Source organism: Streptomyces sp. NPDC058092, from assembly GCF_042884935.1.
GTDB lineage: Bacteria > Actinomycetota > Actinomycetes > Streptomycetales > Streptomycetaceae > Streptomyces.
In genome coordinates this window covers 1-56,440 of sequence record NZ_JBHVSY010000021.1, presented here as the reverse complement: position 1 = coordinate 56,440, position 56,440 = coordinate 1, and the positions used below count along the sequence as shown (strand labels likewise).

The 56,440-nt window shown below is 70.4% G+C and carries 52 protein-coding genes and 2 pseudogenes (1 of these 54 cut by a window edge); 34 read left to right on the top strand and 20 right to left on the bottom strand.

What is annotated here, in order from left to right:
• Positions 1-23, bottom strand: the 5' end (the start) of a protein-coding gene (locus tag ACFVV1_RS29175; protein WP_389995117.1) for a SpoIIE family protein phosphatase. 2,044 nt of this gene lie to the left of the window's left edge; the window shows 23 of its 2,067 coding nt (coding positions 1-23); the start codon lies at positions 21-23; its stop codon lies off the left edge, out of view.
• A gap of 283 nt (positions 24-306) precedes the next feature.
• Here ACFVV1_RS29175 and ACFVV1_RS29170 point away from each other — a divergent pair, with 283 nt between their 5' ends.
• On the top strand, positions 307-1,674 hold the full coding sequence (locus tag ACFVV1_RS29170; protein WP_389995114.1) for an FAD-dependent oxidoreductase: 1,368 nt from the start codon (positions 307-309) through the stop codon (positions 1,672-1,674).
• A 96-nt stretch (positions 1,675-1,770) separates the two neighbouring features.
• Here the strand turns inward: ACFVV1_RS29170 and ACFVV1_RS29165 are convergent.
• Positions 1,771-2,825, bottom strand: a pseudogene (locus tag ACFVV1_RS29165) (chitinase).
• A gap of 198 nt (positions 2,826-3,023) precedes the next feature.
• On the opposite strand from ACFVV1_RS29165, the gene ACFVV1_RS29160 reads away from it, so the two are divergent.
• From ACFVV1_RS29160 to ACFVV1_RS29135, 6 genes are all read left to right on the top strand, one after another.
• The gene (locus ACFVV1_RS29160) at positions 3,024-4,073 is read left to right on the top strand and encodes an iron-siderophore ABC transporter substrate-binding protein (RefSeq protein WP_389995111.1); all 1,050 of its coding nucleotides are present in this window, start codon (positions 3,024-3,026) and stop codon (positions 4,071-4,073) included.
• A gap of 17 nt (positions 4,074-4,090) precedes the next feature.
• Positions 4,091-5,128 (top strand): FecCD family ABC transporter permease, encoded by a 1,038-nt coding sequence (locus tag ACFVV1_RS29155; protein WP_389995108.1) that lies wholly within the window; start codon positions 4,091-4,093, stop codon positions 5,126-5,128.
• Complete coding sequence (locus ACFVV1_RS29150; protein WP_389995105.1) at positions 5,125-6,189, top strand: FecCD family ABC transporter permease; 1,065 nt, start codon at positions 5,125-5,127, stop codon at positions 6,187-6,189. Before ACFVV1_RS29155 ends, ACFVV1_RS29150 begins: the two co-directional genes overlap by 4 nt.
• Before the next feature lie 188 nt (positions 6,190-6,377).
• Positions 6,378-7,232: a YndJ family protein gene (locus tag ACFVV1_RS29145; protein WP_389995102.1), complete on the top strand. Its 855-nt coding sequence runs from the start codon at positions 6,378-6,380 to the stop codon at positions 7,230-7,232.
• The gene (locus ACFVV1_RS29140; protein ID WP_389995100.1) at positions 7,229-7,753 is read left to right on the top strand and encodes a DUF1990 family protein; all 525 of its coding nucleotides are present in this window, start codon (positions 7,229-7,231) and stop codon (positions 7,751-7,753) included. Before ACFVV1_RS29145 ends, ACFVV1_RS29140 begins: the two co-directional genes overlap by 4 nt.
• 37 nt (positions 7,754-7,790) lie before the next feature.
• Positions 7,791-9,227: a lipase maturation factor family protein gene (locus ACFVV1_RS29135; RefSeq protein WP_389995097.1), complete on the top strand. Its 1,437-nt coding sequence runs from the start codon at positions 7,791-7,793 to the stop codon at positions 9,225-9,227.
• On the opposite strand, the gene ACFVV1_RS29130 is transcribed toward ACFVV1_RS29135, so the two are convergent.
• From ACFVV1_RS29130 to ACFVV1_RS29120, 3 genes are all read right to left on the bottom strand, one after another.
• The gene (locus ACFVV1_RS29130) at positions 9,205-9,360 is read right to left on the bottom strand and encodes a hypothetical protein (protein WP_389995094.1); all 156 of its coding nucleotides are present in this window, start codon (positions 9,358-9,360) and stop codon (positions 9,205-9,207) included. The genes ACFVV1_RS29135 and ACFVV1_RS29130 overlap by 23 nt on opposite strands.
• A gap of 222 nt (positions 9,361-9,582) precedes the next feature.
• Positions 9,583-9,759, bottom strand: coding sequence for a hypothetical protein (locus ACFVV1_RS29125; protein WP_389995092.1), 177 nt, complete (start codon positions 9,757-9,759; stop codon positions 9,583-9,585).
• Positions 9,760-10,130: 371 nt separating this feature from the next.
• The gene (locus ACFVV1_RS29120) at positions 10,131-11,615 is read right to left on the bottom strand and encodes an SDR family NAD(P)-dependent oxidoreductase (RefSeq protein ID WP_389995090.1); all 1,485 of its coding nucleotides are present in this window, start codon (positions 11,613-11,615) and stop codon (positions 10,131-10,133) included.
• Positions 11,616-11,977: 362 nt separating this feature from the next.
• Here ACFVV1_RS29120 and ACFVV1_RS29115 point away from each other — a divergent pair, with 362 nt between their 5' ends.
• The 4 genes from ACFVV1_RS29115 to ACFVV1_RS29100 all read left to right on the top strand — a co-directional run bounded on the left by ACFVV1_RS29115 (position 11,978) and on the right by ACFVV1_RS29100 (position 17,416).
• Positions 11,978-13,150, top strand: a complete 1,173-nt coding sequence (locus ACFVV1_RS29115) for a PP2C family protein-serine/threonine phosphatase (protein ID WP_389995356.1) — start codon at positions 11,978-11,980, stop codon at positions 13,148-13,150.
• The gene (locus ACFVV1_RS29110) at positions 13,147-14,772 is read left to right on the top strand and encodes an ATP-binding protein (protein WP_389995087.1); all 1,626 of its coding nucleotides are present in this window, start codon (positions 13,147-13,149) and stop codon (positions 14,770-14,772) included. The genes ACFVV1_RS29115 and ACFVV1_RS29110 overlap by 4 nt, the downstream gene beginning before the upstream one ends.
• A 99-nt stretch (positions 14,773-14,871) precedes the next feature.
• Complete coding sequence (locus ACFVV1_RS29105; protein ID WP_389995084.1) at positions 14,872-15,327, top strand: ATP-binding protein; 456 nt, start codon at positions 14,872-14,874, stop codon at positions 15,325-15,327.
• Positions 15,328-15,769: 442 nt separating this feature from the next.
• Positions 15,770-17,416 carry an APC family permease gene (locus ACFVV1_RS29100; RefSeq protein ID WP_389995082.1) on the top strand — a complete coding sequence of 549 codons (1,647 nt, stop codon included), beginning with the start codon at positions 15,770-15,772 and terminating at the stop codon, positions 17,414-17,416.
• 35 nt (positions 17,417-17,451) lie between these two features.
• On the opposite strand, the gene ACFVV1_RS29095 is transcribed toward ACFVV1_RS29100, so the two are convergent.
• Positions 17,452-18,132: a (2Fe-2S)-binding protein gene (locus tag ACFVV1_RS29095; RefSeq protein WP_389995079.1), complete on the bottom strand. Its 681-nt coding sequence runs from the start codon at positions 18,130-18,132 to the stop codon at positions 17,452-17,454.
• Between the two features lie 243 nt (positions 18,133-18,375).
• Between ACFVV1_RS29095 and ACFVV1_RS29090 the strand changes: the two genes are divergently transcribed.
• Positions 18,376-19,647, top strand: coding sequence for a DMT family transporter (locus ACFVV1_RS29090; RefSeq protein WP_389995076.1), 1,272 nt, complete (start codon positions 18,376-18,378; stop codon positions 19,645-19,647).
• On the opposite strand, the gene ACFVV1_RS29085 is transcribed toward ACFVV1_RS29090, so the two are convergent.
• Positions 19,617-20,948, bottom strand: coding sequence for a transglycosylase family protein (locus ACFVV1_RS29085; RefSeq protein ID WP_389995073.1), 1,332 nt, complete (start codon positions 20,946-20,948; stop codon positions 19,617-19,619). The two genes, ACFVV1_RS29090 and ACFVV1_RS29085, sit on opposite strands and share 31 nt — an antisense overlap.
• 676 nt (positions 20,949-21,624) lie before the next feature.
• Between ACFVV1_RS29085 and gndA the strand changes: the two genes are divergently transcribed.
• The gene (gndA, locus tag ACFVV1_RS29080; RefSeq protein ID WP_389995070.1) at positions 21,625-23,067 is read left to right on the top strand and encodes an NADP-dependent phosphogluconate dehydrogenase; all 1,443 of its coding nucleotides are present in this window, start codon (positions 21,625-21,627) and stop codon (positions 23,065-23,067) included.
• A 297-nt stretch (positions 23,068-23,364) separates the two neighbouring features.
• Here gndA and ACFVV1_RS29075 read toward each other — a convergent pair whose 3' ends face one another.
• The gene (locus tag ACFVV1_RS29075) at positions 23,365-23,610 is read right to left on the bottom strand and encodes a hypothetical protein (RefSeq protein ID WP_389995067.1); all 246 of its coding nucleotides are present in this window, start codon (positions 23,608-23,610) and stop codon (positions 23,365-23,367) included.
• Positions 23,611-23,621: 11 nt separating this feature from the next.
• Between ACFVV1_RS29075 and ACFVV1_RS29070 the strand changes: the two genes are divergently transcribed.
• A complete protein-coding gene (locus ACFVV1_RS29070; RefSeq protein ID WP_389995064.1) occupies positions 23,622-24,695 on the top strand; it encodes a Dyp-type peroxidase in 1,074 nt (357 codons plus the stop codon).
• A complete protein-coding gene (locus ACFVV1_RS29065; RefSeq protein WP_389995061.1) occupies positions 24,695-25,492 on the top strand; it encodes a family 1 encapsulin nanocompartment shell protein in 798 nt (265 codons plus the stop codon). Before ACFVV1_RS29070 ends, ACFVV1_RS29065 begins: the two co-directional genes overlap by 1 nt.
• Here the strand turns inward: ACFVV1_RS29065 and ACFVV1_RS29060 are convergent.
• From ACFVV1_RS29060 to ACFVV1_RS29025, 8 genes are all read right to left on the bottom strand, one after another.
• Positions 25,435-25,851, bottom strand: a complete 417-nt coding sequence (locus tag ACFVV1_RS29060) for an alpha/beta fold hydrolase (RefSeq protein ID WP_389995058.1) — start codon at positions 25,849-25,851, stop codon at positions 25,435-25,437. The genes ACFVV1_RS29065 and ACFVV1_RS29060 overlap by 58 nt on opposite strands.
• A gap of 532 nt (positions 25,852-26,383) precedes the next feature.
• Positions 26,384-27,013 carry an aspartate/glutamate racemase family protein gene (locus tag ACFVV1_RS29055; protein ID WP_389995055.1) on the bottom strand — a complete coding sequence of 210 codons (630 nt, stop codon included), beginning with the start codon at positions 27,011-27,013 and terminating at the stop codon, positions 26,384-26,386.
• Positions 27,014-27,089: 76 nt separating this feature from the next.
• Positions 27,090-27,449, bottom strand: coding sequence for a GNAT family N-acetyltransferase (locus ACFVV1_RS29050; protein WP_389995052.1), 360 nt, complete (start codon positions 27,447-27,449; stop codon positions 27,090-27,092).
• A 30-nt stretch (positions 27,450-27,479) separates the two neighbouring features.
• Positions 27,480-27,905: an aspartate 1-decarboxylase gene (panD, locus tag ACFVV1_RS29045; RefSeq protein ID WP_389995049.1), complete on the bottom strand. Its 426-nt coding sequence runs from the start codon at positions 27,903-27,905 to the stop codon at positions 27,480-27,482.
• 648 nt (positions 27,906-28,553) lie between these two features.
• Positions 28,554-28,838: a hypothetical protein gene (locus ACFVV1_RS29040; protein ID WP_389995047.1), complete on the bottom strand. Its 285-nt coding sequence runs from the start codon at positions 28,836-28,838 to the stop codon at positions 28,554-28,556.
• A gap of 7 nt (positions 28,839-28,845) precedes the next feature.
• Positions 28,846-29,319, bottom strand: a complete 474-nt coding sequence (locus tag ACFVV1_RS29035) for a hypothetical protein (RefSeq protein ID WP_389995045.1) — start codon at positions 29,317-29,319, stop codon at positions 28,846-28,848.
• Between the two features lie 6 nt (positions 29,320-29,325).
• Positions 29,326-29,772: a DUF6228 family protein gene (locus ACFVV1_RS29030; RefSeq protein ID WP_389995042.1), complete on the bottom strand. Its 447-nt coding sequence runs from the start codon at positions 29,770-29,772 to the stop codon at positions 29,326-29,328.
• 770 nt (positions 29,773-30,542) lie between these two features.
• Complete coding sequence (locus ACFVV1_RS29025; protein ID WP_389995039.1) at positions 30,543-30,764, bottom strand: hypothetical protein; 222 nt, start codon at positions 30,762-30,764, stop codon at positions 30,543-30,545.
• Positions 30,765-31,381: 617 nt separating this feature from the next.
• Here ACFVV1_RS29025 and ACFVV1_RS29020 point away from each other — a divergent pair.
• The 16 genes from ACFVV1_RS29020 to ACFVV1_RS28945 all read left to right on the top strand — a co-directional run bounded on the left by ACFVV1_RS29020 (position 31,382) and on the right by ACFVV1_RS28945 (position 49,536).
• Positions 31,382-32,416 (top strand): ATP-binding cassette domain-containing protein, encoded by a 1,035-nt coding sequence (locus ACFVV1_RS29020; protein ID WP_389995036.1) that lies wholly within the window; start codon positions 31,382-31,384, stop codon positions 32,414-32,416.
• Positions 32,413-32,949 (top strand): HIT family protein, encoded by a 537-nt coding sequence (locus ACFVV1_RS29015; RefSeq protein ID WP_389995032.1) that lies wholly within the window; start codon positions 32,413-32,415, stop codon positions 32,947-32,949. The genes ACFVV1_RS29020 and ACFVV1_RS29015 overlap by 4 nt, the downstream gene beginning before the upstream one ends.
• Positions 32,946-33,983: a phosphotransferase enzyme family protein gene (locus ACFVV1_RS29010; protein WP_389995028.1), complete on the top strand. Its 1,038-nt coding sequence runs from the start codon at positions 32,946-32,948 to the stop codon at positions 33,981-33,983. Before ACFVV1_RS29015 ends, ACFVV1_RS29010 begins: the two co-directional genes overlap by 4 nt.
• The gene (locus tag ACFVV1_RS29005) at positions 33,967-35,352 is read left to right on the top strand and encodes an MFS transporter (RefSeq protein WP_389995025.1); all 1,386 of its coding nucleotides are present in this window, start codon (positions 33,967-33,969) and stop codon (positions 35,350-35,352) included. Before ACFVV1_RS29010 ends, ACFVV1_RS29005 begins: the two co-directional genes overlap by 17 nt.
• Positions 35,349-36,953, top strand: coding sequence for an NUDIX domain-containing protein (locus ACFVV1_RS29000; RefSeq protein WP_389995022.1), 1,605 nt, complete (start codon positions 35,349-35,351; stop codon positions 36,951-36,953). The genes ACFVV1_RS29005 and ACFVV1_RS29000 overlap by 4 nt, the downstream gene beginning before the upstream one ends.
• Positions 36,950-38,218, top strand: a complete 1,269-nt coding sequence (locus ACFVV1_RS28995; RefSeq protein WP_389995019.1) for a protein-L-isoaspartate O-methyltransferase — start codon at positions 36,950-36,952, stop codon at positions 38,216-38,218. The genes ACFVV1_RS29000 and ACFVV1_RS28995 overlap by 4 nt, the downstream gene beginning before the upstream one ends.
• Positions 38,215-39,084, top strand: a complete 870-nt coding sequence (locus ACFVV1_RS28990) for a class I SAM-dependent methyltransferase (protein ID WP_389995016.1) — start codon at positions 38,215-38,217, stop codon at positions 39,082-39,084. The genes ACFVV1_RS28995 and ACFVV1_RS28990 overlap by 4 nt, the downstream gene beginning before the upstream one ends.
• A complete protein-coding gene (locus tag ACFVV1_RS28985; protein ID WP_389995014.1) occupies positions 39,081-40,526 on the top strand; it encodes a phosphotransferase in 1,446 nt (481 codons plus the stop codon). The genes ACFVV1_RS28990 and ACFVV1_RS28985 overlap by 4 nt, the downstream gene beginning before the upstream one ends.
• Positions 40,523-41,557: a GNAT family N-acetyltransferase gene (locus ACFVV1_RS28980; RefSeq protein ID WP_389995011.1), complete on the top strand. Its 1,035-nt coding sequence runs from the start codon at positions 40,523-40,525 to the stop codon at positions 41,555-41,557. The genes ACFVV1_RS28985 and ACFVV1_RS28980 overlap by 4 nt, the downstream gene beginning before the upstream one ends.
• 20 nt (positions 41,558-41,577) lie before the next feature.
• Positions 41,578-42,210, top strand: coding sequence for a M15 family metallopeptidase (locus ACFVV1_RS28975; protein ID WP_389995008.1), 633 nt, complete (start codon positions 41,578-41,580; stop codon positions 42,208-42,210).
• A 43-nt stretch (positions 42,211-42,253) separates the two neighbouring features.
• Entirely contained in the window at positions 42,254-44,569 is a 2,316-nt protein-coding gene (gene fxlM, locus ACFVV1_RS28970; protein ID WP_389995005.1) for a methyltransferase, FxLD system, read from the top strand.
• Between the two features lie 40 nt (positions 44,570-44,609).
• Positions 44,610-45,368: a PIG-L deacetylase family protein gene (locus ACFVV1_RS28965; RefSeq protein WP_389995354.1), complete on the top strand. Its 759-nt coding sequence runs from the start codon at positions 44,610-44,612 to the stop codon at positions 45,366-45,368.
• Between the two features lie 60 nt (positions 45,369-45,428).
• Positions 45,429-46,523: an NUDIX domain-containing protein gene (locus ACFVV1_RS28960; protein ID WP_389995002.1), complete on the top strand. Its 1,095-nt coding sequence runs from the start codon at positions 45,429-45,431 to the stop codon at positions 46,521-46,523.
• Positions 46,524-46,563: 40 nt separating this feature from the next.
• Positions 46,564-47,085, top strand: a complete 522-nt coding sequence (locus tag ACFVV1_RS28955) for a GFA family protein (RefSeq protein ID WP_389994999.1) — start codon at positions 46,564-46,566, stop codon at positions 47,083-47,085.
• 140 nt (positions 47,086-47,225) lie between these two features.
• Positions 47,226-48,350, top strand: coding sequence for an NUDIX domain-containing protein (locus tag ACFVV1_RS28950; RefSeq protein WP_389994996.1), 1,125 nt, complete (start codon positions 47,226-47,228; stop codon positions 48,348-48,350).
• A gap of 133 nt (positions 48,351-48,483) precedes the next feature.
• The gene (locus tag ACFVV1_RS28945) at positions 48,484-49,536 is read left to right on the top strand and encodes a phosphotransferase enzyme family protein (RefSeq protein WP_389995351.1); all 1,053 of its coding nucleotides are present in this window, start codon (positions 48,484-48,486) and stop codon (positions 49,534-49,536) included.
• Between the two features lie 255 nt (positions 49,537-49,791).
• Here the strand turns inward: ACFVV1_RS28945 and ACFVV1_RS28940 are convergent, their stop codons facing one another.
• On the bottom strand, positions 49,792-50,361 hold the full coding sequence (locus ACFVV1_RS28940; protein WP_389994993.1) for an AAA family ATPase: 570 nt from the start codon (positions 50,359-50,361) through the stop codon (positions 49,792-49,794).
• Between the two features lie 708 nt (positions 50,362-51,069).
• Between ACFVV1_RS28940 and ACFVV1_RS28935 the strand changes: the two genes are divergently transcribed.
• Positions 51,070-51,273, top strand: coding sequence for a cold-shock protein (locus tag ACFVV1_RS28935; protein WP_242331983.1), 204 nt, complete (start codon positions 51,070-51,072; stop codon positions 51,271-51,273).
• Positions 51,274-51,489: 216 nt separating this feature from the next.
• Here ACFVV1_RS28935 and ACFVV1_RS28930 read toward each other — a convergent pair.
• Positions 51,490-52,534: pseudogene (locus tag ACFVV1_RS28930) on the bottom strand (serine hydrolase domain-containing protein).
• A gap of 242 nt (positions 52,535-52,776) precedes the next feature.
• Positions 52,777-53,163 (bottom strand): hypothetical protein, encoded by a 387-nt coding sequence (locus ACFVV1_RS28925; RefSeq protein ID WP_389994990.1) that lies wholly within the window; start codon positions 53,161-53,163, stop codon positions 52,777-52,779.
• Positions 53,164-53,309: 146 nt separating this feature from the next.
• Between ACFVV1_RS28925 and ACFVV1_RS28920 the strand changes: the two genes are divergently transcribed.
• Complete coding sequence (locus tag ACFVV1_RS28920) at positions 53,310-53,555, top strand: hypothetical protein (RefSeq protein ID WP_389994987.1); 246 nt, start codon at positions 53,310-53,312, stop codon at positions 53,553-53,555.
• A gap of 488 nt (positions 53,556-54,043) precedes the next feature.
• On the opposite strand, the gene ACFVV1_RS28915 is transcribed toward ACFVV1_RS28920, so the two are convergent.
• Positions 54,044-54,985: an alpha/beta fold hydrolase gene (locus ACFVV1_RS28915; protein WP_389995348.1), complete on the bottom strand. Its 942-nt coding sequence runs from the start codon at positions 54,983-54,985 to the stop codon at positions 54,044-54,046.
• Positions 54,986-55,101: 116 nt separating this feature from the next.
• Here ACFVV1_RS28915 and ACFVV1_RS28910 point away from each other — a divergent pair, with 116 nt between their 5' ends.
• A complete protein-coding gene (locus tag ACFVV1_RS28910) occupies positions 55,102-56,082 on the top strand; it encodes a helix-turn-helix transcriptional regulator (RefSeq protein WP_389994984.1) in 981 nt (326 codons plus the stop codon).
• Positions 56,083-56,440 lie beyond the last annotated feature (358 nt).

Here is a 56,440-nt window from a genome sequence, read left to right as displayed (position 1 = left end):
GCACCCGCTACCCGATCATCCATGTGGGTCACTCTGCCATCATTTGTCCGAATCTTCGAGCGAACCCCGGACCCGTGGGATTCAGGCGCCAGGCGTTCGGGGGCGGTTCCCGGACCCGTGCCGGACACCCGGGAGCACCGTTCGGGAGCGCCCGGAGGGCCGCCCGCCCGGAGAGTCCGGGTCAGCAACGGGTTACCGTGTCCCGTGGAGCACGGTAAGCCCATCCTTACTTCTACCCTGCGCCGCACCGCCCGCGTCAGCCCGTTCTACCGCCCGTGTCAGCCCGTTCTAAGGACCTGCAACTCCATGACCCGCCCCGTCCGCGTCGCCATAGTCGGAGCCGGCCCCGCCGGAATCTACGCTGCGGACGCGCTGCTGAAATCCGAGGCCGCACAGGACCCGGGGGTTTCGATCGACCTGTTCGAGCGGATGCCTGCCCCCTTCGGTCTGATCCGTTACGGAGTGGCCCCCGACCACCCGCGGATCAAGGGCATCGTCCAGGCACTGCACCAGGTGCTCGACAAGCCGCAGCTGCGGCTGTTCGGCAACGTCGACTACCCCGCCGACATCGACCTGGACGATCTGCGGTCCTTCTACGACGCGGTGATCTTCTCCACCGGCGCCGACGCGGACCGCGCGCTCGACATCCCCGGCAGCGGCCTGGACGGCTCCCACGGTGCGGCCGACTTCGTCTCCTGGTACGACGGACACCCCGACGTGGCGCGCACCTGGCCCCTGGAGGCGGAGAAGGTCGCCGTGCTCGGGGTGGGCAATGTGGCCCTGGACGTGGCGCGCATGCTCGCCAAGACGGCGGACGAACTGCTGCCGACCGAAATACCCGCGAACGTCCACGAGGGCCTGAAGGCCAACAAGGCACTGGAAGTGCACGTCTTCGGGCGTCGCGGTCCCGCGCAGGCCAAGTTCAGCCCGATGGAGCTGCGGGAGCTGGACCACTCGCCGAACATCGAGGTCATCGTCAACCCCGAGGACATCGAGTACGACCAGGGTTCGATCGAGACCCGGCGCGGCAACAAGCAGGCCAACATGGTCGCCTCCACGCTGGAGAACTGGGCCATCCGCGACGTGGGCGACCGGCCGCACAAGCTGTTTCTGCACTTCTTCGAGTCCCCGGCGGAGATCCTCGGCGAGGACGGCCGGGTCGTCGGCCTGCGCACCGAGCGGACCGAACTGGACGGCACCGGGAGCGTCAAGGGCACCGGACGCTTCACCGACTGGGACGTGCAGAGCGTGTACCGCGCGGTCGGCTACTACTCGCAGGAGCTCCCGAAGCTCCCGTTCGACGTGGCCTCCGGCACCGTCCCGCACGCCGCGGGGCGGGTCGTCGACGGCGCGGAGCCCATGCCCTCGGTGTACGTCACGGGGTGGATCAAGCGCGGCCCGATCGGTCTGATCGGCCACACCAAGGGCGACGCCAACGAGACGGTCGCCTGCCTCCTGGAGGACCACGCAACGGGCCGGCTCCGGGCCCCGGAGCGGCCCGAGCCGGAGGCCGTCACCGCGTTCCTGGAGGAGCGCGGCGTCCGTTGCGCCACCCGCGAGGGCTGGTACCGCCTGGACGCGCATGAGCGGGCGCTGGGCGCGGAGCAGGGGCGCGAGCGGATCAAGGTCGTGGAGCGCGACGCCATGCTGGACGCTTCCGAGCCCCGTTCCTGACGTTGCGGACCGTTCCTGACCGTACGGACCGATGGTCCGTACGGCCGGAGGGCAGCTCCGTCCGCCTCGGCGGAGCTGCCCGACCCGCGATTTCGCTCAACGGCCCTGCAGCGCCCTGACGTTGTCCCCGAACGTCCACCCTTTCGACCCGTCCCGGTTGAGGGGCCAGGCCATCAGACCCTTGACGATGTTGCCGTAGTGGTTCCATGCCTGTGAGACCTGACCGGTCGTCATGTAGTCGCGCTCCGGCGCCGGGTTGAGCCGGAAGTCCCGGAACCTGCTTGTCGTAGGGGACCTTGATGGTGGTGCCCTGAACGACGAGTCCCGTGTCGAGACAGTCCGTCTGCGCGGTGAACCCTTCGACCGTGCCGGCGGAGTACGAGTCGCCCGCGCACCCGTACATGCTGCCGTTGTAGTACCGCGTGTTCAGCCACCACAGGCGGCCGTTGTCCGCGTACTTCTTCACGATCGGCAGGCAGGCGCCCCAGATCGAGCCGTACGTGATGCTCCCGCCGGTGACATAAGCCGTCTCCGGGGCCATCGTCAGACCGAAGTTCGAGGGCATCCGCGCGAGCACACCGTCGATGATGCGGATGAGATCGGCCTGCGAGGTCGATAGCCTCGCTGATGTTGCCGCTGCCGGTCAGACCGGTCTCGATGCCGATGCCGATGCCGTCGACGTTGTACTTCTTCAGGATCGGGACCACCGTCTCGACGAACCGGTCGGCGACGGCGCTGGAGCTGAGGTCGATACCGGCGGTCGCGCCGCCGATGGACATCAGGGTGGTGAGTCCGGCGTCCTTCGCCGCGCACATCCCGGCCGGGGTCGGGACCTTCACGGTCGAGTCCATCCCGTCCCTCCCACAAGACGGTGCCGTCCGAGAGGGTGACGGGGAAGGCGTCGTTGATCACGTTGTAGCCGTGGCCCGTGATGCGGCTGCCGGTGACCGGGATCCAACCGAGCGGCGGGTGCACGCCGTTGGACGCGCGGCCCAGTTCTCCCAGTCCCCCTGGAACACCTTTCCCGGGGGCTTCGACTTGACCGCGCACGTGTCCTCCTGCGCGGCGCTCGCCGTCGCGCCGACCAGCGTCCGCACGACACACGCCGCCGCGAGGCCGAGCCCCAGCAGGCGCGATGCCCTACCGATCATGTTGCGTTCCCCCTTCCGGACGAAGCGAAGCGGCAATTGCCATGACCCTGACGATCTCCGCAGTGATCCGAACCGAAGACGGACATCGACACCCGGAGGCCGGTTGTAGGTGGAAGTCTGCTTAGCTTAGGCTTACCTAAATCCCAGCGCTCCGCGTGGGATTCGCCCGCTTCGTCCACCTACCCATGAGGAACACCCATGTCCCGGTTCACCCGCGTGCGTCGCCGGACGCTCGCCGCAACTGCCACCGCCGCAGCGTTCGTTCTCGTCCTCGGTGGTTGTTCGTCGAGCGACGACGGCAAGGAGACCTCCGGCGCATCCGGGAAGAACGGCGGAGCGTTCCCCGTCTCCATCAAGAGCGCGCTCGGCACGGCGGAGATCAAGAAGCAGCCCGAACGGGTCGTCACCCTCGGCCAGGGGTCGGCGGAGACGGCCATCGCGCTCGGCCACACCCCGGTGGGCATCGAGAGTTACGAGTGGGGAAGCGACAAGTCGGGCTATCTGCCCTGGATCCACGAAGCGGTGAAGAAGAAGGGCGACAAGCTGCCGACCCAGTTCACCGGCGGCGAGGACATCGACTTCGAGGCCATCACCGAGCTGGAGCCGGATGTCATCCTCGCGCCGTGGTCCGGGATCACGCAGAAGGATTACGACATCCTCAAGGACATCGCCCCCACGGTCGCCTATCCCGATCTGGCGTGGAGCACGGACTGGGACGAGCAGATAGACATCATCGCCAAGGCGCTGGGCCGGCCGGACAAGGCGAAGACCCTCATCTCGGAGATCCAGAAGCAGCTGTCCGACGCGGCGGCGACCCGGCCGGACTACAAGAAGCACACGTTCTCGTACATCTACAACACCGGCCCCGGCACCCTCGGCGTGTTCAAGCCGAACGAGCAGCGCGTCAAGATGGTCTCCTCGCTCGGTCTCACCGTCGACCCGGTGGTGAACACCTTCAAGGAGACCAAGGGCACCGACTCGGCGCTCATCGGGCTGGAGAACGCCGAGAAGCTGAAGGACAGCGACCTCGTCTTCACGTTCTACACCGACGACAAGTCCCGCAAGGAGATCGAGGCGCAGCCGCTCTACGCGGCGATTCCGGCGGTCAAGAGCGGCGCCGTGGTCGCGAGCAAGGACAACTCCTTCGTCACGGCTTCCTCGATCATCAACCCGCTCACCGTGCCGTGGGTGATCGACCGTTACCTGCCGTTGATCGACAAGGCCGTCAAGACCGCCGACAAGGGCTGAGGCCGACCATCCCCCACATGGCCACCACCACGCACGCACCGCCGAGCGGTGCCGGAACCTCGGGGACCGGCACCGCTCGGCGGGTGTATTCCGTCGTCATCGCAGTCGTCGTCCTCGTGCTCGCCGTGGTCGCGAGCGTCATGTTCGGCAGCCGGACCACGTCGTTCGGCGATGTGCTGCACGTCCTGTCCGGTACCGCCGATCCGAATGTCACCACCATCGTCGAGAGCCGCTACCCGCGGACCGCGCTCGGTGTGCTCGCCGGTCTCTGCCTGGCCGTCGCGGGCACGCTCATGCAGGGCGTGACCCGTAATCCGCTGGCCGATCCCGGTCTCCTCGGGATCAACGCGGGCGCCTGTGCGAGCATCGTCGCCGCGACGGCCTTCCTGGGAGCGTCGGGCAGTACGGACACCATGTGGTGGGCGCTGCCCGGTGCGCTGATCGCCGGTCTGCTCGTCCATGCGATCGGATCGGCGGGGTCGGGCGGTGGTCTGGTGCGGCTCGTGCTCGCCGGTGCGGTGCTCTCCGCCGTACTGATGGCGTTCATCCAGGCGGTGACGCTGAGCCGGCCGAAAGTCTTCGACAGCTACCGGTACTGGGTCGTCGGCGCGCTCGGCGGCCGGGACTTCGACGTCTTCTGGTCGGTCCTGCCGTTCGCGGTGGCCGGTCTGCTGATCGCGGCCCTGCTGGGGCCGGGCCTCAATACGCTCGCACTCGGTGACTCGACCGCGGTGTCCCTCGGGGCGAATCCGGCCCTGGTACGGGCGGGCGGGCTGCTCTCGGCCACGCTGCTGAGCGCCGCGGCGACGGCGGCCGTCGGCCCGATCGCCTTCGTCGGGCTGGCCGTTCCGCATGTGGTGCGGGCCCTGGTCGGTGTCGACTTCCGTATGCAGATCCTTTTCTCGGCGTTGGCCGGTCCCGCGCTGCTGCTCCTCGCGGATGTGGTGGGCCGGGTGGTCATGCGCCCGCAGGAACTGATGGTCGGTGTCGTGACCGCGTTCATCGGCGCGCCCGCACTGCTCATCGCCGTACGCAGGATGAGGGGCACCGCATGACGTCGCATCAGGCCGGATTCCGCACGGCATCGCCCAGGGGGTTCCTGACGATCGGCCGGACCGTGGCGGTGCCGGTCCGGCGGGTGTCGGTGCTGACGGCGCTCGTCCTGTTCGTGCTGCTGGTGGTGGCCGCGGTCGCCACGCTGTCGCTCGGGCGGCTGGGCATTCCGCTCGCCGATCTCGCCGGAGCGGTGACCGGCGGGGCCGAGGGCAGAGACGCGTTCGTCCTGGAACGGCTGCGCGGCCCGCGGCTGACGGTCGCCGTGGGCACCGGCGGGGCGCTCGGTCTGTCCGGGGCACTGTTCCAGTCCGTCACCCGCAATCCGCTCGGCAGCCCGGATGTGATCGGGCTGGGGGCCGGGGCGGGGGCGGGCGCCGCGATCGTCGCCCTGATGTTCCCGGACACGGTGCCGGTGGGGCTCGGCGCGCTGCTCGGGGCCCTCCTCGCCATGCTGTTCGTCCATGTGTCGACCGGTACCGGATTCCGTAACCCGGCCCGGCTCGTCATCGCCGGGATCGGGGTCTCCGCGATCGGCGCGGCGGTCACCCAGTACGTCGTCTACGCCATGGAGCGGGACCGGGCCGCCGTTCTCAGCGCCTACGTCAACGGCAGCCTTTCGGCGCGGTCCTGGGACGACGCCGGCACGATCTGGCTGGTGCTGCTGGTCGTCGCCCCGCTCACCGCCCTGCTCGCCCGGCGGCTGGACATCGGGGAGATGGGCGACGACATCGCGGGCGCGCTCGGGTCCGGCCCCCGCGGCACGAAGACGATCGCCGTCGTGCTCGCGATCGTGCTCTCGGCGGGCGCCGTCGGTGTCGCCGGGCCCATCGCGTTCATCTCGCTGACGGCCCCGCAGATCGCCAAGCGGATCACCCGGGTCTCCGGCCCGCACCTGCTGCTGTCGACGCTGACCGGCTCGCTGCTGCTGGTACTCGCGGATCTCTGCGCCCAGCAACTGCCGCTGTTCGACAACCTGCCCGTCGGCATCTGCACGATGGCCATCGGGGGCGCGTACCTCGGCTGGCTGCTGGTACGGGAGTGGCGCCGGGGAGTCCTGTGAGGCCCTACGGGGCTGTCACCCGCCGCTGGAGCACCTGTACGCCGCCAGGTATACGCCCTCGCGGACGCACCGTGCGTCGTCCTCTCCGGCTGTACGGGTCACGTTGCCGCGGCCTCTCTTGAACGCGTTCAAGAGAGGCCGTAGAGTCATCGCCGAACACACTTGAACACGTTCAAGTCGGGGGCTCGATGTCTGTACTGATCGATCTGATCGTCATGCTGGGCATGCTGGTGGTGGTCCCCGCGGGGCTGCGGCTGGCCGGTGCTCCCGAGCTGGACCGGATGCGGCGCCTGTGGCCGCTCTTCGCGGTGCCCGGCGCCGTCGCCCTGTGGCTGCCGCGCGGGCTGCCCGCCACCGCCCTGGCGGCCTGTTACGCGCTCGGGGCCGTACTCCTCGCGCTGCACGCCCCACTGCGGCTGCTCCGCAACCTCGCGGCGTCCCGAATCCCCGCCGTGGCACCCGCCGAGATCGCCCTGCTCACCGCCCTGGTCACCCCGCCGGTCGCCGCCACCGCACTGGTCGCCGAACGCTCGGGGCACCCGCTCTTCGGCTTCGGGCTCGGCATCCTCGCGCTGACCGTGCCGCACTTCCACTTCGCCGGATTCGCCGCCGCGCTGGTCGCGGGACTCGTCTCCCGGGTCGCCGACAGCACTGCGGGAAGGTTCGCCGCGCTGAGCGTGCCGCTGGGCACCCTGCTCGTCCTGATCGGCTACTTCATCGGGGACTGGGCCGAACTGGCCGGAGCGGTCGTGCTGACGGCGGGCATGTGGACCGTCGCCCTCCTCACCTGGCGTTCGGTCCGCGGCGGGCAACAGGACCGCATCACCCGGCTGCTGCTCGCCACCTCGTCCGCCGTGCTCGCGGTCACCATGGTGCTCGCACTGAGCTGGGCGCTCGGCGAGGCCACCGGGCTCCCGCACCCCACACTGACCTGGATGGCCGCCACCCACGGCCTCGGCAACGCACTGGGCTTCGCACTCTGCTCGGTGCTCGCCTGGCACAGGCTCCAGAACCCCACCGATCACGAAGGCAGGACCGTATGAGCGCCCTCACCTATCCCGAGGTCGGAGCCACCCGCCTCGGCCCGCTCCCCGACGGCTACCACCACCTCCACCACCGGACCCGGGTCGGGCGCGGCCGGGCCGACCTGGAGACGGCGGGCGCGGCGGTCACCGGCTGGCGCATGCATCGCACCAGCGGGGCCCGGGTCCGCGCGTCGGCCGCCCGCGCCGGGGCCGGGGTCTCCGTACGGGTGTCGCTGGGCGTCGGCCCGTTCCGGTTCACCGCGCCCTGCCGGGTCGTCTGGGCCGATTACGAGGACGACCGCATCGGATTCGCCTACGGGACCGAGGTCCGGCACCCGGAACGCGGCGAGGAGTCCTTCGTCGTGGAGCTGGCGGACGACGGGACGGTGTGGTTCACCGTCATGGCGTTCAGCCGGCCGGCCGCCTGGTACTCCCGCCTCGCGGGGCCCGTCGTACCGGTGCTCCAGCGCTGGTACGCCCGTAGGCTCGGCACCACGCTGCGCCGCATCGTCACCGAAGGCCGGAACGAGCCCGTCTGAAGGGCTGAGCCGGTCCGCCGGGCCGATACTGGAAGTGATGGACTGGTTCACCGCAGACGGGTACTGGCTCAGCCGGCTGATCTTCCAGCGGGCTCTCGCCGGCGTCTATCTCTTCGCCTTTCTCACCGCCGTGCTCCAGTTCCGGGCGCTGATCGGTGAACGTGGCATGCTGCCCGTGCCCGATTTCGTGCGGCGCACGGACTGGCACAGCGCGCCCGGCCTCTTCCGGTTCCACTACTCCGACCGTTTCTTCGCGTTCGTCTCCTGGACCGGCTGCGCGCTCGCCGTCGCCCTGCTCACGGGGGTGGACTCGTACGTTCCGCTCTGGGCGGCGATGCTGCTCTGGGCGCTGCCCTGGGCGCTCTATCTCTCGATCGTCCAGGTCGGCCAGACCTGGTACAGCTTCGGCTGGGAGTCGTTGCTGCTGGAGACCGGCTTCCTCGCCGTGTTCCTCGGTAACGCGCACACGGCTCCGCCGGTGCTGGTGCTGTGGCTGTTGCGCTGGGTGCTGTTCCGGGTGGAGTTCGGTGCCGGGATGATCAAGATCCGCGGCGACGAGTGCTGGCGCAAGCTGACGTGTCTGTACTACCACCACGAGACCCAGCCGATGCCGGGTCCGCTGAGCTGGTTCTTCCACCGGCTGCCGAAGCCCGTCCACCGGGTCGAGGTGGCGGCCAACCACGTCACCCAACTCCTGGTGCCGGTGCTCCTCTTCACCCCGCAACCGGTGGCGAGCGCGGCCGCGGGGCTGATGATCGTCACCCAGCTGTGGCTGGTCCTGTCGGGGAACTTCGCCTGGCTGAACTGGGTGACGATCACCCTCGCGCTGTCCGCCGTCGACTGGTCCCTGTTCACCGAACCGCCGGCGCAGTCCGCGCCGCCCCTCTGGTACGAGATCGTCGTCATCGCCGTCACCGCGCTGGTGGTGTTCCTCAGCTACCGCCCGGCGCGCAATCTGGTCTCCAGCCGCCAGGTGATGAACCGCTCGTTCGACCCGCTGCATCTGGTCAACACCTACGGCGCGTTCGGCAGCATCAGCCGGGTCCGGCTGGAGGTCGCGGTCGAGGGCACGGACGAGCCGGTGCTCCACGACGGCACGGTCTGGCGGGAGTACGGCTTCCGCGGCAAGCCCGGCGATCCGCGCCGGCTGCCCCGCCAGTTCGCCCCGTACCACCTGCGGCTCGACTGGCTGATGTGGTTCGCGGCGCTCTCCCCCGCGTACGCGGGCCCCTGGTTCGGCCAGTTCGTGGAACGGCTGCTCGAGAACGACCGGGACACGCTGCGACTGCTGCGTCACAACCCGTTCCCCGAGGCCCCGCCCACGCATGTCCGCGCCAGGGTGTACCGCTACCGGTTCACGACCTGGCGCGAACTGCGGGCCACCGGACGCTGGTGGCACCGCACCTACGTGCGGGACTTCATGCCTCCCGTCTCGCTCGGCCCGGCCTGGCTCAGCCCGACCAGGCGACCTTGAACACCCAGGCGTGCTGTCCGGCCCTGCGGGCCGCCGCCGGTACGTCGATCACCAGCGAGCCGCCCGTGGTGCGCCGGCCTAGCGGCCGGTCGTGGCCGAGCAGGGTGACCCGGTCATCGCTGCGGATCGGCACGGGGGCCTCGACGGTGAGGGTCTGCCGAGGACCGGGGCCGAGGTGGTGCCGTCGGCGTAGTGGACGGTGACCCGGCCGGATGCGGCGCCGTAGCTGCACGCGGCATTCGGCGGGGCCGCGGTGGCGGAGGCGGTGTTCCGACCGGCGGACGCCCCGGAACGGCCGAGCTCCGGCCCGCCCGTCGAGGGGTGGCCGGAGCTCGGTTGTGAAGGCGAGAAGCGCTCAGTCGATACCGGGCAGGATGTGCGGCTCGGCGAGGTCGTCCTCGTAGCCGGCCAGCCGGATCGGTGCGGACCTGGCCCAGACTTCGATGTTCCGGAGCTTCTCGGGACCGCGGGCCCGCTCTCCGTGGCGTTCGGCCGGTCGTTTCTCGTGCTTCGCCAGTTCTGGTGTCGTCACCGCGCACTCCTTTGTGTCGCGTAACCCCGGGCGTCGCCGACGCCCCCGTCTCACAACCGGGTGTCGACCACCCGCGAGGGCAGGGGCAGGAACAGTTCGGTCGCGGTGGCGCCGGATACGGGGCGGGACGGCGACTCGGTTGACAAGCCTGTCCCAGGACGGCCGAGGAGGGTTTGTGGACTCCTCGGTGACGCCCGTTCGCATCAGACTAACCAAATGAGCGCGTTCCCGCTCGATGGAACGTGTGCTATGGGTCACTTTCGGCCACCTGGTACGGAAAAACCCGGCCAGGAGAGATTCCCGGCCGGGTCCACGGCACCGCACGCAACGGCGCGACCGATGGTGCCCGCACGCACGGAGCGACCGGTCGGCTACCAGTTGGCGGGCGCGTAGTCCTTGAGGAAGCAGCCGTACAGGTCCTCGCCCTCCTCGCCGCGCACGATCGGGTCGTAGACGCGGGCGGCGCCGTCGACCAGGTCGAGCGGGGCGTGGAAGCCCTCCTCGGCAAGGCGGATCTTGTCGGGGTGCGGGCGCTCGTCGGTGATCCAGCCGGTGTCGACGGCGGTCATCAGGATGCCGTCCTTCTCGAACATCTCCTGGGCGCTGGTGCGGGTGAGCATGTTCAGCGCGGCCTTGGCCATGTTGGTGTGCGGGTGGCCCGCGCCCTTGTAGCCGCGGCTGAACACCCCCTCCATCGCGGACACGTTGACCACGTAGGAGCGCTTGGCGGCGGTCGCGGCCATCGCCGGACGGAGCCGGCTGATCAGGATGAACGGCGCGGTGGAGTTGCAGAGCTGGACTTCCAGCAGCTCGATCGGTTCGACCTCCTCGACCGTCTGGATCCAGCTGTTGGTGTCATGCAGGTCGGGTACGAGACCGCCCGCGTCGATCGCCGTTCCGGCGGCGATCCGCTCCAGCGAGGCGGATCCGGTGACCAGGGCGAGCTCGGTGACGTCCTGCGCGGACAGGCCTTCCTTGCGGGCGGCCGGGAGAGCCGCGACGCGGTCGACGGTGCCGCTGCCGAAGGTGCCGATGACCTCGGCGGCGGGCAGCTCCCCCGCCGGAAGCGGGGCGGACTCGGCATTGACCAGTTCGCTGTACGCGTTCGCGGAGCGGCGCACGGTCTGCGCCGCGTTGTTGATCAGGATGTCCAGCGGGCCCTCGGCCGCGACCGAGTCGGCGAGCGCGACGACCTGCGCGGGGTCACGCAGATCGATGCCGACGATCTTCAGCCGGTGGATCCACTCGCCGCTGTCCGGCATCGCCTTGAAGCGGCGGATCGCGTCGTTGGGGAAGCGGGTGGTGATGGTGGTGTGCGCACCGTCGCGCAGCAGCCGCAGCGCGATGTACATGCCGATCTTCGCGCGGCCGCCGGTGAGGAGCGCGCGTCGGCCGGTGAGGTCGGTCCGGGCGTCACGGCGCGAGCCGTTCTCCTTGGCGCACTGCGGGCAGAGCTGGTGGTAGAAGGCGTCCACCTCGACGTACCGGGTCTTGCAGATGTAGCAGGAGCGGGGGCGCTGGAGGACGCCCGCGATCTCGGCACGGGCCGAGGACGACGGCAGGACCCCCTGGGTCTCGTCGTCGATGCGCTCGGCCGAGCCGGTCGCGGTGGCCTCGGTGACGGCCCTGTCGTGCGCGGTCTTGGCGGCACGGCGCTCCTGACGGCGGCGCTGCTTCACGGTCCGGTAGATCCCGGCCGTGGCGCGCCGCACGGCGATGGCGTCGGGGTGGTCGATCTCGATGGTGTCGAGTTCGTCGAGCACGCTCAGGCAGACGGCCAGCCGCTCCGGGTCGATACCGGGACCGAACTCCTCAGTACCGGAAGCGAGCTCCGGGCTGTCCTCTGTCACCGTCATTGCCGTTCCTCTGTCGCTTGTCCCTCGTGGCGCCGACCGCCGTACCTGCTCCTGCCGGGCCGAACGCCCCGGTCAAGTCTGCCATGCACGGGATGCTGCTCCGTTCGTGTGATGTCCCTCGCGTGACGCACGTGGCACGGAGCCGCTCCGCCCCGACGGCTCCTTCACGGTTAGGTCACATATGCTTCCCTGCGATACGGCCGGGGTTGAGCCGTGCCGTCCGTACAAGGGGGTGGAGAGTGGCCGAGCTCCCGGCGGGCAGCTCTCCTGCCAGAGCGTCTGTGCGCCTGGACGCCGTCCCCGTGCAGAACGGGCCTGCCCCGGCCGGCAACGAGTCCGCCGGCGCATCCGCCAATGGTTCGGTGTGGAAGGTCGACGCCGTGATCCTGCTGGTCGAGGACGACGCCGGTGACGCCCTCCTCGTCGAGGAGATGCTCGCGGACAGTGAGCTGGATTCCGCGCTGACCTGGTGCCGGACGCTCGCGGAGGCGCGCCGGTTCCTGGCCGGCTGCCGGACCCCGTGCTGCGTACTGCTCGATCTGCATCTGCCCGATGTGTACGGCCTGGACGCCGTGACCCAGATCGTCGAGTCGGCGCCCGATGCGGCCATCGTGGTGCTGACCGGCAGGGCCGAGGCCGATACGGGCCTGTCGGCCGTGGCGACCGGCGCCCAGGACTATCTCGTCAAGGGGCGGCTCGATCCGGAGGCGCTGGGCCGCTCGGTCCGTTACGCCCTCCAGCGCAAGCAGGTCGAGCAGGCCGCGGCGGCGCTGCGCGCCAACCGGCTGATGGCGCGGGAGAACGCCCGCCTCGAACGCGGGCTGCTGCCCGTGCCCCTGCTGCACGACGACTCCTTCGAAGCGGTGGCGCGGTACGCGCCGGGCCGGGCGCACGCCCTGCTCAGTGGTGACTTCTACGACGTCGTGCAGACCTCCGACGGCACGGTGCACGCGGTGATCGGCGATGTGTCGGGGCACGGGGCCGCGGAAGCGGCGCTGGGTGTCTGTCTGCGGGTGGCCTGGCGCACGGCGGTGCTGTGCGCGACCGGCCGGCTCGAACAGGTCCGGCTGCTGGAGGAGATCCTGGTCGCCGAACGCTCCGACCCGCATGTCTTCGCCACCGTCACCTCACTGTCCTTTTCGCCGGACCGGCGCCGGGTGCAGGTGGTGCGGGCCGGTCACCCCGGGCTGTTGCTGCGCAGCGGTGACCGGGTGAGCTGGGTCGAGCCCGAGCCGGGGATGGCCCTGGGACTGCTGCCGGGGACGGGACGGTGGAGCGTCTCGGAGCTGTCCCTGCCCGGGGACGGCCGGATCGTCCTCTTCACGGACGGTCTCTTCGAGGGGCGTACGGGGCCGGGCTCCCGGCTCGGCGAGGACGGGCTGCTCGCCCTGGCCCGCAGGCACGGGGCGCTGCCGGCCCGCGCGTTCGTGGACACCCTGGTCGACGAGGCCGCCGAGGCCGCGTCCCCGTACGGCGGTCTCGCCGACGACGTGGCCGTGCTCCATCTGGGCTGGGGCCGGGAGACTCCGCGATGAGCGGCCGGGACGCATCGCCGGAGCCCGGGCGCGGCCTGACCTCACGGCTGTCCGTTCAGAACTGGGTCCATCTGATTCTCGCCGTCTTCGTGCTGGTCGTCTGCGCGGGCCTGACCGTCGGGGGCCTGGTGCAGTCCCGGATATCCGACCGCACCACCGAGCTGGTGGACCGCATCCAGCCCGCCCGCTCCTCGTCGTTCCAGTTGCAGAACGCGCTGCTGGAACAGGAGACCGGGGTCCGCGGATTCGCGCTCACCGGTGACTCGACCTTCCTGCGGCCGTACGAGGCGGGGATGCGGGACGAGAAGCTGCGGATGGCCCGCGTACGTGCCCTCGTCGGGGACGAACAGCCCTTCGCCCGCGATCTCGACCGGATCGCCGCGGCCTCCCGGGAATGGCGCAGCGGGCATGCCGAGCCGCTCGTCGCCGCGGTCCGCCGGGGCGGCCCGGCGTCCGAGTCCTCGGCCCCGATCCGGCAGAGCACGGACGAATTCGACACCCTGCGCCGGCTGTACACGGCTCAGCAGGCGCATCTCGACCTTGCGCGGGACCGTGCCCGCACGGATCTGAGCAACGCCCGCACCACCCGTGACCAGGTGCTCATCTCGCTGGTCGTGGGCTTTCTGCTCGCAGTGGGCTCGCTGAGTCTGCTGCTGCACCGGATGGTGGGCCGGCCGCTGGGCCGGCTGACCGCCGCCTCCGAGACGGTCAGCTCGGGGGCGTTCCGCAAGCGGATCGACGTCGACGGGCCGTCCGATGTGCGGGCGGTGGCGGCGGCCGTGGAGGACATGCGCCGCCGCATCGTCGAGGAGCTCGCCGAGTCCCGGGAACGCGAGACGCTGCTGGCGGAACAGACGCGGGAGCTGCGCCGGTCCAATGCCGAACTGGAGCAGTTCGCCTATGTCGCCTCGCACGATCTGCAGGAGCCGCTGCGCAAGGTCGCCTCGTTCTGCGGCCTGCTGGAGAAACGGTACGGCGCGGAGCTCGACGACCGGGCGCGGCAGTACATCGACTACGCGGTCGACGGCGCCGGGCGGATGCAGGTACTGATCAACGATCTGCTCACCTTCTCCCGCATGGGACGGGTGCACGACCGGTGGAAGCCGGTCGACCTGGACCGGTCCCTGGACCGCGCGCTGGCCAATCTCGCGCTGGTCGTCGAGGAGTCCGGTGCCACGGTCGTACGGGAGGTCCCGCTGCCCTCGCTGACCGGGGACGCCACGGCGCTCTCCATGGTCTGGCAGAACCTGATCGGCAACGCGGTGAAGTTCCGCCGCCCCGACGTGCCGTGCCGGATCACGGTGGGCTGTGTGCGGGAGGGCGACGACTGGCACTTCCGGGTGGCGGACAACGGCATCGGCATCGCGCCGGAGTTCTCGCAGAAGGTCTTCGTCATCTTCCAGCGTCTGCACGGCCGGGAGGAGTACGAGGGAACGGGCATCGGTCTGGCCCTGTGCCGGAAGATCGTGGAGTTCCACGGGGGCCGGATCTGGCTGGACCCGGAGACCGCCGAGGGCACCTGCATCCGTTTCACGCTGCCGGTCGCCCCCGCCGTACCCGCGCACACCGCCGCGCGGCCGCCCGGCCCGGACACCGCCGTCGAAGGACCCGGACATGGCTGAGATCTGCCGGGCTTTCCCCGGAGTGGGACCGTTCGTCGCGGGTAGGCGAACGTCGAGAAGCTGTCATCGAACACCCCTGCGTCGCCCTGGCTGGAGCACATGAACGAACAGGTCACCTCGCGACCGGCCGGCCGCCCCTGCCCGGACCGGCCCACGGAGGTTCTGCACAGCGCCGAGGTGTTCGACGGCGAACCCGGCTGCATCGCGCAGGCCCGGGACCTGGCCGACCGCTTTCTGGTCCGGCTGGCCGCCGAGTGGCTCGCGGTGTTCGGCGAGCACACCCGCAGCGATCTGATGCTGGCCGTGAGCGAACTGGTCACCAACGCGGACCGCTACAGCCAGGGCCCGTATCTGCTGGAACTGGAGGGCACCGCGGAGCGCGTCAGCGTCACGGTGTACGACAGCAGCACGGCCCTGCCGCTGTTCTACTCACCCGACCCGGCGCGCCCCGGCGGCCACGGCATGGAGATCGTCGTGGCGCTGTGCGACCGGCTGACTGCCGAGCGCGTGCCGGTGGGCAAGCGCATCCGGGCCGAGTTCGGCTTGAGCACCTGACCTGTGGGGCGGACGGGACGCCGCCCGCCCCACGACCACGGTCGGCCACCCGGTGGTGTGGCCGGTGTCCGGGGAGAACTGCGCGAGCCGGACGGCACGGAGGTGCCGGGGTGGGTGTCGTCCTCGTTCTGCGTGCCGATGAACGGGGTGGCCGGGCCGGTCAGTCGTCCGTCGGTGCGGGGCGTGGCCCGGGCCGCCTCGATCCGCTTCACGTCGCGCCGTGCGAGTCGGCGATGTCACCGTTGGCGCCGGCGTCCGGCCCGCACGCTCCGGTCATCCGGTCCCTCGATTGGGGCGACGGCCTCATGCGCGACCCGCCTGGCGCAACTTCCGCGTGCTCCAGGAACGATTCACACAGATCGGGGCATCTAGTTGAGGTCCCGTGGATACGGACAGACACCTCACGCCTCCTCCCCCCACCGGAACAAGGGGTGCATCCAGCATGCAGATGTCCAAGCCGGTCGCACCCACGGCGCCCACGAATCCGGGCCTCAAGCGGGAAATCGGACTGATCGGTCTCATCTGGACCTCGGAGGGGTCCATCATCGGGTCCGGCTGGCTGTTCGGCGCGCTGTTCGCCGCGCAGGCAGCCGGCACGGCGGCGCTCATTTCCTGGGGCATCGGGGCGCTCGCCATCATTGTGCTGGCGTTCGTGCACGCCGAACTGGGGGCCATGTACCCGGTCGCGGGCGGCACCGCCCGTTTCCCGCACTATGCCTTCGGCAGTGCCGCCGGTGCGTCCTTCGGATGGTTCTCGTGGCTGCAGGCCGTCACCGTGGCGCCGATCGAGGTCATGGCGTCGCTGAACTATCTCAGCGTCCACGCCCCTTGGGTGCAGACCGGCAAGAATCACCTGACACCCGCGGGGTACGGGCTGGCCGTCGCATTCATGGCGTTCTTCGTCGTCGTCAATTACTTCGGCATCAAATGGCTCGCACACGCCAACAGCGTGGCGACGTGGTGGAAAGTGGCCGTCCCCGTCTTCACCATCATCGTGCTGGCCGCCACCACCTTTCACGGCAGCAACTTCGGCTACCAGGGCTTCGCCCCCTTCGGCGCCAAGGGCGTGCTCTCCGCCATCAGCACCAGCGGCATCATCTTCGCGCTGCTCGGCTTCGAGCAGGCCGACCAGTTGGCGGGCGAGAGCCGTAATCCGGCCAGGGACATCCCGCGCGCGGTCATCGGCTCCATCCTCATCGGCGTCCTCATCTACGTGGCACTTCAGGTGGTCTTCATCGCCGCCCTGCCGCACAGCGCGTTCGCCCACGGCTGGGCCGACCTCTCCTTCAGCGGAAAGGCCGGCCCGTTCGCCGGGCTCGCCACCTCCGTCGGACTCGGCTGGCTCGCCACGCTGCTGTACATCGACGCGGTCGTGTCACCGTCCGGTACGGGCCTGATCTACACCACCGCCACCTCTCGGGTCTCCTACGGCCTGTCCCGCAACGGCTACGTCCCGGCGGTCTTCGAACGCACCACCAAGCGCGGCGTCCCGTGGTTGGGCCTGCTCTTCGCGTTCGTGGTCGGGCTCATCGTGTTCCTGCCGTTCCCCACGTGGCAGAAGCTGGTCGGCTTCGTCACGTCCGCGAGTGTGCTGATGTACGCGGGGGCGCCGCTCGCCTTCGGGTGCCTGCGCAAGCAGGACCCGGACCGGGCTCGTCCGTACCGGTTGCCCGGCGGAATGTTCTGGGCGCCCGTGGCCTTCATCGTCTCGAACCTGATCATCTACTGGGCGGGCTGGGACACCCTGTGGCGGCTCGGTGCGGCGATCGTGCTCGGCTATCTGCTCCTGGGCGGCTCCGCGCTGCTCAAGCTCAACCCCAGGGTGCCGCACATGGACTGGTGGTCCGCACAGTGGCTGCCGGTGTACCTCGTGGGCATGGGTCTGATCTCCTGGCAAGGCGGTTTCTGCAGCACGGGGCCGGCGTCCACGGCGTCCTGCGGTGCGACCGATGTCCTTCCGCTGTGGTGGGACATCGCGCTCATCGCGGCGTTCAGCCTGGTGATCTACTTCTGGGCCCAGGCGGTCCGGCTGCCGGACGAGGAGACCCAGGAGTACATCGGCTCCGTCGAGGTGGTGCCCGGCGGGTGACCCGGCCTCGTGCCCGGCTCCGGCGCGTCCGGGTGTCAGACGTTCCCGAAGACGCAGTCACCGCACAGACCACCGGCCGGGCAGCGGTAGTACAGGCAGCAACTGCGGCGGCGGAACGCCGCGTCGTGCGGGGCGCCGGTGTTCTGCAGGTCCGGGTGGTCGAACAGTTCGGCGACCAGTGCGCGGGCCCGTACGGACACGTCGGGGCGGCCGTGGCTTCGTGCCCAGGCGACCAGCTCGCGCAGGGCTCCTGCCAGCGCCGACCCCGCATTGCCCCACAACAGCCGGTTCGACAGGGGGCCTTCCCGGTGGATCGCCTCGGCGAGGGGCACGAGGTGGCCGAACTGGACGGCCTCCCGGATCCGGTCGGCGGTGGCGGGCAGCGTTTCGGAGGTGCTCAGCCACAGATCGTCCGGGGCGGTGTGCCGCGGGTCCCAATGGAGGGCATCGGGCGAGAGACCGGGAAAGCGTCCTGTCAGGGCCGCCGGGCCGAGCGCGACCGACCAGAGACGGGCGGCCAGCCCCAGGTGTGCGACGGAGGCGGCGACTCTGCGCTCGGTGGTACGGAGCCGGTCGGCGACCGTGTCGATGCGGGCCGTGAGCGGTGCGGACTCCCCCGCGTACAACAGTGCCAGCGGGCGGTGCGCACCCTCGGGCGGTGCGGTGGTGCGCAGGGCGAAGAACCCACCCACCGAGGGCCCTGCGGGCTCGTCCATCGCGCTGCTCCCTCTCGGTTGCGCGGCCGCCGCGACCGGTGACCTCGCCGGATCGCGGGCATCCGGAGTGCCGCGACCCACGCGACCCGGCGTTCACCGTATCCCCTCCGTTGATCGACTCGGAGTCCTCAGGAGGGAGGACTACCGTCGGTAGGAGGACCCCGGAACCACTCCCGTACTACCAAGGCAGTACGACGGATCGCCCCCTCAAGGACGACGACGCGGCCGCTCCGGAGGGACATCGTGGTGTACATGAGTTCCCTTGCGCTGTCCGTGCTTCTGTCACTGGTCTCCGCGGTCGCCTACGCGGCCGGGGCGATCGTCCAGGAGCGCGTGGCCGCGACCGGCGACGGCCGCTCGCTCGCACCCTTGCGCAACCGTGTCTGGTGGGCCGCCGTGGCGCTGAACGGGGTGGGCGCGGTGCTGCATGTCGTGGCGCTGGCCTACGGTCCGCTCAGTCTCGTCCAGCCGCTCGGTGCGCTGACCATCGTCTTCGCCCTGCCGATGGCGGCGCTCTTCGTACGCCGCCGGGCACGGGCCACCGCATGGCGCGGCGCGATCATGGCGACCGTCGGTCTGGCGGGCCTGCTCGCGCTCACCGGGGACGGCGAGTCGCGGGCGCTGAGCGGCCCGGATCAGCTGATGCTCGCCGGGGTGACGCTCAGTGGGGTCGCGGCGCTCTTCCTGGTCTCCAAGGGTGTGCACAGGCCGGTGGTGCGGAGCGTGATCGTGGCAGGGGCGGCGGGTGTGGCTTTCGGTATCGCCTCGGTGTTCACGAAGACGGTGGCGGTGCAGTGGACGTCCGGCGACGCGGGGGCCGGAATGCCGGCACTGCTGGCGATAGCCGCATTCGCGGCCGCCGGGCTGCTGCTGTCCCAGGTCGCGTACCGGGGTGCCGGGCTGACCGCGCCGCTGGCCACGGTGACCGTGGTGAACCCGGTGATAGCCGCGGCCGTCGGCATCACCCTGTTCGACGAGGAGCTCCGGCACGGTACGGCGGGCACCATGCTCGCGCTGGCGTGCGGGGTGGTCGCCGCAGGCGGGCTGGTCCTGCTCACGACGGAGCGGCTGGGTGCGGAGCACCTCGCCGGGCGGAGCGCGGGAAGCGGGCACCCGGTCGTTCCGGGGGACGGGACGGTCGCGGCGGGCCCGTACGGGGAGCCGGGCGCCGCGGATCCGGCGGCCGGTCTGCCCCGGCCGGCCGGGACGCGGACGATTGTCGCTCGTCCCGAGCCCGCCACTGCCACACCGGCGTCGACACCCACGAGGACCGCCGCGGCCGACGAAGCCGTCGCGGAGGCCTTCCCTGCGGCCCCTGTGCTGCCCCTGCTCATGCCGTTGGAGCGTCGGCTGGGGCAGGTGGAGTTCGGGCAGGTGGAGTTCGGGCCCGGGCGGCCGTCGCACACTCGCCCCGCACGGCGGGACGGCGTGTCGTCCACGGGGTCCGGTGCAGCCGATGACGCCGCCGAACCGCCGGGGGCCGTTCAGACGCTGACGCCGCCCGCCCTGAGGTAGGCCAGCGGGTCGATGTCCGAGCCGTAGCCGGGGCCGGTGCGGATCTCGAAGTGCAGGTGCGGACCCGTGACGTTCCCGGTGGAGCCCGAGCGGGCAATCCGCTGGCCTGCGGAGACGTGCCGGCCCTCGCGCACGTGAAGCGCGGACAGGTGCGCGTACTGGCTGTACTTGCCGTCGCTGTGCCGGATGACGATCTGGTATCCGTACGCTCCGCCCCAGCCCGCCGAGACGACCGTGCCGGAGTCGACCGCCTTCACCGACGTGCCGGTCGGAACGGGAAAATCGACACCGGTGTGGTAGCCGCTGGCCCAGGAACCGGTCTGGTGGTACGGGGTGCCGATACCCGCCGCGACCGGCGCGATGAGGCCGGCGTGCTTCTCCACCCGCTCCTGCTTGTGGCTCTCGGTCTTCTTCGGGTGGGGCTTCGGCTTCGCGCTCTGGTGGTGCGGCTTCGCCGTTTGGTGCTGGGGTTTCGCCGTTCGGTGGGGTGACGTGGCCGCTTGCTGCTTCGGCTCGGCCGTCCGGTGCTGCGGCTTTGCCTTTTCGTGCGGTGCGGTCGTCGCCTTCGGTTTCGTCGTCGGCTTCTTCGTCGTGGTCGAGCCCGCCTTGGCATCCGTCCTCGGTGCCCGGGCCGCATCGAGGCTCAGGCGCTGCCCGGGGAAGATGAGATCCGGGTCGTCCCCCACGACCTTGCGGTTCGCCGCGTACAGGTGCTGCCAGCCGCCCCGTACGTGCTCGGTCGCCGCGATCGCGGACAGCGAGTCGCCAGGGGCAACGGTGTACGACTCGCGCTTGCCGGGCACGGTGGTCGGCGTGGCGGGCGTGGACGTCCGCTTCGTCTCCGGCTTTCCGGCGGCGGCCTTCCCGGGCGTCTTCACCTGACTGGTCCGCGCCGACTGGGTGTTGACGTCGGGGGCGTCCCCGCCACTCGCCAGCCCCGCCCGTGTCGAGCAGCCCGGCCAGGCGCCGGGCCCCTGCCCTTCCAGCACCTTCTCCGCAACGGCTATCTGCTGGTCCTTGGTCGCGAGATCGGCGCGCGGGGCGTACACCGTGCCACCGTAGGCCGCCCAGGTCGAGCGGGTGAACTGCAGGCCACCGAAGTAACCGTTGCCGCTGTTGATGTGCCAGTTGCCGGTGGACTCACAGGCGGCGACCTTCTCCCAGACGTCCGTCGACGCGGCGCCCGCCGAGGCCGCCGCGACGAGCGGGAGAGCGATGCCCGCGCCTCCGGCGGTGACCGTGAGCGAGGCGCGGTTGAGCCGGCTGGGCTGATATCTGCGGTGCCGTCCGTTCGCGGCCATGACTTGGCTCCCCCACAGGCAGTAGGACACGTCGCAAGCGCCCAACTTATGGGCAGACAAAGGGCGATGACAAGAGAGCAAAGCCCGGCCCACCCGTATCGGACGGTCCGGACGAGAGGCCCCAACGGGTGGCGCCGCGGTTGAAGACCGACCGGACCCACAGATGGCCGACCGGACCCACAGATGGCCGACCGGACCCACGGGTAGCCGACCAGGCTCATCCCGACGCAGCAGGCGAGCGCGACGACTTCGCTGTTACCGATCTCGGTGCCCATCAGCAGACCGCGCAGCGTCTCGGTGATCGGTGTGAACGGCTGGTATTGGGCGAACCGGCGCAGCCCGGTGGGCATGGACTCCGGCGGGACGATGGCGCTGCCGAGGAAGGGGAGGAGCGTCAGCGGCATGGGGATGTTGCCGGCGGTCTCGGGGTTCTTGACCACCAGCCCGATCGCGGCCGCCAACCAGGTGAGCGCGCACCCAAAATCGCCGTGCGCAGGGTGCGGAAGCAGGGTTCGGAAGTCCTGCCCGCCGCGCAGCGGGGGCGTTCCGCATCCGCGTCGCCTCGTACCGTCCGGTGCACGGACGGAGCCATACGGCCCATGCTGAACAGCCGTTGCCCTGCCCCGTATCCATACTGAAGATCCCGGCATCCCCGAACAGATTGCAGAGCACACAGATGAGCGGCACCGCGCAGATCGGCGTCACAGGGCTCGCGGTCATGGGCCGCAATCTCGCCCGCAACTTCGCCCGCAACGGCTTCACGGTCGCCGTGCACAACCGGACGACCGCGAAGACGGACGCCCTGGTCGAGGGGTTCGGCGACGAGGGTTCCTTCGTGGCCGCACGTACGCCGGAGGAGTTCGTCGCGGCGCTGGAACGCCCGCGCCGGCTGGTCATCATGGTGAAGGCGGGCAATCCGACGGATGCCGTGATCCAGGAGTTCGCGCCGCTCCTGGAAGAGGGCGACGTCATCATCGACGGCGGCAACGCGCACTTCGAGGACACCCGCCGCCGCGAGCGGGAGCTGCGCGAGCGCGGCATCCACTTCGTGGGCGTCGGCATCTCGGGCGGCGAGGAGGGCGCGCTGAACGGGCCGAGCATCATGCCGGGCGGCTCGCCACAGTCGTACGAATCGCTGGGGCCGCTGCTGGAGAAGATCGCCGCCAAGGCGAAGGACGGCGCCCCGTGCACCACTCACATCGGTCCCGACGGGGCCGGGCACTTCGTGAAGATGGTCCACAACGGCATCGAGTACGCGGACATGCAGCTGATCGCGGAGGCGTACGACCTGCTGCGCAAGGTGGCGGGCTACTCCCCCGCGAAGATCGCCGAGACCTTCCGCGCCTGGAACACCGGCCGCCTCGACTCCTATCTGATCGAGATCACGGCGGAGGTGCTCGCCCACACCGACGCGGCCACCGGAAAGCCCTTCGTCGACATCGTGCAGGACCGGGCGGAGCAGAAGGGCACGGGCCGCTGGACGGTGCAGATCGCGCTGGATCTCGGGGTGCCCGTCTCCGGTATCGCGGAGGCCGTCTTCGCCCGCTCGCTGTCCGGCCACGCGGATCTGCGCGAGGCGGCGAAGGGCCTGGCGGGCCCGTCGGCCGCGGTGCTCGACGAATCGGCTGCCGCGGCCTTCGCCGACCGGGTGGAGCAGGCGCTGTACGCGTCCAAGATCGTCTCGTACACGCAGGGGTTCCACCAGATCCGGGCGGGCAGCGAGGCGTACGACTGGAACATCGGCCTCGGCGCGGTGGCGGCGATCTGGCGGGCCGGGTGCATCATCCGGGCAGCGTTCCTGGACCGGATCCGGGCGGCCTACGACACCCGCCCCGACCTGCTGAGCCTGCTCTCGGACGAGCAGTTCGCCACGGAGATCGGCGCGGCCCAGGACGACTGGCGCGCGGTAGTCGCCGAGGCGGTGCGGCAGGGCGTGCCGACGCCGGGTTTCGCCGCCGCGCTCTCGTACTACGACGGACTGCGCGCGGACCGACTGCCCGCGGCGCTGACCCAGGGGCAGCGAGACTTCTTCGGCGCGCACACGTATCGGCGTACGGACCGCGAGGGCTCCTTCCACACGCTCTGGGGCGGCGACCGGTCCGAGGTCGAAACCGGCTGACACACGGGACGCCGGTGGGTGCCCCCGGCCCACGGCGCGGGCGGCGTTCGGCAGTCCTCCGCCGATGCACCAGTGCACGAAGCGGACGGCTCCACGCGCCGGTTCACGCCGGTGGGGAACTCCGACCGGGCGGGAGCCCTGAGCGGGCGCCGCTACGGGAGTCGCGGGAGGAGACCGGGCTGACACCGGTGGCCGTGGGCCCCGAGATCCGGCGGGGCAGCCCCCGGCGGCGACGCCGGTCTGCCGCGGCCTGCCGGGCTGCCCTGCTCATCGCCACGCTCCTGGCGGACGGACGCCTCAGCCCCGTCCGAGCCGTTCGCACCTGGCCGGTGTCCCGGTCGTCGCCGGGAGGTCGCCCTGGTCGTCGCCTCGGGTGACGTCCGCAAGCGCGCCGAGGAGATGGTGGATGACGGGAACCGGCCCACCGTCGCCCGGGCGGGTGACCCGGGGTGCGGCGTCGTCGTACGTGTGCGTAAGTAGCAGCAGGCCTTCTTGTCGCCCCACCCGCGAGCCCGCTGCACTTCCGTACCGCTGACGCCCCATGGAGCCCCCGTATGCCCGACGCCTTGCCGGAACCGGTCGCGGCCCAGCCCGTCGTCGCGCCGTTGACCAGTGCCGCCCTGATCCTGGTCGCCACGATCGAGCCCGGTGGTGAGCCGGTCGTCCGCGAGGTGCTGCCGGATCTGGCGGCGATCGCCCGTTCCATCGGGTTCCGGTTCCCGGGCGCCGGCCTGGTCTCGGTGACCTCCTTCGGCTCCGACGCCTGGGACCGGCTGTTCGCGGGGCCGCGTCCGGCGGGGCTCCACCCGTTCCAGGAACTGCACGGTGCCCGCCACCGGGCTCCCGCCACGCCGGGCGATCTCCTGTTCCACATCCGGGCCGAGCGGATGGACGTCTGTTACGAGTGGGCGGCCCAGCTCCTCGACCGGCTCGGCGGGGCGGTGAAGGTCGTGGACGAGACACAGGGGTTCCGCTACTTCGACCACCGGGACCTGCTCGGCTTCGTCGACGGCACGGAGAACCCCTTGGGGGCGGACGCACGGTCGGCGGCCCTGGTCGGCGCGGATGATCCGGAGTTCGCGGGCGGCAGCTATGTCATCGTGCAGAAGTATCTGCACGACCTCGCGTCCTGGAACGCGCTGAGCACCGAGGCCCAGGAGCGCGTCATCGGCCGGACGAAGTTCGCCGACATCGAGCTCTCCGACGACGTCAAACCCGCGGACTCGCATGTCGCCCTCAACACGATCACCGATCCGGACGGCACGTCGCGCGAGATCCTGCGGGCCAATATGCCGTTCGGCAGCTTCGAGCAGGGCGAGTTCGGCACGTACTTCATCGGTTACGCCGCCGATCCGGGCGTGACCGAGCAGATGCTCCGCAACATGTTCCTCGGCAATCCGCCCGGCACGTACGACCGCATCCTCGACTTCTCCACGGCGGTCACCGGCACACTCTTCTACACCCCCCGCGCCGACTTCTTCGACGCCCCGCCGCCGTCGCCCGCCATGACCGCGGCCGAGGCCCTGCCGGAGCCGGCGTCCGCGCCCGCGGTGGCGCGGGCCCCGGTCCCGGTCCGGTGGGACGACGGCTCGCTGCACATCGGCAGCCTGCAAGAAAGCGCCCAGTGATGAACAACCTCCACCGCGAACTCGCCCCCGTCACGGAAGCCGCCTGGGACCAGATCGAAGAAGAGGCCCGGCGCACCTTCAGCCGCCATCTGGCGGGCCGCCGTGTCGTCGACGTCACCGGGCCGGACGGCCCCGGACTCGCAGCGATCGGCGACGGTCATCTGCGCGGGATCGACCCGCCCACACCGGACGTGATCGCCCGGGCCCGCACTTCGGTGCCGGTCATCGACTGGCGGGTGCCGTTCACGGTGACCCGGTCGGCCGTGGACGACGTCGAGCGCGGTTCCGACGACAGCGACTGGCAGCCCGTCAAGGACGCGGCCCGCACCTGTGCGTTCGCCGAGGACATGGCGATCATCGACGGGTACGCGTCGGCTGGCATCACCGGGCTCCGGGACGGCTCCTCGCACACCCCGCTGCCGCTTCCGGCCGACGCCCGCGACTATCCGACCACCGTCAGCCAGGCGTTGACCCAGCTGCGGCTGGCCGGGGTCGACGGCCCGTACCGGCTGCTGCTCGGTGCCGACGCCTTCACCGAGGCGACGGAGACCTCCGACCACGGATACCCGGTGGCCACCCACCTGGCCCGGCTGCTGGACGACCAGATCCTGTGGGCGCCCGCCGTCACGGGCGGCGTTCTGCTGTCCACCCGGGGCGGCGACTTCGAACTGCGCCTGGGCCAGGATCTGTCGATCGGCTATCAGGACCACGACGCGACCAGCATCCGGCTCTACTTCCATCAGGCGTTCACCTTCCGGATGCTGACGCCGGAGGCCGTGATCCCGATCATCGCCTGACCCTCCCGGCAGCACCACGCAGGTGGGGACCGTGCCGGTGCGACCGTCCGCCGCGAGAGTTCCCTCCGGCGGAGTCGGACCGCCGGCCCGCCACGCCCCTGGGCCAGGAACGCCTCGACGGTCCGGGCGAAGCGGCGGGGGCCGTCGAGCCACGGACAGTGCCCCGCGTTGTTCGGCCGGACGACCGGCTCGGCCCTGCCGAACAACTCAGCGATGCCGACGACGACACGGGGACGCGGGCCGCTGTCCACTCCGCTCGCGAGGACGAGGACCGGTGTGTCCCACGCGGCCAGGGCGGCGCGGGCCGCCGCGGGGCTGCCGACGGTGGTTCCGGACGGCACACCCCAGGTCGGCCTCACGGCTGCGGACCGCGGCCGGCGGCGTACGAACACGGCTCGTTCACCGACTCACGGCCCGGCTGTACGCGGATCCACACCGGTCAGGGCCCTCGCAGCGGCAGGCCGCGTACTCACCGGGCTCACGGCGCGGGTGGACGCCGTCCCGGCCGGCACCCGAGGCTCGCCGTCCGAGGGGCCGGAGCCCGCGAGACGGACCGGGCGGTCAGCCGGGCGGATGAGGTGACGGCTCAGGTTCCGGAACCGGCTCGGGGTTCGGGGCGGGCGGCTGCGGAATCGGATCCGGCGCCGGGCCGGGCGGGACGGGTCCGGGCGGCGGAGGCGGCGGCTCCGGCAGCGGCGACGGCGGCTCGGGCATCGGTCCGGGCGTGGGCGCCGGTGGCACGGGGTCGGGGTACGGATTGGTCATCGGAGGCCTCCGAGCGGTTCAGGGTGGATCTGCTTCCACCGTCCCCCGGAGCGGCTGCCCGCGCCTGGTGAGCCCATGCGTACGGGTTCCGGATGACCTGTCCGGGTGCACCGTCCCTGCGACGGGTCAGCGCGCGGTGGCGGCTGCCGCGGCTGCGAGGCCCGTCCGGGGGCTGGCGAGCACCGGGATCCGGGTGACCGTACGGGTGACCGCATCGGCCATGGACGCCTGCGCCAGCACGATCACATCGGCGTCCGTCACCGCATCGGCCGCCGCCGCGACCAGGTCCAGAAAGCCGTCGCGGTCCCCGGCCTCGAAGCGCGCCCAGGCCCCCTCGACCAGGACGGTGCGGACCTCGACGGGCCGGTCCCCTACCTCTTCGGCGAGAAGCGCGAGGGTCGGCGCCAGCGTGTCGCCCAGTGCCGCGAGGACCACCACACGCTCCCGTTCCGCGGCAGCGGCCGCCATGGGGCGGTCGACACGCAGCACCGGAACTCCGGCCGTCGCCGCGGCCGACTCCGCGACCCCGCCGATCGTCGAACACGTGCAGAGAACGGCCGAGGCACCCTCGGCGACGACGCCCGCGAGCAGCGCCCGGATCTCGCCCGACACTGCTTCCGGGCCCGAGTCCCTGGCCCGGGCGAGCAGGTCCTCGGACACGAGATGGCGCAGGGCGAGTCCGGGATGATCCGTGTCCCGGAGCGCGTCGAAGACCGGGACGTGGACCGGGGAGGTGTGCAGCAGTGCGAGTGTCATCGACCGAACGTACAACTCCCCGGCCCGGGTCGGGTCATCGGCCGAGTGGATGAGTACAGCTCGCCGCTGTGGATCACTACAACTCGGGGTGGGACGCGAGCTGCGCCTTCGCCCGCTCCACCAGTTCGGCCGGCGCCTCGGGAGCCTCGTCGGGGTGACGCTCCGCCCACTTCGCGGCGTACGGGCAGAGCGGGACGACGGAAACACCCGCGCGGCCCGCCATGGCGTAGAACTCCTGGACGAGGGCGCCCGCGATGCCCTTGCCCTCGTGGCCGGGCTCGACGACGGTGTGCACGGCGACGAACGCGGCGGGGTCGCCGTCCATCACGAAGTACGCGATGACTCCGGCGGCCTTGCCGTTCTCGTACGCGAGGAGGTTGCCGCTCGCGCGGTCGTCGCGGATGTCGAGTTCGATCCGGTCGGTCTGTTCTGCCATGACGGGTGCTCCCTCGGTGGCCGAGCCGGGTCAGCGCGCCGCGGGGACTGCGTGCGGGCTCCGTTCGGCGGCGGTGCCGGGTACGGGCTCGGAGGCGTCGGCACCGAGCGCGACGATCCGGTTGTCGGCGTCGACATGCACGATACGCGGGGTCAGGCCGCGCGCCTCGGCGTCGTCGACCTGGGCGTAACTGATCAGGATGACCAGGTCGCCGGGGTGGACGAGGTGGGCGGCGGCACCGTTGATGCCGATGACACCGGAGCCGCGTTCGCCCTCGATGACGTACGTCTCCAGGCGGGCACCGTTGTCGATGTCGACGATGTGCACCAGCTCGCCCGGCAGCAGATCAGCCGCTTCCATCAGCTCGGCATCGACGGTGACGGAACCGACGTAGTGCAGGTCGGCCTGGGTCACGGTGGCCCGGTGGATCTTGGACTTGAACATGGTACGCATCATCGAGGTGCTCCCAGGCTAGGCTCCCTGCCTGCGTTTTTGCAGGTCAAGTGCTGTTTTCCTACCTTACAACGAGTCGCAAGTCCGGTCAGCTCTCCCCAGGTATTTGAGGACTGATGCTCACCACTTGCTCACTTTTCTGACCCTCCGTCAGGCAGATCGGAGGTTATTTACGGACAACCTGTGGCCGTCCCGCCGCGACGACGACGCCGGCCTGCGCAACCACTCTGGGGCATCCTCGGGGCCGCCCCCATCCGCCCCCGTTATGTTCTTCGCGGTCCTGCAAGAGGGCCGCTGGCCTCCGGGCCCGGCATGACTGTGTCCCCCTGTCGAACGGATGACAACTCCAAGCCCTACACCGCGCCGCCCACAGAGTGCCTCGCCAGCGGCGCGGCACTCGACGTCGCGGCGAACCTGCTCGACACCAACGATCACGGAGACGCCCGGTGCCGGTTGGCGCCCCTCGTTCAACGGCTGAGGGAGACCGACCTCGCCCTGAGTACCTGGCTTCGACGCCCGTCTTGGATCTCCGACCCGCCGAGGCAAGCAGTCATGGATCTCCCGACCAGCAGAAGGGCCGCAGCGTGACCGCTCAGACGGCGCTCTCCCTGCGTAGGCCGCCTACGTCGTCATACAGCTCAAGGTCGAAGCTCAGTCCGAACCACGAGAGCAGCATCGAAAAGCGTCGAGCCTGTCCGGATCGATGACACCGTTCAGCAGCGTGTCCGCCCCGTCGACCGGATCAAGTTCGATCCGGCACCAGCTTGTTTCGACTTCGTACGCGTCCCAAGACGACGACCTGGGCTTCCAGCCGGCCCGAACGAAGCGCTCGGCCACCGCCGAAGTGTCGAGACGCCCACGCAGCACGCCGCACAGGTTGTTGTCGGCCTCCTGCCAGTCGGGGGCGAGGCTCGAGCCGCCGTCTGAGATGTCCACGATCGGATTATGGGCGGTCAGTGGGACGGCGAGCCCGCCAAATACGCCTCAGGGCCTCGAGCTCGTCTCGGGGAAAGTGCTCGCCCCACTTGCTCCGGTAGTTGCTCTCGCCATAGACCGTCGCGACCTCGTCGAAGCAACGAACCACCGCACGGACGAGACCGTCGACGCTGAGCGCTCCAGACCACAGCTCGGCTCCGGCGCTGTCGTGGTCACTGCCATGCCGCAGCTCAAGCAGGCGGAGCCAGGCGGAGTCCCCTTCGCGATAGAAGATCCATCGGAAGGCGGTCGGCTCCGCCTCGAACTGCGCACGGGTTTCCGACTCGCCGGCGACAAGCCGGGCCACAGCGACCAGCAGATCCTCGGGAGCGCTGCTGATATACGAGGCGGCGAGCTCGGCCCTCGCAGCACTCGCTTCAACCGTGCAGTCGGCCCAGCCGTGTTCAGCCGGCGTCCAAGTGATTCGAAGGTCAGAAGGCATGGCCCCTCACCCCGCGAGGAAGTGTCGGACGTCGGCGGCGAGGGACGACATCTGCTCCCCGGCCTCCAGCCACGTGGTCACGGAGGCAGCCCAGCCGCCCGTGGCCTTCGGCCACGGGCGCAGAGTCCAGGTCACACCGATATGCCCACCGGATCGGAACACGGCCGAAACGGTCAGGTCCCGGTCGTTGGTCTGCCAGCTCCGCTCGCCGTCCCACCCTCGGTAGTCCGCGGCCAGCTCTTCCAGGAACGGCGCGAGATCGCTGTCCCAGACCCAGGCCACGACCTCATCGACGCGGGCGTTCAGACCCGGAGCCCGGATCTCGATCGCGTAGTGCACGGAGTCCTGGTCGAAGCCGAACCGATCACAGAACTTCACACCGACGGACGGGTTGTCCTCGCAGTGGATGGTCACGTCCGTCTGCTCGTCGAGGTCGCCGGTTGGAGAAGTCATGAGCCGAACGCTAGGTCAGCACCACACTTGCCGTCACCAGGGTTCTCGTGGAGGAGCGATTGCCGTTGGTACGACAGTTGTCCTGCACATACGACACCTACCGTGCTCAGCCTCAACGGCCGCGAGGACAAGACCACGAACGGGTGACACGCCGCGTTCGAGTGCACCTCCGCCGCCCCGGGCGCGGCCCCGGCGCCCACCACCCAGCAATAGAACATTCGTCCACGATCTGCCCCCGACCAAGCCGTTACGGACCCCCCACGGGGGCGTTCTTAGAGCACCAGTACCCCTCACGCGCCCAGATGGAGGACGCCATGAATCCCGTACTCGCCCTTGCGCATCAGCCTCTCGGATTCGAACAGCGGCGGCCCTCGACTACTCCTCTCGCCCGCCACGCACAGCGGGTTGACGCCGTCGCCCACCGCTCAGCACGACCGGATACGAGGTGGACCGCATGAACGAGCCCACCCATGCAGCGGCCAGCCGCCGCAGCGAGACGCAGGCGCGCCGACACGCCCCTTCGTCGCTGTCGCCCGCCACCCACGACGGTGGCTGCCGGGCGGCATTCTCCAGGGTTCTGCCCGTCAGCCGGCCTATCCCGGCGGCGCGGAACGCGGTCACCGGGAGCCGATCATGACCGATCCGTTGCGCTCGGCCGCACCGAGCGCCCGATCCGTGCCGCACGCCCGTACCGAGCCTCTGCCGCTCCCTCCGGCATCTGCCCCGCCTTCGCCCGAAGGCGCGGAGCTTGGCGACGAACTGAAGGATGCTTACTGGTCGACCTGGGACGGTGAGGCCTCCCGCACCAGCATGTGGAAGATCTTCGCCAAGCTCCCCGCGATCATCCGCCGCGTGCTGGGGATGGCGTGGCGCGCCGACGCACGGGCCACCTCGGCCGTGATCGTCCTGCAGCTGGGTTCGGCGGCGATGGCGGCGTTCGGGCTCCTGGCCTCGATCGGCGTCCTGCAAGCCCTCTTCGCCCAGGGCGCCACCCCAGACCGGATCCGCGCCGCGTTCCCGTCCCTGGCTCTGGTGGCCGGGCTGCTGATGTTCCGTGCCGTGCTCGATGCCGGGGTCGCCTTGTATCAGGCCCGGCTGACACCGAAGATCCGCCGCATTGTCGAGATGGATTTCCTTCGCCTCGCGGCCCACGTGCGGCTTGAGGCCGTCGACGACGCGAACTGGGCGGATGACTCCAACCGCGCCAACGACCGGGGGCTCTACTACGCGCGCCAGTCCATCACCCAGATCATGGAACTCGCGTCCGCGCTCCTCGGACTCATCGGTGCCGCCTCTGTTCTGACCCTGCTCCACCCCCTTCTTCTGCCGCTGCTTCTCGCCTCGGTGATTCCGCAGGGACTCGCCTCGGTGCGTTCCGCGCGCATGCGGTTCCTCAGCCAGGTCCGCTACAGCACCCTCCAGCGGCGCGTGCGGCTGTTCACCTGGCTGCTGCTGGACCGGGACGCTGCCGCGGAGCTGCGCTCCTCGACCGCGCAGCCGGCGCTGCTGGGCGAGCACGAGGCGCATCGCCCGGCGGATCGAGGAGGAGGACACCCGGCTGGGGCGGGCCGAGGCCCGCACAGCACTGTTCGGCCGAGCAGTCGGCGGTGTGGCCACCGGCCTGACCTACGCCGCGCTCGCCTGGATGACGATCGTGGGCTGGCTGCCGCTGGCCTCCGGCGGCGGCGCCGTTCTGGCAATCCGGGCCAGCCAGGGCACCCTGACCCGGATCGTCCTCGCGACCCACTACGTGTACGAGCACGCCCTGTGGGTGTCGGACCTATACACCTTCCTGGAGAAGTGCCGCACATTGCTGCCACGCCGCACCGGGCTCGCCGCACCCGGCCAGGTCAAGACGATCAGCATCGCGAACGTCGCCTACACCTACCCCGACGGGAAGAAGCCCGCGCTCAACGGCGTGTCCCTGGAGCTGGCCGCAAACTCCACCGTCGCTTTCGTGGGGGCGAACGGCTCGGGCAAGTCCACGATGTCCAAGCTGATCGCCGGGTTGTACGAGCCGACGGCCGGCAGCATCACCTGGGACGGCACCGACGTGCTGACGATGGATGCCGAAAGCGTGCAGGCCCAGGTAGCCATGGTCCTCCAGGACCCAGTGGAGTGGCCGCTCTCGGCCCTCGCGAACATCACCATCTCCACCGGGACGATCACGCAGGCCGATCCGGAGCGGGCACACGAGGCCGCGACGGCGTCCGGCGCCGACCGGGTCATCGCCGGGCTGCGCCAGCAGTGGACAACCCCGCTCTCGAAGCGGTTCAAGGACGGCGAAGAGCTCTCCGGCGGGAACTGGGCGAAGTTCGCCGTGGCCCGCGGTCTCTACAAAGACGCCGCGGTCCTCCTGCTCGACGAGCCGACCGCCAGCATGGACCCGCGTGCCGAACACGCCGCCTACACCGCTGTGCTGCGCGGCCGCCGTCGCGCGGACCGCATCACGATCCTGATCTCCCATCGGCTGGCCAGCGTGATCGAGTGCGATCAGATCTTCGTGTTCCAGGACGGCCAGATCACCGAAAGCGGTGATCACACTTCGCTGATGGCTCAACGCGGCGAGTACCACCAGATGTTCAGCCTCCAAGCCGCCGCCTACCAGGCCGAGGCTCCGAGCAGGAACGGAGACAGCGGATGAGCGCCGCCGACAGGCGGATCGCGCCCGCCCCACGCACTGAATGGCCGGAGCACTTCGAGGACCACCTGGCCGGGACCGGCTGCCCGATCTGCACCAACGACTTCACCGCCGAGGACATCGCGTGGGGCCTGCTGATCAACAAGGGCACGTTCGCCAACGCCTACCTGTGGCGCAGCGGTCAGGTCCGCGGCTATGTGGTGGTGATCTTCACCGCGCGCCACATCGCCGAGCCGACCGCGATGACCTCCGCTGAGGCCGCGGGTTTCTGGAACGAGGCGCTGGCCGCCGGTCGCGCGGTGGAGCAGTACTACCGCCCGCTGAAGCTCAACTACCAGCTCCTCGGAAATGCCGTGCCACATGCCCATTTCCACATCACTCCCCGGCGCTCGGCCGACCAGGATCCGGCGCCCGGCGGGCCGCTCCCCTTCGACGTCCTCGATCACGGCCGTCAGGACGAAGAGCAGTTGCAGTCCGACGCCCGGCACCTGCGCGAACTGCTGGGCTGCACTGGGTCCTCGGTGGTGCCGCGATGAGCGCGGAGTCCGCCGTGATGACGGTGGTGGCGGGAGTCCTGGCGCTGTACTACCGCATCACCCCGACCGACGTCTCCGAGGGGCCGTCAGGGACCGCCACCTGCAACTACGTGGCCCGGGACGCCGACGGCCGGCGATGGTTCGTGAAGGCCTATCCGGCGAGCGCTGACCTGGGCGCCGAGCGGCGCGCCATCGAGCTGGCCGAGTTCGCCGCGCTCGGCGGGGTCCCGGTGCCGGTGATGCGCCGCACCCTCGACGGTGATCTCATCGCGACGGGCGGCGGGTTGTCGGTGTCCGTCGCCGCGTTCGTTGAGGGTGCCGAGACAGCGGCAGGCGGTCTGTCCGGCAAGCGGTGGGCCGCCGTCGGCGAGACCGTGGGCCGGCTGCACCGCACGCTCGCCCGCCACCCGGACGGGCTGCCGCGCCGCACCCCCGCCCGCGAGGTCTGCAACGTCAAGCGGGGCCGACAGCGCTTGGAGCGGCTGCTCGCCCGCTATGCGAAGCAGCCCCCGAGTTCCCCCTTCGAGGTATGGGCGAGGGACGCCGCCCAGGAGCGGCTGGGGGGACTCCCCGCCACGGCATCCATGCTCAAAGCACTCCCGCCGACCCTCGCCGCGCAGATCGTCCACGGCGACCTCTCCTCCCTGAACTTGATGCTGAAAGGCGAGAAGGTCGCCGCAGTGATCGACTTCCGGCCGCCGTCGCACCGCAGTCCGATGTGGGAGCTGGGTCGCATCGTGCTCGATCCGCGCACGGTTCTCGCCGCCCCCAACTGGCCCGCGGGCCTGGCCGCGGCCGTCGCTGCTTACCGGGAGGCCAACCCGGCCATGTCGGCGGAACACCTGCTGACGGTGCCACGGATAGCGGCCGGCTATCTGGCCTGCTCGGCATATCCCCTGTCCGAACCGCTCGACGACCCGGCCGCGGTCACCTCTCAGCTGGAGGCGTACGGGCGGGACCGCCATCAGGCGCAGCGTGTGCTGTGGGAGCGCCTGACGGAAGCCGAGGAGGTGCTCCATGACCTCCTCCACTGACCCCTCCTCCTCCCCCGGCGCCCGGCCGTCACTGTGGCGACACCGCAACTTCCGGCGCTACCTGACCGGGCAGGCAGCCAGCGTGACCGGCCGCTCGATCAGCAGCATGGTGATCCCCGTGCTGGCGGTACTCGAACTGGACGCCACCACCGTCGAGGTCGCCTGGCTGACCTTCCTGGGCCAACTGCCGCCCGCACTGATGGCGTTGCACGCCGGGGCCCTCGCCGACCGCCACTCCAAGCGGAAGCAGATGATCACCGGCGACCTGGTCAGCGCCGCCGCGCTGGCCAGCGTGCCGGTGGCGGCCGCGCTGGACCGGCTGTCCCTGACCCAGCTGATGGTGGTCGCGGCCGTGCAGGGCGCGGCGGGGGTGCTGCACGATGCCGCCGCGATCAGTCTCCTGCCCGGCCTGGTCGACCGGTCCCTGCTCCAGCGGAGCAACGCCCGCATCGGCGGGCTCTTCGCCGTCGCCGCCACCGCGGGCAGCAACCTCGGCGCCGCCCTGACCGCGCTCCTCGGCCCGGCCCGAGCTCTTCTCGGGGACGTCCTGTCCTACCTCGTCAGCGCCTGGTGCACCGCCCTCATCCAGGCCTCAGAGAGCCCCCGGCCGGCAGCGGAAGACCGCCGGCTGCACACCGAGATCGGTGAGGGCCTGCGCTACGTGCACGGCGACCACCGGCTGCGCACCCTGACCCTCGTCAACGCCACGACGTCGTTCGCCCTGGCGCTCCTCAATACCTTGTGGGCGCTGTTCCTGCTCCGGTCCCTCGCCATGGGCCCGACCGCGTTCGGCGTGGTCCTGGGCATCGGAGCCCTGGGCGCGGCTGCCGGGGCTCCGGCCGCCCCGTCACTCGCGGCACGGTACGGGCCCGGGCCGATGATGCTCGCCGCGCTCGCGATCACTCCGCTCACCCAGATCCCTCTGCTTCTCGCCTCCCCGGGCCTGGTCTGGCAGTTCGCCATCGGTGCCGCGCTGTTCCTTCAGCTGGCCTGTGCCGGGGCCGCGGGGACGACCCAGCGCACCATTCGCCAGGTCGTCACCGCCGACGGCATGCAGGCCCGTATGCAGGCAGTGAGTACCTGGCTCACCTCCGGTGCCCGTCCGGTGGCCGCGCTTCTCGCCGGCGGGCTCGGCACCTGGATCGGCGTGCGCCCCACCCTGGTTGCCGGTACCTGCCTCCTCGTCGTCCCCCTCGTGGTCCTCTACCGCTCCCCGCTGCGCAGCCTGCTGGACATGCCCGGCTCACCCGCCGTGGCTCCTCCATCAGCCGAGGCCCTCACACCACCAACGCCGACGGGGCCGATCGTCCCGAATCCCGCAGTCGCCGTGGATATGCGGCACGACCGCTCCTCGGAAGGTGGCCCGTGACCACGAACCCGGACACGGCCCCCGGCCCGGAGCCGTCATCGGCGGACCCGCCGCCAGGCGCGCCCCTCCCACCCCGCACCTACTCCCTGCCCTCCAACATTCGAGGTGATCACGTGCCGCCCTCCCGCTCACATATCCGCGCGACCGTCGAGGCCTATCTCAGTCGGCACGCCGAGGAACGGGACGCTCTGGAGGGGCTGCTGGCTGTCCTGGACGGCACCGGGGAGCCGTCGAGCCGCGCCACGCTGCCCGGTCACGTCACCTGCAGCGCGGTGGTCATCGACCGCGACTGCCGCGTGCTCCACATCGGTCATCGGGTGACGGGGCTGCTTCTCGCTCCAGGCGGCCACGTTGAGGCGGGTGACCGTACGCTCCTGGCCGCGGCCGTGCGCGAGGTGTGCGAAGAGGCCGGGCTGCGCCCCAGCGACCTGTGCCTGACTCCGCAGTTCCTCGACGAGCCGATCGACGTGGACGTGCATGACATCGACGCCAATGCGGCCAAGGGCGAGCCCGCTCACCAGCACTTCGACTTCCGCTTCGCGTTCTACCTCACCGCCGAGCAAACGCCTGAGCTCGCTCTCCAGGACGAGGAAGTCGCCGGGGCCCAGTGGCTCCCGTGCGCCGACGTGCGCTCCCCCACACTGCGGGCCAAGCTCCTCGCTGCCGAGCCGCACGGCCTGGATGGGCGCCCGGAGCCCGTCAGCGCCAACGCCCTGATCCACGACGGAGCTGGCCGGTATCTCCTTCATCTGCGAGATGACCGCGAAGGCATGTGGGAGCCCTGGGTCCTGGCCCTCGTGGGAGGCAAACGGTCGCGGGACGATGCCAGCCTCGAGGCGACACTGCGGCGCGAGCTCGCCGAGGAGGTACCGGGTCTGCAGCCGACGGGCCTGATGCCGTTCGCCGTCCAGGAGGCGACGAGCGTCGACGGCCTGGCCGTGCCCATCGGCGTCTACGCCGGGCGCTGGAGCGGTGATGCCGAGGCAGTGGATCTCCGTGAAGGTGTCCTGCTGACGTGGTGCACCGTGGACATGCTCGACCGGCTGCGCCTGAGCCCCGGGCTTGAGGCGCTGATCCGGCGGCACGCGGCCGAGCACCCCGCGGCGGAAGAGCCGACGGACGGCACCGGGCCGCTGGCCGACGAGGCTCCGCCGGGAACCGAGCTGCACATCGTCGGTGTTCACCTGCACCTGCAGGACGACCAGGGCCGGATCCTCCTGGGACTGCGCCACCCGAACTCGGCCTACGCGCCGGACACCTGGCACTTCCTGGCCGGCCACTGCGAGCGGGAAGCCGCGATCGACGGCCTACTGCGGGAGGCGAAGGAAGAAGCAGGCCTGACCATCGCGCCCGAGGACGTCGAGCTCGTCCACACGGTGCACCACGTCGACTCCCCCGACGCGCGGCCGAGGATCGCGCTGGTATTCCAGGCTCGCTCCTGGAGCGGCACCCCGGAGGTCCTGGAGCCCGACCGGACCGTGGAGTGGCGGTGGTGGACGCCCCAGGAGCTGCCGGACGCGGTCGTGCCGTACACCCGCATGGCGATCGACGGCATCCTCCAGGGGCGCCTGTACTCCGAGCAGGGCTGGAGCGAGCGATGAGCACTCTGGACACCTGTCCCATCGCCGACGCGGTCGGCGAGGGCACGCCGACGGAGGCGGGTGCGGACCCGGGCGCCGCGCGAGCGGCGATGGTCACCCGACTCGAGGAAGAGGGGTCTTTGCAGCCGGGCCCGGTCCGCGACGCCCTTCTCAGGCTGCCCCGCGAAGTGCTGATGCCGCAGGCGTACGTACGGCGCAGCGCCCGGGGCGAGGAGGCGCCGCGGTGGGATCTGCTGGACTGGGCGGCGCCGCAGGACCGCCCCGAACTCCTCGCACTGCTGTACAGCGGGGCCAGTGTGCTCGTCCAGCACGACGGGGAGCCGTTGCTGGGCCGGGCGCGCGGGACACGGTCGGGGGCGTCGATCACGTCGATGTCGACGGTGATGGGTTTGACCGTCGAGCTGCTGGAGGAGCTGGATCTGCGCCCGGGTCTGCGGGTGCTGGACGTTGGGACGGGCGCGGGGGTGACCGCAGCGGTGGCCTGCCAGATCTGCGGCGACCAGGCAGTGACAACCCTCGACCGGGACCGGAACCTCGTCGATGCGGCTGCCGCCCGCCTGTCCGACCTGGACCTTCGGCCGCAGGTGATGTGCGGCTCGGGCGAACAGGGCGTGCCGGGCAGGAAGTTCGACCGGATCTTCCTGTCGTACGCGGTGGGGTGCGTGCCGACGGCCCTGGTCGAGCAGCTCGCTCCCGAGGGCAAACTGCTGGCGCACGTGACCAGCGCGTCCCCGTCGTGGCCCGGCCTCGCCGTCGTCGAGCGCACCGCCGAGGGGCGGATCACGGCGGAGCTGCGGGCCGTGGAGTTCGCCCACCGTGCCGGGCACGGCATGGCGCGGATCTGGCTCAGCGAGGAGTTCCGGCAGCGCATGGCCACCGAGCCGGGCACGTGGACCCAGCGGAGCATGCTGGCGCCGCCCGCGGACAGCGACCGCGGCTTCTGGCTGGCGGCCGACCATCTCCTCGGCGGTGGTCTGGTGCGGGACTTCGGGTCTGAGCACCTGGCGATCGGCGCACCCGGCTGCGGATCCTGGATGCGTACGGAGCCGGTGGGGCACCGGCGCTGGAGCGTCACCGTCCAAGGACCGCGGGACATCTGGAAAGAGATCCAGGACCTCGCCGACCGGTGGCGGGCCGCGCGCTCCCCCGACCGCTACCGCCTCTTCATCGACGCGGACGGCGGGCAGCGCGCCGCGTCCGAGTGCGGACGCCTGTCCTGGCAACTAGCCGCCCCCCACCCGCTTGATGAGGGAGCCACCTCGTGACCTACCCCGACGGGCCTCTTCCGGGCCATTCACCGGAGCAGGAGGCACTGTTCGAGGGCGCGGCGTTGACCTACGCCCGCCACCGCCCCGGCCTGCCGGACGCGGCGGTGCATCTGCTCGCCGACACGCTGCGGGGCCGGCCGGCCCCGGTGCTGCTCGACCTGGGCACCGGAACCGGGCAGGTGCCCTTCGCGCTCCTGTCCGCCGGCACTGACCTGACGCACATCGAAGCGGTCGACGTCAGCCCGCAGATGCTGCATCAGGCCAGGCAAGCCCTCACCCCTGTGCTCGGCCCCTGCACCCTCACCCTGGTCCACGCAGCGGCCGACGCCTACGAGCCGCTCGCGACGCTGCCCGGTAAACCGGACTCCGGCCCGGACCTAATCACCTGCTGCCGGTCCTACCACTGGATGAACGGTGAGGCGGTCCTGGAGATGGCCGACCGGGTCGCCACACCGGGTGCCGCAGTGGCGATCATGGGCGACGGGAGCCTATGGACCCACAACGCCGACTGGACCCGGGCGCTGCGCGAGTTGATCCAGCTCTACCTGGGTGCCGAGCGCCGGGCGGGCGCCCGCCGTTCCTACGCCGAGCCCCGCCGCTCGTACGAGGAGGACCTCGCCGCCTCAGCGTTCAACGACGTCACCGAACACCTTTTCCCCGTAACCCGCACCTGGGCGCCGCAGGAGGTACTCGGCTACCTGCGCATCACGTCCTTCGCCGGGGCCGGCCTCTTCGCAGAACGGCACCAGGCGTTCGAGGACGAGGCCCTCGCCCTTCTCCACGCGCACGCGGTGGACGGGTCTCTGGTCGAGGAAGCGACATTCAGGGTTCTGCTCGCCCGGCGTCCGGAGGGAGCGCGATGAGCGGCGGGCAGCGGCACACCGAGCCGGTGGACGTCCACCTGATCCTGCGCCGGGAGAACGCCGACGGGCCGCAGGTTCTGCTGTCCCGGCGGGCCGGGCAGGTGTACGCCGCCGGCCTGTGGCACCTGCCGTCGGGGCATCTGGACGGTCCGCACGAGGACGTGGTCACCGCCCTGATCCGCGAGGCGCGCGAGGAGACCGGTGTCGTCATCGACCCGGCCGACGTGCGGGCCGCCGTGACCGTGCACCACCGCAGCCCCGGAGGCGACAGTCGTACCGGGCACTTCTTCGAGGTCCGGCGGTGGAAGGGCGAGCCCGAGATCGCGGAGCCCGACGTCTGCGACGCGATGGACTGGGCACCCCTTCACGCCCTGCCCGCCCAGATGGTGGCGTACTGCCGTGCAGGCCTGGACGCCTACACCGCCGGCGCGCGCCTGGCCGTGCACTTCCAACTGCCCGGCGACAGCATCGCCTTCGACTCCGGCGCCGACCGGCTGCGCCTCGTATCGGACGTGACCGGCCAGGCGTCTACCGCCTGTCCCGACGCCGCGGTCGTGGAGTTCGCGGAGCAGGCGGTCGGCCGGATCACGCAGTGGACGGATACGTCATGGGCGCGCGAGGAGAGCCGCGTATGGCGGGTCCACGGCGTCCAGGGCGGCACCTGGTACGTGAAGGTGCACCAGAACGAGCGGTTCCACAACAGGGAAGTGCGAGGACTACGGACGTGGGCGCCGGAGCTGGGAGCGGCCGCGCCCCGGCTGGTCGCCGCCGACGACACCCTGCGAGCGGTGGTCCTCACCGCGGTGCTGGGCCACTCGCTGCACGGCACCGTCCTTGCCCCGGCCCAGGAGAGGGCGGTCTTCCAACGGATCGGCGCGCTGGCCCGCCGCATCCACCAGTCCTCTCCCCCACGGCCCGCTCCGGTCGGCAGCGGCCCGGCCGTCGCCAAGGCCGACCGGCACCTGGCCGGGGCTCGGCCTCATCTGCTCCCAGGTGATGAGGAGTTCGTCCGCGAGCTCGTCCGGCAGGCCGAGGACCTGCCACCGCTGGAATGGGTGGAGACCCACGGCGATTTCCAGCTCCGCAACATCCTCTCCACCCCGGACACCGCCGACGAGACGGACGACCGTGAGGTCGTCGTGGCCGTGATCGACCTCGAGCGCAGTGAGCCGGGACCGGCCGTACGGGATCTGGTCCGCCTGTCCGACGCCTGGGCCGGCCGCGACGACCTCTTCGAGGCGTTTTTGGCCGGGTACGGCAGGTCCCTGACCGCCGCCGAGGAGGCCCGCCTCGTCATCGACGCAGCGCTCGATTCCGTGAGCGGGATCTCGTACGGCGCCGCCCGCGGTGACCCCGAGCTGGTCGAACGCGGCCGGCGGACCCTGGCCCGCCTGCGCGCCGAGCACCGTGCCGCCCTCTCACCGACAGGAGATGCGACGTGAACGCCGACCCGGCACCCACTGCCACTACCGCGGCCGAGCCGCGCGACGCCGACGGGCTGCCGCCGGTCCGCGCGGCAACCCCCGCTGACGCCGAAGCCATCACCCGCATGCGCTCCGCATACGTCCTGTCCGCACCGTTCACCGACGACTGGCTCCAGCGGTGCACGGACGAGCTGGCGCCACGGCTCACGCCGGAGGGAGACGCCCGGGCCTTCGTCGCCGACGCCCCGGACGGCACGATGGCCGCCTGCGCCCTCGGCCTGATCAACCCCGTGCTCCCGGCCCCGGCCTACCCCCGAGGCTGGGCCGCCCGAGTGCAGCTGGTCGCCACGCACCCGGACCACCGGCGCCGCGGTTACGCCCGGGCGGTCGTATCCGCACTCCTCGACCACCTCGCCGACGTCGAGGACGTCACGCTGTTCGAGCTGCGCACCAGCCCGGAGGCCGCGCCCTTGTACCGGGAGCTCGGCTTCAGCGGCAGCCCGGCGCTGATGCGGATGACCCGCCACCGCCAACTGCCCGGTGCGCAGCCGGACTCGACGTGGGTGCCGCCGCAGCAGTACGCCGACTCACTGCCCCGGGCGGCCGCGTACGTGTGCCTCTACGTCACCGACGAGGACGACCGGCCGCTTCAGCTGCACTCCGTCTACTCCCCCGGCCACCCCTGGCACTTGATCGGCGGCGCAATGGATCTGGGCGAGCGGCCCTGGGACGCGGTGGTGCGCGAGTGCCGGGAGGAGACCGGCATGACCGCCGCGGGCCCGCCCCGGCTGCTGGCCACCGTGTTCGGGCAGCCCCGGGAGAGGCGTCCGTACAGCACTCTGCAGCTGATCTTCGACGGCGGTCGCCTGACCGCTGAACAGATCCGGGGCATCACCCTCAATCCGCGCGAGCACGACAAGGCCCGCGTCCTGCCCTTGGCCGAGTGGGAGGCCTTGATGCCGGCCCGCGATTTCGTGCGGCTGCGCGCCGTGGAGGAGGCCCGCCGCACCGGCGTGGCCGCATACGTCGACACCTGGGGGAACGCATGAGCGCCAGCAGCATCGTCTTGATGTCCGACCGGAGAGTCGCCGCGATCCCTGTCCAGGATCGCGGCGAGGTCCTCCTCGACGCCCGCGTGCACGGCCTGATGGTTGACGACCGCAAGCAGGACGCTGCGGGCGCCTGGGCCCACGTACGTCAAGGTGTGCTCACGCGGCTCCAGCAGGCGCAATCGCTGCTCCCCGGCGGTGTGCAGTTGCTGTTCATCGAGGGCTACAGGCCCCCGTCCCTGCAGCGCCGGTACTTCGAGGAGTACTCCGACGAGCTCGCGCGCGCCAACCCGGACTGGCAGGCCGCCGAACTCCGGGAGGCCGCCAGCCGCTTCGTATCGCCTCCGGAGATCGCGCCGCACTCCGCCGGCGCAGCCGTCGACGTGACGCTCGTCGACCATCGGGGCCGCGAACTGGACATGGGTACCCGGGTGAATGCGTCGCCGGAGGAATCTTCCGGCGCCTGCTACACCGACGCCCCCAACCTGACCGCCCGGGCCCGCACGAACCGAGCCACCCTGGGCGGCGCGCTGTCCACCGCAGGCTTGATCAATTACGGGACCGAGTGGTGGCACTGGTCGTTCGGGGACCGGTACTGGGCGCTGCAGACCCAGCAGCCGGCTGCCCTCTACGGCCCCGTCGAACTGCCCTGACACCGACCACCCCGCCTTTCACGACACGAACGAGGAGCGACCTGTGGGATACACCCGGACTGACTGGTCCGAGCACTACAACGACGGGCGAGGCTTCCGGCGTCTCGGGGACGAGGAGAAGGGCCTACTCGTCGAGCACGCCCCGGCACCCAAGGGCGGCCGCGCGCTCGACATCGGCTGTGGCACGGGCGAGATGACCGCATACCTCGCGTCGCTCGGCTACACCGTCGACGGAGCGGACTTCGCCGCGGGAGCTCTCGATCGGGCCCGCGCGGAACACGCCGAGGTGGAGGGGGTGCGCTGGCTAAGCCTGGATGTCGAGCACGACGACCTGGCCGCCCTCGCCGAGGACGGCTACGACCTGATCGTCCTGCGGCTGTCCATCGCGTTCATCCGCGATCGCGCCCGCGTCCTTCGGCTTCTGGCCGCGCGGCTGCGCGAGGGCGGGGCGCTCGTCATCATCACGCCGATCGTGGAGAACACCCCGGAAGAGCGGCGCCACATCGCCCTGGACGAGAGCGATCTCGCCGCGCTCACCGACGGGTTCGAGCACGTCGAGCAGTTCGACGCGGAGGGCCTGGCGGTGCTGCTCCTGCGCGGACCGGCCGCATCGTTCAGCGCGGAAGAGAAGCTGCGGCCCGAGCCGCAGGCCGTTTTCGGTGCCGCAGTGGTGGTCACCGACGCCTTCGGCCGGGTCCTGCTGGGCCGCTCAACCCGGGGCATGTGGGAGCTAACTGGCGGCCGCATCGAGACAGACGAGGCCGCACCAGCGGCCGCCGTGCGGGAGCTGAACGAGGAGACCGGGCTGACGGCGCGCGTGGACGACGCGCACGTCATCACCGTGCTGCACGACGACCGGCTGGACGTACGCCGCGTCACCGCCGTGGTCCGCGTCTCCCGCTGGGACGGTGAACTCGCTCTGCCCGAGCCACACCGCTTCGTACGCTGGGAGTTCCACGACCTGAACACCCTGGCGACCCTCGGGAAGATCTTCGCGCCCAGCGCCGCCGCCCTGACCGCGGTGTGGCCCGGGGTGCTGCCGGGACTCCCGCCGGTCCACTCCTACCCGTGCTCCCTCGCCGTCCCGCCGGTGCCTGGAGAGCCGGCCGAAGCGGTCCGGCTGCGCGAGCGGATGGCGGACATAGTGATCAGCAAGGGCTGGGCCCCCTCGCCGCGGGTCCAAGCCGCGTTGCGCGAGGTGCCCCGGCACCGGTTCGTCCCCGAGACCCGGCTGGAGACGGCCTACCACGACGACCTCGCCGTGGTGACAGTCCGGGAGTCACCCCAGAGGGCGCTCAGCTCCGTCTCCGCGGCCTGGCTGCAGGCCGACATGATCGAGCAACTCCGGCTGGAGCCGGGGATGACCGTGCTGGAGGTCGGCTCCGGCGGATACAACGCGGAGCTCCTGGCGCACGTCCTGGGAGAGCGCGGCCGGGTGGTGACCGTGGACGTCGACCCGTACGTGGTGCACCGAACGCGGCGGCTGTGCGCGGAGGCTGGCAGCGGCCGGGTCACCGCCGTCCTCGGCGACGGCGGACTCGGCGCGCCGGGCCACGTCCCGGCCGACGGGTTCGACGGGATCGTGATCACGCACAACGCGTCCGACATCGCACCCGCATGGCGAGAGCAGCTCGCCGAAGGGGCCCGGCTGGTCGTGCCGATGGAGATGGGCGGCTACACCCGCTCCCTCACCCTGGTCCGGCGCGGCGACGTGCTGCACTGCGAGCACTGGACGTACTGCGGGTTCGTACGAGACCGCGGCTCTGCCGCCCGTACCGCCCCGGCCGTGCGGTTGGCCGATGGCAAGGTCACGGTGCGGTGGGAAGACGGGACGCCCGGCGACACCGCTGGTCTCGACGAGGCTCTGCGCGGGCCCCGGCACGAGCGCTCCACGGGCCTCGTCGTGCGGGGAGTCTTCAACTTCGAGACGTTGCAGGTCTATGCCGCGACCACCCTGGCGGGGTTCTGCCGCCTGTCCGCGCCGGAGGGATCCCCGCTCGTGGAGCAGCAGGACCCGGCCGCGATCCTGACGAACGGCTCGCTCGCCTACCTGACCTACCGGAAGGTCAAGGACGCCCCGGAGCCGGCCGACCGCATGACGGAGTTCTTCATCCACGCCTACGGCCCAGCAGCCGAAGAGGTGGCGGAGCGCTTCGCGGAGTGCGTGCGTGTCTGGGACCGCGAGGTGCGCGAGAGCGGCTACCCGCCGATGACCGTCCACCCGGCCGCAACGCCCGACGACCAGCTGTCGCCCGGTGACGTGCTCGACAAGCCCAGCGCACGGCTTGTCCTCCAGTGGCCGGGCCGGACCCCCGCCGACGCACTGAGCCTCTCGACCGCAGGGGGCCAGCGTGCCTGACTCCGACGAGCTGATCCCCGGGAAGGCGGCGCCCTCCACGATGCCGTCCCTGCTCGGCGTGTTCGCCCATCCCGACGACGAGAGCCTCCTCGCCGGCGGTGTCCTCGCCCAGCACGCTGCCGCGCACGCGCGCACCGCCGTCGTCACCATGACGTTGGCGCCCGACAGCCCGAGGGCTCCCGAACTCGCCGACGCCTTGCGAGCGCTCGGCGCGGGCGCACCGCGCATGCTCGGATACGGCGATGCCCGCAACCCGCAGGCGGCTCCCGGCCGTCCCCGGCTCGTCGACGCACCGCTCGAGGAGGTGGTCGCCGCCCTGGTCCAGCAGATCCGCTCGTTCCGCCCCGACATCGTGGTCACGCACGACGCCCTGGGCCAGCTGACTGGTCACCCGGACCACCGCCGTACCCACCAGGCCGCTCTCCTCGCCGTTCAGGACGCGGGGCTCGCACACCTTCACCCCGAGGCCGGTGAGCCCTGGCAACCGCGCGCCGTGTACTGCGCCACGCACCCCGAGTCCGGTGTCGGCGAGCTCGGGCCGCTTCTGGAGGCCGTCGGCAAAGCCGTGCTCGCGGTGCCGGACGCGTACGCCACCACCACCGTCGACGTCACCCCCTGGCTGGAACACAAGTGGCGGGCGGTCCTCGCGCACCGCGGGGAAGTCGCCCGCGAACGGCCACTGCCCGGCATCCTCGCCCGCCTGCCCGAGGAGACCCGGCGCCACATCATCGCAACCGAGTACTTCACCCGGCTCGCGACCGGGCCACTCCCCTGCGCTCCCCATCGGCTCACTGCCTGACGGCGGTCAACCGCCTCACTCTTCCCCGGGCTCGACCAGCCCCTTCTGACCTGGAGAGTCATGACGACCACATCCGTTCCCAGCGAGCTGCCCGGCAGCGCCATGACCGCCGAGGCATACGGCGCCCTGCGCGCCTCGGCCGCCCTGTGGGTCGGGACGTCCGTGCTGATCACCAACCAGTTCGGGCAGGTCCTGGTCCAGCACGTCGACTATCTCGACACCTGCCTCCTGCCAGGCGGTGCCGTCGACAAAGGCGAGTCCCCCGCTCACGCCGCCGCCCGTGAACTGGGCGAGGAACTCGGAATCACCGCTACCCCCAACCAGGGCCTGGCCGTCGACTGGGTCGCCGCCGGCAGCACCAGCGCGCCAGCGGCCATGCGATTTCCCGGCGAGCTCCTCCATGTCTTCGACGGCGGAGTCTGGGACGACGACCGGATCCGCGACATCCGTCTACCGCCCAGCGAGATCACCGCGGTCGAGTTCGTCGAACCCGCACGGCTGCCCGAACTGCTCTCCCCGGCCGACGCCCGACGCGCCCTGTCCGCGCTGCGGGCCCGGATCAACTCCGCCGGCACGGCACTCCTGGAGAACGGCCAACCCATCGCCCCCGGGGTCCTGGACCGCCTCGGCGTTCTGCGGACCGCCCGCCCGGCCTACCGCTACACCTGGCACCCCGGACCTGCCCCGCACGACCTCACCGTCACGCAGGTGTGGGGCTGGCTGTTCGCGCCGGACGGACGCGTCCTGGTCCTCCTCGACCCCGACACCGCAGTCGCCATCCTGCCCGGCGGCACACCCGAGGAGCAGGACCACGACGACCCTGTAGCCACCCTGCGCCGCGAGGCCGAAGAGGAAGCAGCCGCCCGGATCATCAACCCGCTGCTCCTGGGACACGTCACCGACCCCGCCGCCCAGCGCGGATACCTGCGCTACGCCGCCGCACTCACCGAAATCGGTCCCGCCCAGCCCGACCCGGCCACCGGCCACACCTACACCCGCATCCTGGCTACTCCCGAACAAGCCGCCGAACTCTTCGACTGGGGGTCGGCGACCGCACACCAACTCGCCGCTGTCCACCAGGCCCGCCGACAACTCGGTCTCCCCCGGGCCGCCCGCCAGCCCGTCACCGAACTCACCGACCCCATCACCTGGTAGTCCGTCCGCTTCCGCTCTCCCCCACCTTCCCGAGGAACCCATGAACCCTTCGCTCCGCACGACAACGCCCGCCTCTGATGACCCCGCTCTGCCACCTGCAGCTCTTCCGGTCCGGCCCGCGCCCGCTCCGGGTGCCGCGGCGGCAGGGCTGGAACCGGAGCACCGCACGGGGCACTGCCAGTGCGGTCACATCGCCTACGAGGTCCTCGGCACGCCGGACGACCCTCACTTGTGTTCCTGTGAACACGAAACGCGCATCTCCGGCGGCCCCGCCGTGCTCTGGGTCGGCTTCCGCAAGGACGGACTGACCTGGACCGGCCCCGGTCGCGAACCCACCTGGTTCGCGACCTACACCACCCTCAAGCGGGGCTTCTGTCCTCGTTGCGGAACCCATGTCATCTCCGTTGCCGCCGGCTCGGACATGATCATGGTGACCGGGTTCAGCCTCACCGACCAGACAGGCATCGAACCCGTCGGACACAGTTACCGCGAGTCGGCAGCACCGTGGATGACTATCACCCTCGCCCCCGACCCGCGCGCCCCACAGCCCGCTACATCGTGACTCACTTCCGGTCAACCGGCCCCGCGCGCCCCGCTGACCGGCCGCTTTGCCGGATCGTGCCGTCGTCTCGGGCACGCAGCTGTGAGCCGATCCAGCCGTTCGTGATCCCCCCAGACCCGCACGGAGACAAGGAGTCCTTGATGAATGCGGAGCACGAGACCGCCCCCGTCCTCCCCCAGCAGCCGCAGATGTCGCCGGCCGAATACGCCCGCTCCCGGCACGCGGTCTGGATGAGTGCCGCAGCCCTGGTCACAGACCAGCTCGGCCGTGTTCTGCTGGTCAAGCCCACCTACCGTGAGCAGTGGCTGCTGCCCGGCGGCGGTGCCGAGCCGGGTGAAAGCCCCGAGCAGGCCTGCCGTCGCGAAGTGCACGAGGAACTCGGGCTGTTGAGGACGTCCGGGAGGGTGTTGGCCGTGAACTGGCTCGCCCCGGGACATCCGGACGTCGCTCCGGACCTGCCTTTCCCGGGCGAGGTGCGCTACGTGCTGGACGGCGGGACCCTGACCAAGCCGGACATCGCGGCCCTCCGCCTGCCCGCAGACGAGCTACACGGATTCGAGTTCCTCGACTCCCGGGCGGCGGCCGAGCGGATGATCCCCGTGGACGCACAGATCATGCTGGCCGCGCTGCGCGCCCGCCTGGCCGGCACGACCGCCCACCTCGAAGGCGGCCGACACGTCGGGGCGGTGCCACCACTGGACCTGCGCCAGGTACACACACGGCCCCGGGACGGACGCCGGTGGCCCTGGCACCCCGACCACGTCCCCGACCAACTCCCAGTCCCCCAAGCCTGGGGCTGGCTCTTCGCACCCGACGGCCGAGTCGTCCTGGTCATCGACCCCGCTGAACCTCTGGCCACGCTGCCAGGCGGCACGGTCGAGCCCACCGATGCGTCCCCGGAGGCCGCGCTGGCACGCGAGGCCGCCGAAGAAGCGCAGCTGACCCTGGCCCAAGGAAAGGCCGAACGGCTGGGATGGGTTTACGACGCCACCGGTGATGTCTACGGCGGCATCGGCGAATGCGCGCGGCTACGACTGGCCGCGCCGATCACATCTGTCGGACCATCCGCGATCGACCCTGCCAGCGGACGCCAGTTCGCCCGGCTCCTGGCCGCACCCGAGCAGGCCGCCGCTCTGCTCGGCTGGGGCGATCAGGGCTACCAACAGGCGGCCCAAGCCGCCCACCTGGCCCGCAAACAATGGGGCATCCCGCTCGCAGTACCGTCCCCCATCACGGAACTCCCCGCTGAGGGAATCGCCTGGTGAACAGCATCGCCTTCGTCCGGTGCAGCGTCAGCTCGGCCATGCGAGAACGCGCAACAAAGTCAGCTGCCCTGACCGGCTTGCGGTCACGGTTGACGCCCGCCCACCCCGACCACCGAGGAAGCCTGTGCCCGCCATGCCGTCGTTCTTCTGTCTTCCCCATGCCGCCCAGCTCGATCTGCTCGAATCACTGACCCGGGCCTCGTTGAGCGAGTACTACGGACTCGACGGCGCGGCCGTACGGATGGAGGTCCAGCGGTACGAGGACAACGCCGTCTGGCGCATCACCCCGCCTGGCCGCAGCTCCTTCGTGGCCCGGCTGTCCGTCCGCGACGGCCGCCCTGCCCACCAGCAGTTCAGCGAGATGCGATGGTTGGAGAGCCTGGCCACCTCCCGCACGGTCGCCGTCCCCGAGCCCGTCACCACCGTTGATGGCCGCTACGTGGTCCCCGTCGAGGTCCCCGGCCACAACGAACTGTCCACCCTCGCTCTGCTGCGCTGGCTTCCCGGAACCCCGGAGCCCCCCTACCGCCAGCCCGGTGTGGCGCAGCAGATGGGCTGCGCGACCGCTCACCTGCACGAGCACGCCGCGACGGTGCCGTTGCCGGAGTTTGACCGGCCAGTCTGGGATGCGGAGACGATCCTCTTCAAGGGGCACGCCCTCACCGATCCGTCCGCGCAGGAGCAGTTGGGCGCCGAAGGCACCGCTGCGCTCCGCAGGGTCGCCGAGTTGATCAGCCCAGCCCTCCAAGAGGGCGGCCAGGACGGACGCGGGCGTATCCATGGCGACCTGCACCGCGAGAACATGATCGCGTTGCCCGGCGGCGGCGTCGGCGTCATCGATTTCGATGACTGTGGAGAGGGTCACTTCCTGATCGACATCGCAACCGTGTTCTCGTCCGTCCACCGGATCGCGCGGAAAGAACCGGGCGCCTACGAGGAGTTCGCCGGCGCATTCCTGGCCGGCTACAACCAGGTGCGGCCCCTGCTAGCCGACTTCGCCCGGCTCCTGGAGCCCTACCTGCTACTGCGCGATGCCTTCATCCTCAACTTCGTCACCGCCGCAGCACCAGTTAACGCCGTCGTCGCCTCATGGGGACCGGGACGCATCGCCGGCATCGTGGCGAACATGCAGGCGTACGTGGAGGGGTGCCCCTACCCGGGCGCCCTCACCTGTGAGCAGTCCTGAGCTCATTCAGGTCAAGAAGGCGCTGGGCTATCTTCGCCGCGAACGTGGACGGGTGACCGTCCGGGCCGTCGCGCGGGTCGGCGGTGCTGCGCCAGGGCAGGTTGCTGCCGCAGAGCGCCGCAGCGCTCAGGCGGACCTATGCCTACCCTGGTACCGGCTCGGGTTCGGGGACGTCGGGGATAGTCTCAAACGTTTGGGGGGTAGGGCGTGCATGAGGGATCCTTTCGCGGAAAGAGGCGCCGCGAACCCGGCCGGTCATTCTGACGGGATATGGCGCGTCGGGTGGAGCAGAGCGGACACCTGGGTGGCCAGTGCGCCGATGTCGACGTGGTCGAAACGGGTGGTGTCCACGGTCAGGACCGGCCCTGGCAGATCCAGGGGCTCGTAGCGGCCCGCCAGGAGCTCTCCGCGGAATTCGTCAATATTCTGGTCGTCGCAGTGGCCGGGATGCCGCTCGGCGGAGGAAGCACGGACGGCGAATCGGTCGAGAAGGGTGACGCCGTCCGTGCTGCACTGGATCTGAACGACGCCGGCGCCGGTGGCACCGAGGAGCTGTCGAAAGTCCGGACTGGAGAGCGTCCGGCGGAAATTGGACTCTGTCAGGCAGCTCGTTCCGGCGCCCAGGGTGTCGGAGAGCAGAGAAAACAGCACAGCCACGGACGCAGCGCCGAGCTCTTTGGACCGCTGGCGGTCCGACCACCCGAGAGTGTCGAAGAGGGACTCCTTGATGGCGTCGCGGCTGTACCAGGGCAGAGTCAGGCGGGTGGCAAGCTGGCGTGCCAGGTAGGTCTTTCCGGTCCCCGGGGGGCCGGAAACGATAACCACGGTAGGGGCGAGCACAGGATGTCCTCCCGGGACGGTGCGACAACGAGATCGGCCGACGTCTGCACGCGCAGCCAGTCGCCGGTGAATCCGCGGAACGCTACCGCTCCCTGGGGCACGAATGCTGCCAGTGCGCGGGTATGACTGATCGGCTCCGGACCTGCCCCCATCAGGGTCAGGATCTGAGGGGCGGTCAGATGGAGGGCAAGGACTGCTGACTTGGCTTCCTGCTTCGTCGCGCTGTGCCAGGACGTCTCCTGGTCTGCTCTGCGCGCCACAGGCTGCGACCGCCATGCCATCGGTCGTTCCCAACTTTTTCGCGGCATTGTGGTCCCGGTCGTGCATCGCACCTGCAGGCGGCGCAGGACCACTCCCGGAGGTGCGGGGAGCTTGGGGACGGTCTTGAACCCACACTCCGAGCAGACCTGGCTGGTCGGTTCGAACCGGCCGACGCGCTGCTGGCCATCCCCTGCGGCAAGGCACCGACACCTGGGATGGGACGGCTTGAGATTCTCATCACTTGAGCGTTCCCGTGATGAAGGCGGAACTACCGGTGTAACGTCAGGGCCAGCTGTCATGGTTCCGAAGTACTGGTCGCCCGTGAGCGTTCCCACGGGCGTTTCTGCTGTTCAGAGTCTCTGAGGACCAAGGCGATCACCTCCGGTTCCCGCACGGTGTGGGAGCCGACTTCCAGTCCCCTTGGAGGGCAAAATGGCCAGCGGAACCGTCAAGTGGTTCAACTCGGAAAAGGGCTTCGGCTTCATCGAGCAGGACGGCGGCGGCCCCGACGTCTTCGCTCACTACTCCAACATCGCCAGCTCCGGCTTCCGTGAGCTCCAGGAAGGCCAGAAGGTGACCTTCGACGTCACCCAGGGCCAGAAGGGCCCCCAGGCGGAGAACATCACCCCGGCCTGAGCAGCTTGCACCTTCACGGCACCCGCCCCGCGACAATCGCTGGGCGGGTGCCGTGCGTTCTGGTGCAGCGGGACTAGGGCGCCCTCGCCAAGGCGGTCATGGCCAAGGTGGGTCGTCGACCAAGGAATGGCAGTGGGCCGTCGAGGACATCGAAGACCTCGCTCCCCGAGACATCTAGGCACCTCACGCATCCCGGCCCGCGCCGGGGAACCCCGGCTAAATGAAGGCGAGTTCGCGGAAGTGGTTGCGGATGTCTGTCAGCGGCTGGCGGTCGCGGGTGTAGTACAGCTTGTTGGTCAGCAGTACGGCCCACTGGTTCTTCGCCGGGGAGAGCCACATGCCGGTGCCGGTGAATCCGTAGTGGACCCACACGTCCTCGTCGTCGCTGGTGCCGGGGGCCGGGTGCCAGAACAGGCCGCGCTCAGGCTGAAGGCCGCCGGAGTGAATGGTCAGCGAGTGGGAGGTCCACTCGGCGCCGAATCCGGCCTGGGCGGGGGCGGTTGAGGCGTCGAGCATGTAGCGCAGGAAAGCGGGCGAGGTCACAGGCGGTGGTAAAGGCGCCGGCGATGCCGCACAGCCCGCCCAGTAGGCGGGCGGAGAAGTCGTGGGCGGTGCCCTTGAGGTGGGTGTCGGTGTCCTGGTCGAGCTCGGTCGGCGCACACGTCGCTGCGATCGCTGCGGGCAGGGGGCCGAAGCGGGTTGCGTCCATGCCCAGCGGGCGCCAGGTCCGTTGGGCGGCAAGCTGGTCCAGGCTCTTGCCGGAGAGGTGTTCGGCGAGGTAGCCGAGGATGAGGGCGGCCCGGTCGGTGTATTCGACGGCTTCGCCGGGCGGCCGGTGAAGCGCTTCGTGCAGGACACCGGCCCGGATTGCCTGCGGGTCGGTGCCGTAGAGGTTCTTCAGTTGGGCCCGCAGCGGGACGCCTGCGGTGTGGGTGAGCAGCTGGCGGGCCGTCACCGTGCCGAGCGGGTGGTCGGTGACTTCGTCCCAGAAGGTGCCGAGCGGTGCATCGAGGGCGAGGACGCTGTCCTCCCATAGGGCGCCGTTGGACGACCACACGGCGAGGATCTTGGTGAGGCTGGCGGCGTCGAAGACGGTGTCGAGCCGCATCCGCGTGTCCGGCTCGTCGGGGTCCAGGACACCGGTGGCACCAGAGGCGCGGACGCGAGCGGCGTCGCCGACGGCCCACACGGCGCCGGGGTAGACCTTGTCACGGACGCCTTCGTCCAGCAGGGCTTTGATGCGGTCGGTTGCGTGCGTCATGGTTTCCCTGTTCGCTGTCGGCATCCCGCCGGTTAGCGTAGTGACGTGGGCGGGCCGGATGGTGCAGTGGCACGGCCTCCCGGTGGCCGTGGCTGCCGGGATACCGCTGGAGGGGGTGCTGATCCGACCGGGCTCAGAGCTGCGACCAGGCATTCAGCAGCCCCCGCGCTGTGCTTGCTGACAGGGGCGGCCTGGCGGGTGCTTCTACACGCTGGGTTCAACGGCCGCAGTTCGGCCGCCGGTCAGAGCTGCGGGCGGCCACCGGGTGAGCTGGCTGACAGGATCACTCTGTGCGGCTCTCCGGTCGTGTTCATGCCGAACTCCTCCATCAGTACGTGCGCCGCCCGATCCGCCGTCTCACCCGGCAGCTGTCCGTACTCGTACACCCGCGAGACCAGATGCCCGGCGGCCAGTACGTCATCGGGGACGCCACGGCTCCACAGGTCGGCCGCCTTGGCGTACGCGGCAGCGGTCGGCACCGGCAGCTGTGCCATGGCCAGCAGGACGCCATGCACCTCCTCGCACGCCTCGCTGTACGTCAACCCGCCCTTTCCAACCGCTGCTTCGCCGTATCCGGCCTTGCCGGGTGTCGGAGGGTGAAGTCTGATCTGCATCCAGTTCCAGGGCATGCCCGAAGCCTAGAAGCAACCGGCGCGCCGAACCGGCCGATCACCCGAGTGGGTGAAGGCCACGTTCATCTACCTCATGCCGCAGGGACAGGCCGAGAACCTTCACGGCCCCACTGCTTACTCCGCGCGTCGGCCATCGGGCGATCGTGAAGTCGGCCTTCCGTGAAGCGGTTGGTTCCCTGTCGCATGTGGAGGCGTACGAGGTGCTGGCGGGCGAGCCTGACCTTGCGCAGCTCGCAGACCGGCTCGGTCTGACCGCCGGGAGCATGCGCTCTCAGGGCCAGATGCTGCGCAGCGTGCACGAGAAGAAGACACTCACGGCGCTGTCGGGCTGCCTCGTCTCAGCAGCAGCCGCCCACGGTCCGGTCGTTTCCGGAACCGGCTGCCGGTAACGGGGCTCCGGAGCGGCTGCTCCCGGCGGTCGGACCGAGCCCAGGGGCGACTCGGAGCTGTCCGGTCCCCCGGCTGCAATCACCATCTCGTGGTAATCGGCCGGTTGATCGGTGTGCTTCTCTGGCCTGGTGTGCAGGGGTTAGCGTGGCGGATGCATACACGCGTGACGGGCATTGTCATTCAGGACGGCCGACTCCTTGTGCTGGATCAGGACACCGACGGGCCGAGGCGCTGGTCCCTGCCGGGCGTTCACTAGGCAAGTGGGTTGTCGGGATGACACTTGTCGGGGCTTGGGTCAGTCGCTCGGGCTCGACGAGCCACGGTGGGGAGGTTGGGTTCCACCCCAGGGTGAGCCTGAAACCCGCTACCAGATGACCTTGAAGCCCTGACGAGGAGGCCGCGCGACCTGGCCCGCCCCCACGTCCGGCTGTCATCGGTGTGATGCGAGAACTCGGCCTTCAGGTGATACGAACCGGATCACGAGACTCTAGCCCTGCCGGTCCAGCCATTCTGAAATCACGCGGTTGGTTTCTTCGGGCATTTCCCCCTGGATCCAGTGACCGCAGTCCAGGCCGACCACTTCCACGTTGGGCACGAACTCTGTCAGGGTCTCGGACCTCGGGACCGCAAGGTCCCGGTCGCCGTAGATCATGAGGGCGGGCTGCTTGATGATCGGGTCCGCGTCCGCCAGCTGGTGCCAGTTGCGGTCGAGGTTCCTGTACCAGTTGATGCCGCCGGTGAATCCCGACGTCTCGAACGCGGAGATGATGACGGCGAGGTCGCTCTCGGTCATGGCGGGGTCACCGAGCGGTGTTTCCGCCTTGGCGAGATTGATGAATGCCATGCCCGGCTCAGGGGGTGCGGGGGGCACGTTCTTCCGGTAGAGGTTGCGGATGAACTGGGAGGTATTGGCATCGAACACGGCGTCCGCGACGCCCGGCTGCCGGTTGAAGTGGACGAAATAGAAGTCACCGCCGAGGAAGGTTTCCATGACCTCGATCCACGGCGTTTCTCCGCGTTCCATGTAAGGCAGGCTCAGGTTGATCAGCTTGTTCACCCGGTCGGGGTGCAACAGGGCCAGGCTCCAGACGACGAACGCACCCCAGTCGTGGCCGACGAAGGTGGCGTCCTCGTAGCCATAGTGGTCCAGGAGCGCGACGAGGTCACCCGTCAGGTGTTCGATGTCGTAGTCCGTCACCTCGGTCGGGCGGGATGAGTTGCCATATCCCCGCTGGTTCGGTGCGATGACGTGGTAGCCGGCTGCGGCGAGGACGGGCATCTGGTGACGCCAGGTGATGGCGTGCTCCGGCCAGCCGTGGCAGAGCACGATGGGCTTGCCCTTGTTTTCTCGGCCTGCTTCGAAGACTTCGAGCTCCACACCGTTGACCTGGATGAGGGTGGGCTCGGGAAATTCTGCTTGATTGATCACTGCTTTTCCTCTCTGGGGGCGTTCGCTGGCGGTCGACCTCCTCGATGAGGTCATGTCGCCAGCTTGCTCCCCAAACCGATCACCTCATGACCGGTTTTTATGAGAGTTTTGTCTGTATGCGATCCGATCGGCTGGTGTCCATACTCCTCTTGCTCCAACGGCGCGAGCAGGTGACAGCCGCAGAGGTCTCCCGAGAGCTGGACGTCTCCGAGCGCACCGCCCGCCGTGACCTCGACGCCCTGGCCATGGCCGGGGTGCCCGTGTACTCCGTGCAGGGCCGAGGTGGCGGCTGGCGCCTGGTGGGCGGTGCTCGTACCGACCTGTCCGGGTTGACCGCCAGTGAGGCACGCGCCCTGTTCCTGGCTGTCGGTCCGGCCTCGGATGCGACGCCGGCGATGAAAGCAGCTCTGCGCAAGCTCGTCCATGCTCTACCGAAGCCCTTCCAGGTGCAGGCCGAGGCAGCGGCGGCGTCGCTGGTCGTAGACCCGCAGCGATGGGGGGCGAGCCGGATCGAGCACCGGCCGCCTCGCTTCCTCGACGAACTCCAGGACGCGGTGATCAGCGGCGTCCAGGTGTCGCTCGGCTACGTCGACAGCAAAGGCGTCGAAACCCGGAGAACCGTCCACCCGCTGGGCATCGTCGCCAAAGGTCCTGTGTGGTACCTCGTCTCCAACAGCGAGACCGGCCGACGGGTCTTCCGGATCGACCGCGTGTCGTCCGCCGACCCGACCGGCGACCCTGTGCACCGACCCGGGGACTTCGACCTTGCCGAGAGCTGGAATGAGATCGCCAAAGAGGTCGATCGCAAACGAACGCCGCTGGAGGTCCAGGCGGTATGCACACCCGACGGGATAGGCATACTCCGGATGGCGCTCGGCGACCGGCTCGACGTGGGAGGTTCCACGACCGACGGCCGCATCGAGGTCGTGATCCGCGGCCCCAATGAGTACATGCTCGCCGGCGAGCTCTCCGGGCTGGTCGAATGGGTCGAGGTGACCGGCCCTCCGGGGGTCCGAGACCGCCTGGCCTCGATCGGCAACGCCCTCGTCGAACGATACGGCCGGCCGCGCACCAGCGGAGACCTTCACCCGTCTTGAAGCGGACGAGGCAGGGCTTCGAGAACAGTTCCGCTCAATAGGGTGGGTTTGTCCGTTCCGGCAGTCGCCTGGTCACGAGTCGGCGGGTCTGCCGGCCTGGCTCGCTGCGGGTGGACCGTCTCGTGCCGGGCCAGCATCGCCACGCACTCGGCGCACTTCCGGGGTCGAGGTCGCGACGGGCGGTGCAGGTTGTGGCGGCGGCTGGCGCCTCGTAGGCGGCGCTGTCGATCACGGGCCGTGGGCCATGGGCGGCTAAGGCACGGCTAAGAGCCTGTCGGGTGGCTGATCATGCGTGATGCGTGACGGTCGTGATCTGCCTTCCGGGCATGACGACGGCCCCGGAATGATCACGTGGTGT

Excerpts from the sequence above, each read along its gene's own strand:
- ACFVV1_RS29170 (WP_389995114.1), top strand. The coding sequence starts at position 307 with ATGACCCGCCCCGTCCGCGTCGCCATAGTCGGAGCCGGCCCCGCCGGA.
- ACFVV1_RS29160 (WP_389995111.1), top strand. The coding sequence starts at position 3,024 with ATGTCCCGGTTCACCCGCGTGCGTCGCCGGACGCTCGCCGCAACTGCC.
- ACFVV1_RS29155 (WP_389995108.1), top strand. The coding sequence starts at position 4,091 with ATGGCCACCACCACGCACGCACCGCCGAGCGGTGCCGGAACCTCGGGG.
- ACFVV1_RS29150 (WP_389995105.1), top strand. The coding sequence starts at position 5,125 with ATGACGTCGCATCAGGCCGGATTCCGCACGGCATCGCCCAGGGGGTTC.
- ACFVV1_RS29145 (WP_389995102.1), top strand. The coding sequence starts at position 6,378 with ATGTCTGTACTGATCGATCTGATCGTCATGCTGGGCATGCTGGTGGTG.
- ACFVV1_RS29140 (WP_389995100.1), top strand. The coding sequence starts at position 7,229 with ATGAGCGCCCTCACCTATCCCGAGGTCGGAGCCACCCGCCTCGGCCCG.
- ACFVV1_RS29135 (WP_389995097.1), top strand. The coding sequence starts at position 7,791 with ATGGACTGGTTCACCGCAGACGGGTACTGGCTCAGCCGGCTGATCTTC.
- ACFVV1_RS29120 (WP_389995090.1), bottom strand. The coding sequence starts at position 11,615 with ATGACGGTGACAGAGGACAGCCCGGAGCTCGCTTCCGGTACTGAGGAG.
- ACFVV1_RS29110 (WP_389995087.1), top strand. The coding sequence starts at position 13,147 with ATGAGCGGCCGGGACGCATCGCCGGAGCCCGGGCGCGGCCTGACCTCA.
- ACFVV1_RS29105 (WP_389995084.1), top strand. The coding sequence starts at position 14,872 with ATGAACGAACAGGTCACCTCGCGACCGGCCGGCCGCCCCTGCCCGGAC.
- ACFVV1_RS29100 (WP_389995082.1), top strand. The coding sequence starts at position 15,770 with ATGCAGATGTCCAAGCCGGTCGCACCCACGGCGCCCACGAATCCGGGC.
- ACFVV1_RS29095 (WP_389995079.1), bottom strand. The coding sequence starts at position 18,132 with ATGGACGAGCCCGCAGGGCCCTCGGTGGGTGGGTTCTTCGCCCTGCGC.
- ACFVV1_RS29085 (WP_389995073.1), bottom strand. The coding sequence starts at position 20,948 with ATGGCCGCGAACGGACGGCACCGCAGATATCAGCCCAGCCGGCTCAAC.
- gndA (WP_389995070.1), top strand. The coding sequence starts at position 21,625 with ATGAGCGGCACCGCGCAGATCGGCGTCACAGGGCTCGCGGTCATGGGC.
- ACFVV1_RS29075 (WP_389995067.1), bottom strand. The coding sequence starts at position 23,610 with ATGGGGCGTCAGCGGTACGGAAGTGCAGCGGGCTCGCGGGTGGGGCGA.
- ACFVV1_RS29070 (WP_389995064.1), top strand. The coding sequence starts at position 23,622 with ATGCCCGACGCCTTGCCGGAACCGGTCGCGGCCCAGCCCGTCGTCGCG.
- ACFVV1_RS29065 (WP_389995061.1), top strand. The coding sequence starts at position 24,695 with ATGAACAACCTCCACCGCGAACTCGCCCCCGTCACGGAAGCCGCCTGG.
- ACFVV1_RS29055 (WP_389995055.1), bottom strand. The coding sequence starts at position 27,013 with ATGACACTCGCACTGCTGCACACCTCCCCGGTCCACGTCCCGGTCTTC.
- ACFVV1_RS29050 (WP_389995052.1), bottom strand. The coding sequence starts at position 27,449 with ATGGCAGAACAGACCGACCGGATCGAACTCGACATCCGCGACGACCGC.
- panD (WP_389995049.1), bottom strand. The coding sequence starts at position 27,905 with ATGATGCGTACCATGTTCAAGTCCAAGATCCACCGGGCCACCGTGACC.
- ACFVV1_RS29035 (WP_389995045.1), bottom strand. The coding sequence starts at position 29,319 with ATGCCTTCTGACCTTCGAATCACTTGGACGCCGGCTGAACACGGCTGG.
- ACFVV1_RS29030 (WP_389995042.1), bottom strand. The coding sequence starts at position 29,772 with ATGACTTCTCCAACCGGCGACCTCGACGAGCAGACGGACGTGACCATC.
- ACFVV1_RS29015 (WP_389995032.1), top strand. The coding sequence starts at position 32,413 with ATGAGCGCCGCCGACAGGCGGATCGCGCCCGCCCCACGCACTGAATGG.
- ACFVV1_RS29010 (WP_389995028.1), top strand. The coding sequence starts at position 32,946 with ATGAGCGCGGAGTCCGCCGTGATGACGGTGGTGGCGGGAGTCCTGGCG.
- ACFVV1_RS29005 (WP_389995025.1), top strand. The coding sequence starts at position 33,967 with ATGACCTCCTCCACTGACCCCTCCTCCTCCCCCGGCGCCCGGCCGTCA.
- ACFVV1_RS28995 (WP_389995019.1), top strand. The coding sequence starts at position 36,950 with ATGAGCACTCTGGACACCTGTCCCATCGCCGACGCGGTCGGCGAGGGC.
- ACFVV1_RS28985 (WP_389995014.1), top strand. The coding sequence starts at position 39,081 with ATGAGCGGCGGGCAGCGGCACACCGAGCCGGTGGACGTCCACCTGATC.
- ACFVV1_RS28975 (WP_389995008.1), top strand. The coding sequence starts at position 41,578 with ATGTCCGACCGGAGAGTCGCCGCGATCCCTGTCCAGGATCGCGGCGAG.
- ACFVV1_RS28965 (WP_389995354.1), top strand. The coding sequence starts at position 44,610 with ATGCCGTCCCTGCTCGGCGTGTTCGCCCATCCCGACGACGAGAGCCTC.
- ACFVV1_RS28960 (WP_389995002.1), top strand. The coding sequence starts at position 45,429 with ATGACGACCACATCCGTTCCCAGCGAGCTGCCCGGCAGCGCCATGACC.
- ACFVV1_RS28955 (WP_389994999.1), top strand. The coding sequence starts at position 46,564 with ATGAACCCTTCGCTCCGCACGACAACGCCCGCCTCTGATGACCCCGCT.
- ACFVV1_RS28950 (WP_389994996.1), top strand. The coding sequence starts at position 47,226 with ATGAATGCGGAGCACGAGACCGCCCCCGTCCTCCCCCAGCAGCCGCAG.
- ACFVV1_RS28945 (WP_389995351.1), top strand. The coding sequence starts at position 48,484 with ATGCCGTCGTTCTTCTGTCTTCCCCATGCCGCCCAGCTCGATCTGCTC.
- ACFVV1_RS28935 (WP_242331983.1), top strand. The coding sequence starts at position 51,070 with ATGGCCAGCGGAACCGTCAAGTGGTTCAACTCGGAAAAGGGCTTCGGC.
- ACFVV1_RS28925 (WP_389994990.1), bottom strand. The coding sequence starts at position 53,163 with ATGCCCTGGAACTGGATGCAGATCAGACTTCACCCTCCGACACCCGGC.
- ACFVV1_RS28910 (WP_389994984.1), top strand. The coding sequence starts at position 55,102 with ATGCGATCCGATCGGCTGGTGTCCATACTCCTCTTGCTCCAACGGCGC.